Source organism: Kitasatospora sp. NPDC098663, assembly GCF_044760075.1.
In the GTDB taxonomy this organism is placed as follows: domain Bacteria; phylum Actinomycetota; class Actinomycetes; order Streptomycetales; family Streptomycetaceae; genus Kitasatospora.
Window position 1 is genome coordinate 1 of record NZ_JBIWAP010000042.1, and the last position, 57,671, is coordinate 57,671.

At 69.5% G+C, this 57,671-nt stretch carries 45 protein-coding genes, 1 tRNA gene and 4 pseudogenes (1 of these 50 running past the window's edge); 30 read left to right on the forward strand and 20 right to left on the reverse strand.

Going from position 1 to position 57,671, the window contains the following annotated elements:
- Positions 1 to 260 (reverse strand): annotated as a pseudogene (locus ACIQVZ_RS33330) (hypothetical protein); the annotation flags it as partial.
- 199 nt (positions 261 to 459) lie between these two features.
- Here ACIQVZ_RS33330 and ACIQVZ_RS33335 point away from each other — a divergent pair.
- The 7 genes and pseudogenes from ACIQVZ_RS33335 (at position 460) to ACIQVZ_RS33365 (ending at position 4,054) form a co-directional block, all read left to right on the forward strand.
- The gene (locus ACIQVZ_RS33335) at positions 460 to 1,347 is read left to right on the forward strand and encodes a helix-turn-helix domain-containing protein (RefSeq protein WP_402455152.1); all 888 of its coding nucleotides are present in this window, start codon (positions 460 to 462) and stop codon (positions 1,345 to 1,347) included.
- On the forward strand, positions 1,328 to 1,549 hold the full coding sequence (locus tag ACIQVZ_RS33340; RefSeq protein ID WP_402455155.1) for a DUF397 domain-containing protein: 222 nt from the start codon (positions 1,328 to 1,330) through the stop codon (positions 1,547 to 1,549). Before ACIQVZ_RS33335 ends, ACIQVZ_RS33340 begins: the two co-directional genes overlap by 20 nt.
- A 298-nt stretch (positions 1,550 to 1,847) precedes the next feature.
- Positions 1,848 to 2,249: pseudogene (locus ACIQVZ_RS33345) on the forward strand (TnsA-like heteromeric transposase endonuclease subunit); the annotation flags it as partial.
- A 14-nt stretch (positions 2,250 to 2,263) separates the two neighbouring features.
- Positions 2,264 to 2,551 carry a hypothetical protein gene (locus tag ACIQVZ_RS33350; RefSeq protein ID WP_402455283.1) on the forward strand — a complete coding sequence of 96 codons (288 nt, stop codon included), beginning with the start codon at positions 2,264 to 2,266 and terminating at the stop codon, positions 2,549 to 2,551.
- A 90-nt stretch (positions 2,552 to 2,641) separates the two neighbouring features.
- Positions 2,642 to 2,782, forward strand: a complete 141-nt coding sequence (locus tag ACIQVZ_RS33355) for a hypothetical protein (RefSeq protein ID WP_402455157.1) — start codon at positions 2,642 to 2,644, stop codon at positions 2,780 to 2,782.
- 160 nt (positions 2,783 to 2,942) lie between these two features.
- On the forward strand, positions 2,943 to 3,506 hold the full coding sequence (locus ACIQVZ_RS33360; RefSeq protein ID WP_402455160.1) for a DNA-binding protein: 564 nt from the start codon (positions 2,943 to 2,945) through the stop codon (positions 3,504 to 3,506).
- 98 nt (positions 3,507 to 3,604) lie between these two features.
- The gene (locus ACIQVZ_RS33365) at positions 3,605 to 4,054 is read left to right on the forward strand and encodes a hypothetical protein (protein ID WP_402455163.1); all 450 of its coding nucleotides are present in this window, start codon (positions 3,605 to 3,607) and stop codon (positions 4,052 to 4,054) included.
- A 678-nt stretch (positions 4,055 to 4,732) separates the two neighbouring features.
- Here the strand turns inward: ACIQVZ_RS33365 and ACIQVZ_RS33370 are convergent.
- The 4 genes from ACIQVZ_RS33370 to ACIQVZ_RS33385 form a co-directional block, all read right to left on the reverse strand.
- On the reverse strand, positions 4,733 to 8,101 hold the full coding sequence (locus tag ACIQVZ_RS33370) for a hypothetical protein (protein ID WP_402455166.1): 3,369 nt from the start codon (positions 8,099 to 8,101) through the stop codon (positions 4,733 to 4,735).
- Positions 8,102 to 8,145: 44 nt separating this feature from the next.
- A complete protein-coding gene (locus ACIQVZ_RS33375) occupies positions 8,146 to 10,446 on the reverse strand; it encodes a hypothetical protein (RefSeq protein WP_402455167.1) in 2,301 nt (766 codons plus the stop codon).
- A gap of 46 nt (positions 10,447 to 10,492) precedes the next feature.
- Positions 10,493 to 11,392, reverse strand: a complete 900-nt coding sequence (locus tag ACIQVZ_RS33380) for a hypothetical protein (RefSeq protein ID WP_402455170.1) — start codon at positions 11,390 to 11,392, stop codon at positions 10,493 to 10,495.
- Between the two features lie 792 nt (positions 11,393 to 12,184).
- On the reverse strand, positions 12,185 to 14,734 hold the full coding sequence (locus ACIQVZ_RS33385; protein ID WP_402455172.1) for a hypothetical protein: 2,550 nt from the start codon (positions 14,732 to 14,734) through the stop codon (positions 12,185 to 12,187).
- Positions 14,735 to 15,066: 332 nt separating this feature from the next.
- On the opposite strand from ACIQVZ_RS33385, the gene ACIQVZ_RS33390 reads away from it, so the two are divergent.
- The 3 genes from ACIQVZ_RS33390 (at position 15,067) to ACIQVZ_RS33400 (ending at position 18,531) form a co-directional block, all read left to right on the forward strand.
- Positions 15,067 to 15,909, forward strand: a complete 843-nt coding sequence (locus ACIQVZ_RS33390; protein ID WP_402455175.1) for a hypothetical protein — start codon at positions 15,067 to 15,069, stop codon at positions 15,907 to 15,909.
- A 39-nt stretch (positions 15,910 to 15,948) separates the two neighbouring features.
- Positions 15,949 to 17,613: a hypothetical protein gene (locus tag ACIQVZ_RS33395; protein WP_402455177.1), complete on the forward strand. Its 1,665-nt coding sequence runs from the start codon at positions 15,949 to 15,951 to the stop codon at positions 17,611 to 17,613.
- A gap of 189 nt (positions 17,614 to 17,802) precedes the next feature.
- Complete coding sequence (locus tag ACIQVZ_RS33400; RefSeq protein ID WP_402455179.1) at positions 17,803 to 18,531, forward strand: hypothetical protein; 729 nt, start codon at positions 17,803 to 17,805, stop codon at positions 18,529 to 18,531.
- Between the two features lie 1,110 nt (positions 18,532 to 19,641).
- Here the strand turns inward: ACIQVZ_RS33400 and ACIQVZ_RS33405 are convergent.
- Both ACIQVZ_RS33405 and ACIQVZ_RS33410 read right to left on the reverse strand, forming a co-directional pair.
- Positions 19,642 to 19,986 (reverse strand): hypothetical protein, encoded by a 345-nt coding sequence (locus ACIQVZ_RS33405; RefSeq protein WP_402455181.1) that lies wholly within the window; start codon positions 19,984 to 19,986, stop codon positions 19,642 to 19,644.
- Between the two features lie 71 nt (positions 19,987 to 20,057).
- Complete coding sequence (locus ACIQVZ_RS33410; RefSeq protein WP_402455184.1) at positions 20,058 to 25,457, reverse strand: SNF2-related protein; 5,400 nt, start codon at positions 25,455 to 25,457, stop codon at positions 20,058 to 20,060.
- Between the two features lie 388 nt (positions 25,458 to 25,845).
- Here ACIQVZ_RS33410 and ACIQVZ_RS33415 point away from each other — a divergent pair, with 388 nt between their 5' ends.
- On the forward strand, positions 25,846 to 26,325 hold the full coding sequence (locus ACIQVZ_RS33415; RefSeq protein ID WP_402455186.1) for a hypothetical protein: 480 nt from the start codon (positions 25,846 to 25,848) through the stop codon (positions 26,323 to 26,325).
- 43 nt (positions 26,326 to 26,368) lie between these two features.
- Positions 26,369 to 26,557 carry a hypothetical protein gene (locus ACIQVZ_RS33420; RefSeq protein WP_402455188.1) on the forward strand — a complete coding sequence of 63 codons (189 nt, stop codon included), beginning with the start codon at positions 26,369 to 26,371 and terminating at the stop codon, positions 26,555 to 26,557.
- Between the two features lie 144 nt (positions 26,558 to 26,701).
- Here the strand turns inward: ACIQVZ_RS33420 and ACIQVZ_RS33425 are convergent.
- Positions 26,702 to 26,878 (reverse strand): annotated as a pseudogene (locus tag ACIQVZ_RS33425) (sortase domain-bontaining protein); the annotation flags it as partial.
- A 259-nt stretch (positions 26,879 to 27,137) separates the two neighbouring features.
- A complete protein-coding gene (locus ACIQVZ_RS33430) occupies positions 27,138 to 28,514 on the reverse strand; it encodes an IS110 family transposase (RefSeq protein ID WP_402455189.1) in 1,377 nt (458 codons plus the stop codon).
- A 127-nt stretch (positions 28,515 to 28,641) separates the two neighbouring features.
- On the opposite strand from ACIQVZ_RS33430, the gene ACIQVZ_RS33435 reads away from it, so the two are divergent.
- Positions 28,642 to 28,968 (forward strand): hypothetical protein, encoded by a 327-nt coding sequence (locus tag ACIQVZ_RS33435; protein WP_402455191.1) that lies wholly within the window; start codon positions 28,642 to 28,644, stop codon positions 28,966 to 28,968.
- A gap of 123 nt (positions 28,969 to 29,091) precedes the next feature.
- On the opposite strand, the gene ACIQVZ_RS33440 is transcribed toward ACIQVZ_RS33435, so the two are convergent.
- Positions 29,092 to 29,232, reverse strand: coding sequence for a hypothetical protein (locus ACIQVZ_RS33440; RefSeq protein ID WP_402455193.1), 141 nt, complete (start codon positions 29,230 to 29,232; stop codon positions 29,092 to 29,094).
- 77 nt (positions 29,233 to 29,309) lie between these two features.
- Complete coding sequence (locus tag ACIQVZ_RS33445; RefSeq protein WP_402455196.1) at positions 29,310 to 30,281, reverse strand: hypothetical protein; 972 nt, start codon at positions 30,279 to 30,281, stop codon at positions 29,310 to 29,312.
- A 241-nt stretch (positions 30,282 to 30,522) separates the two neighbouring features.
- Between ACIQVZ_RS33445 and ACIQVZ_RS33450 the strand changes: the two genes are divergently transcribed.
- Together ACIQVZ_RS33450 and ACIQVZ_RS33455 are read left to right on the forward strand one after the other, a co-directional pair.
- On the forward strand, positions 30,523 to 30,783 hold the full coding sequence (locus ACIQVZ_RS33450) for a hypothetical protein (protein ID WP_402455198.1): 261 nt from the start codon (positions 30,523 to 30,525) through the stop codon (positions 30,781 to 30,783).
- A 2-nt stretch (positions 30,784 to 30,785) separates the two neighbouring features.
- A complete protein-coding gene (locus ACIQVZ_RS33455) occupies positions 30,786 to 31,391 on the forward strand; it encodes a hypothetical protein (RefSeq protein WP_402455201.1) in 606 nt (201 codons plus the stop codon).
- Positions 31,392 to 31,630: 239 nt separating this feature from the next.
- Here ACIQVZ_RS33455 and ACIQVZ_RS33460 read toward each other — a convergent pair whose 3' ends face one another.
- Complete coding sequence (locus tag ACIQVZ_RS33460) at positions 31,631 to 31,840, reverse strand: hypothetical protein (protein WP_402455204.1); 210 nt, start codon at positions 31,838 to 31,840, stop codon at positions 31,631 to 31,633.
- Between the two features lie 235 nt (positions 31,841 to 32,075).
- Between ACIQVZ_RS33460 and aspT (ACIQVZ_RS33465) the strand changes: the two genes are divergently transcribed.
- The 4 genes from aspT (ACIQVZ_RS33465) to ACIQVZ_RS33480 all read left to right on the forward strand — a co-directional run bounded on the left by aspT (ACIQVZ_RS33465) (position 32,076) and on the right by ACIQVZ_RS33480 (position 38,341).
- Complete coding sequence (aspT, locus tag ACIQVZ_RS33465; RefSeq protein WP_402455206.1) at positions 32,076 to 33,779, forward strand: aspartate-alanine antiporter; 1,704 nt, start codon at positions 32,076 to 32,078, stop codon at positions 33,777 to 33,779.
- Positions 33,780 to 33,802: 23 nt separating this feature from the next.
- Positions 33,803 to 35,455 (forward strand): bifunctional aspartate transaminase/aspartate 4-decarboxylase, encoded by a 1,653-nt coding sequence (locus ACIQVZ_RS33470; RefSeq protein WP_402455209.1) that lies wholly within the window; start codon positions 33,803 to 33,805, stop codon positions 35,453 to 35,455.
- A gap of 704 nt (positions 35,456 to 36,159) precedes the next feature.
- A complete protein-coding gene (locus tag ACIQVZ_RS33475; RefSeq protein ID WP_402455210.1) occupies positions 36,160 to 37,671 on the forward strand; it encodes an MFS transporter in 1,512 nt (503 codons plus the stop codon).
- A gap of 85 nt (positions 37,672 to 37,756) precedes the next feature.
- Entirely contained in the window at positions 37,757 to 38,341 is a 585-nt protein-coding gene (locus tag ACIQVZ_RS33480) for a TetR family transcriptional regulator (protein ID WP_402455213.1), read from the forward strand.
- Here the strand turns inward: ACIQVZ_RS33480 and ACIQVZ_RS33485 are convergent.
- From ACIQVZ_RS33485 to ACIQVZ_RS33495, 3 genes are all read right to left on the reverse strand, one after another.
- The gene (locus ACIQVZ_RS33485; protein ID WP_402455281.1) at positions 38,314 to 38,904 is read right to left on the reverse strand and encodes a hypothetical protein; all 591 of its coding nucleotides are present in this window, start codon (positions 38,902 to 38,904) and stop codon (positions 38,314 to 38,316) included. The genes ACIQVZ_RS33480 and ACIQVZ_RS33485 overlap by 28 nt on opposite strands.
- Entirely contained in the window at positions 38,822 to 39,289 is a 468-nt protein-coding gene (locus ACIQVZ_RS33490; RefSeq protein ID WP_402455285.1) for a hypothetical protein, read from the reverse strand. Before ACIQVZ_RS33490 ends, ACIQVZ_RS33485 begins: the two co-directional genes overlap by 83 nt.
- 553 nt (positions 39,290 to 39,842) lie before the next feature.
- A complete protein-coding gene (locus ACIQVZ_RS33495; protein ID WP_402455215.1) occupies positions 39,843 to 41,546 on the reverse strand; it encodes a threonine/serine exporter family protein in 1,704 nt (567 codons plus the stop codon).
- A gap of 246 nt (positions 41,547 to 41,792) precedes the next feature.
- Here ACIQVZ_RS33495 and aspT (ACIQVZ_RS33500) point away from each other — a divergent pair, with 246 nt between their 5' ends.
- Positions 41,793 to 43,472: an aspartate-alanine antiporter gene (gene aspT, locus ACIQVZ_RS33500; protein ID WP_402455217.1), complete on the forward strand. Its 1,680-nt coding sequence runs from the start codon at positions 41,793 to 41,795 to the stop codon at positions 43,470 to 43,472.
- Positions 43,473 to 43,527: 55 nt separating this feature from the next.
- Here aspT (ACIQVZ_RS33500) and ACIQVZ_RS33505 read toward each other — a convergent pair whose 3' ends face one another.
- Entirely contained in the window at positions 43,528 to 44,157 is a 630-nt protein-coding gene (locus ACIQVZ_RS33505; protein ID WP_402455220.1) for a DUF1345 domain-containing protein, read from the reverse strand.
- 632 nt (positions 44,158 to 44,789) lie between these two features.
- On the opposite strand from ACIQVZ_RS33505, the gene ACIQVZ_RS33510 reads away from it, so the two are divergent.
- From ACIQVZ_RS33510 to ACIQVZ_RS33520, 3 genes are all read left to right on the forward strand, one after another.
- Positions 44,790 to 46,028, forward strand: a complete 1,239-nt coding sequence (locus ACIQVZ_RS33510) for a phage minor head protein (protein ID WP_402455223.1) — start codon at positions 44,790 to 44,792, stop codon at positions 46,026 to 46,028.
- Between the two features lie 61 nt (positions 46,029 to 46,089).
- Positions 46,090 to 46,332: a hypothetical protein gene (locus ACIQVZ_RS33515; protein WP_402455226.1), complete on the forward strand. Its 243-nt coding sequence runs from the start codon at positions 46,090 to 46,092 to the stop codon at positions 46,330 to 46,332.
- A gap of 336 nt (positions 46,333 to 46,668) precedes the next feature.
- The gene (locus ACIQVZ_RS33520) at positions 46,669 to 47,184 is read left to right on the forward strand and encodes a hypothetical protein (RefSeq protein ID WP_402455286.1); all 516 of its coding nucleotides are present in this window, start codon (positions 46,669 to 46,671) and stop codon (positions 47,182 to 47,184) included.
- 102 nt (positions 47,185 to 47,286) lie between these two features.
- Here ACIQVZ_RS33520 and ACIQVZ_RS33525 read toward each other — a convergent pair.
- A pseudogene (locus ACIQVZ_RS33525) lies at positions 47,287 to 47,469 on the reverse strand (NUDIX domain-containing protein); the annotation flags it as partial.
- A gap of 29 nt (positions 47,470 to 47,498) precedes the next feature.
- Here ACIQVZ_RS33525 and ACIQVZ_RS33530 point away from each other — a divergent pair.
- The gene (locus ACIQVZ_RS33530) at positions 47,499 to 48,218 is read left to right on the forward strand and encodes a hypothetical protein (RefSeq protein WP_402455229.1); all 720 of its coding nucleotides are present in this window, start codon (positions 47,499 to 47,501) and stop codon (positions 48,216 to 48,218) included.
- Positions 48,219 to 48,635: 417 nt separating this feature from the next.
- On the opposite strand, the gene ACIQVZ_RS33535 is transcribed toward ACIQVZ_RS33530, so the two are convergent.
- Both ACIQVZ_RS33535 and ACIQVZ_RS33540 read right to left on the reverse strand, forming a co-directional pair.
- Positions 48,636 to 49,034 (reverse strand): hypothetical protein, encoded by a 399-nt coding sequence (locus ACIQVZ_RS33535; protein WP_402455232.1) that lies wholly within the window; start codon positions 49,032 to 49,034, stop codon positions 48,636 to 48,638.
- A gap of 1,383 nt (positions 49,035 to 50,417) precedes the next feature.
- Entirely contained in the window at positions 50,418 to 51,380 is a 963-nt protein-coding gene (locus ACIQVZ_RS33540; protein WP_402455234.1) for a phosphatidylinositol-specific phospholipase C, read from the reverse strand.
- Positions 51,381 to 51,590: 210 nt separating this feature from the next.
- Between ACIQVZ_RS33540 and ACIQVZ_RS33545 the strand changes: the two genes are divergently transcribed.
- From ACIQVZ_RS33545 to ACIQVZ_RS33555, 3 genes are all read left to right on the forward strand, one after another.
- Complete coding sequence (locus ACIQVZ_RS33545) at positions 51,591 to 52,889, forward strand: hypothetical protein (RefSeq protein WP_402455237.1); 1,299 nt, start codon at positions 51,591 to 51,593, stop codon at positions 52,887 to 52,889.
- Positions 52,855 to 53,739: a hypothetical protein gene (locus tag ACIQVZ_RS33550; RefSeq protein ID WP_402455239.1), complete on the forward strand. Its 885-nt coding sequence runs from the start codon at positions 52,855 to 52,857 to the stop codon at positions 53,737 to 53,739. Before ACIQVZ_RS33545 ends, ACIQVZ_RS33550 begins: the two co-directional genes overlap by 35 nt.
- Before the next feature lie 67 nt (positions 53,740 to 53,806).
- Positions 53,807 to 54,952, forward strand: coding sequence for an HK97 family phage prohead protease (locus ACIQVZ_RS33555; protein ID WP_402455241.1), 1,146 nt, complete (start codon positions 53,807 to 53,809; stop codon positions 54,950 to 54,952).
- An 81-nt stretch (positions 54,953 to 55,033) separates the two neighbouring features.
- On the opposite strand, the gene ACIQVZ_RS33560 is transcribed toward ACIQVZ_RS33555, so the two are convergent.
- Complete coding sequence (locus ACIQVZ_RS33560; RefSeq protein ID WP_402455243.1) at positions 55,034 to 55,876, reverse strand: SAM-dependent methyltransferase; 843 nt, start codon at positions 55,874 to 55,876, stop codon at positions 55,034 to 55,036.
- Between the two features lie 395 nt (positions 55,877 to 56,271).
- Between ACIQVZ_RS33560 and ACIQVZ_RS33565 the strand changes: the two genes are divergently transcribed.
- From ACIQVZ_RS33565 to ACIQVZ_RS33575, 3 genes are all read left to right on the forward strand, one after another.
- The gene (locus ACIQVZ_RS33565) at positions 56,272 to 56,841 is read left to right on the forward strand and encodes a sigma factor-like helix-turn-helix DNA-binding protein (RefSeq protein ID WP_402455246.1); all 570 of its coding nucleotides are present in this window, start codon (positions 56,272 to 56,274) and stop codon (positions 56,839 to 56,841) included.
- Entirely contained in the window at positions 56,838 to 57,527 is a 690-nt protein-coding gene (locus ACIQVZ_RS33570; protein WP_402455248.1) for a hypothetical protein, read from the forward strand. Before ACIQVZ_RS33565 ends, ACIQVZ_RS33570 begins: the two co-directional genes overlap by 4 nt.
- A 72-nt stretch (positions 57,528 to 57,599) precedes the next feature.
- Positions 57,600 to 57,671: transfer RNA gene (locus tag ACIQVZ_RS33575), tRNA-Met, on the forward strand; it runs 2 nt beyond the window's last position.

Here is a 57,671-nt window from a genome sequence, read left to right on the forward strand (position 1 = left end):
CCCGCGTCGACCTCGACGACCAACGGAACCCCGTCCCCGTACAACCGCACCGCATTCCCGGCCAGTTCGCTGACCAGCAGTTCCGCGTCCTCGGCCAGACCGAGGACGACCCCAGCCGCCACCAGTTCCGCGACCGTCAGACGCCGTATCCGCGCCAGGCTCGCCTGGCTGGCGACCAGGTGGACCGTGACACCCGACTCACGGTTCTGGACGTAGAACCCGTGCTCGCTGTGCACCAGCTTGTCGGCCGCCGAAAGCATGGTCCCTCCTTCTGCGGGCTTGCGTCCGCGCAGCATTGGAACAAGTAGCGCTGAGATGGCCATACTTGACGGCTAGTCAGCGCTTGCCTTCAAGAGGATGGACCTTTCCGTGATTGGGCGCAAGGTTTCTACCCGATTCGGAGTCGCGCGGGGCCGCGAGGGGTCGTCTTGCGCACGCGGGTAGTGCGACACTCTGCCCATGCCGAACTCGCCGCTGGTTTCCACCGTCCGACGCCGCCAGCTGGGCAAAGCCCTGCGGCGCCTGCGCAACAGCGCTGGCCTCACGCTCGACGGCGCGGCCGAGGCCATGGGGTGGAAGGGCCCGAAGCTGTCGAAGATCGAGAACGCCACCCAGTCGATCCGCCCCGCTGAGCTGTCCTCCCTGCTGACGGTCTACGGCGTGAGCGACCCCGAAGTGTTCACCGCGCTGGACAGCCTGGCCAAGGACGCTGGCAAACGCGGCTGGTGGCAGACGTACAGCGGAGTGCTGTCACCCGCGTACACGGACTACATCTCGCTGGAGTCGGACGCGGAAAGCATCCGGATCTACTCGCCCGGCCTGGTCCCTGGGCTGCTGCAGACCGCGGCCTACGCACGCGAGACGATCGCGGTGAACGCGATGACCCGTACCCCGGAAGAGGTCACCGCCCTGGCCGAGGTCCGACAGGCCCGCCAGGCGGTCCTCAGCCGCACCAACCGCTCGCCGCTCGAACTGTGGGCGATCATCCCCGAAGCGGTTCTCCACCAGCGGTTCGCGGTGCGACCTGCCATCATGCGCGAGCAGTTGCGGCGGCTCCTGGACGCTGCCGAACTGCCCAACGTGACGGTCCAGATCATGCCGTTGAATGCCACCCTCCACCCCGGCACGATCGGCGGCTTCAACCTGATCAGTTTCCCTGGTCCGCTGCCCGACGTCGTGCAGTTGGAGAACCTCCTGGGCTCGTCCTACGTTGAGGACACCGCCAGCGTGAAGCTCCACGCCGCAGCCTACGAGCGGATCCTGGCAGCCGCCCTCCCGCCGGACGACTCGCTGGCACTGATCGCACGCATGGAAGAAGGAACCGCACGTGAACGCACCAAAGGCTGATCTCTACGCCCACGACCTCACCAGCGCCGTCTGGCGCAAGTCCTCCGCCAGCGGAGGAGAGGGCGAGTGCCTTGAGGTCACCGACCTGCCCGGTGGGGGCCGGGCCGTCCGCGACTCCAAGAACCCCGACCGCGCGCCTTTGTGCTTCACCGCCCGCGAGTGGGAAGCCGCCAAGGCAGGCATCCTCGCCGGCGAACTCTGATCTGCCCACAGCTGAAGGGTCTCTGTAGCGGGGGCCAATTCCCAGCCCTGGGGACCACTGCGAGGCCACTTGGCCCCATAGGAGACCAAAATAGAGCGTAGGTCACGGCGTGCGGGCCGACGGTCACTCGAACGAGTGACCGTCGGCCCGCATACCGTATCCAGCCGATCCAGCAGCTGCCCACCGTGACTGTGGTGCTATTGGCGCCCGGGACGGGAGTTGAGTGGGTGTGGATGCGACAGCGCGCTTACGGCGCGGAGATGAGCGTGTTGGGGTCGACTTGTCCGAGTTGGTGGGCGTGTCGTTCTGCGATGGGCTGCAGCCCTGGCGCACTGTTCGCCCTCGGCACGGTCAGGCGCATTACTCGGGTTCCTACTGGTCGGCGGTGATGGCTGGTCATGTGGGATACGAGTCCAGGCTGGAACTGTCGTGGTTGCTACTGGCGGACCGTGATCCGCACTGGTCGGTGCTGGTTTTCCAGCCGTTCCAGCTGGTCTCAACTGTAGAGGGGCGGCAACGTCGCCACGTGCCGGACTTCCTCGCGGTACGGGACGACGGCCTGGTCACCGTGGTGGACGTCAAGCCGCGGTCCCGGCTGGAGGAACCCACCGTCGCTCTGACGTTCGCTTGGACACGGGAGCTGATGGAGCGGCAGGGCCGGGGGTTCGAGGTCTTCAGTGAGCGCGAGCCGGTCCAGCTGGCCAATGTGAGGTCTTGGCCGGCTATCGACGGCCGTGGCAGTTCGAGGCCGCGATCCTGGAACACCTACTGGAGGTCTCGAAGAGTCCGGCGCCGCGCGAGGACGGGGACCAGGCCGAGGTCGAGGACCAAGCCGTCGTCCAGCCGCCGGTTGCTGTGGCCGCTTCGTCGGTCGAGTCGGCTGTCTCGGTCGCTTCGGTCGCTGTCGTGCAGCGTCCGGTGGTCGTGGCCTGTGGTCTTGTCGCAGCGGATGTGGTTCTCGACCCTCGCGTACGCGCGGTGGCGGGCCTCCGGGTAGGGTGAACCCCACGGTGGCCGGCTGGATCAACTACTACAGCCGGTTCCGGCCGTGGGAGATGCACGCCTTCCTGACCCGCATCAACGCCTACCTGGTTGCGGTGGATCCGCAAGAAGTACGGGCGGCTCGCGGGCAAGCGGAAGGCGCTGGCGAAGCTCCAGGAGATCGCCCGGCGCTACCCTCGCATGTTCGCGCACTGGCGGCTCACACCATGGGTGAGCGCGGTGCTGGTCTGACGATCAGAGCGGCACGAGCCGTCTGTGAGGGCCGGGGGGTGAGATTCCCCCGACTACTCGGCAGTGCGACGTCTGTGCAGTTGTCGCACACTTCTCGAGGAGCTCCTTTTTGCTCCCTTACGATCGCTTCATGCCGTCGCCCTTTCCCACATCCCTTGCCGTGTCCGACGCCATCACCCACTACCGCCAGCTGCGCGAGCTCACCCGCGACGAGCTGGCCTACGTGCTCTTGATGCTCGATCACCCGATCTCAGCCGACGCCCTCGCGGAGATGGAGCGATGTGCTCGCCCCGTGACCGTCGACGATCTCGTCGCGATCGCCTATGCGCTCGACACGACCCCCGCGGTCCTGCTGTCGCACATCCCAATCGACATGCCGGAACCCGAGGGGCCTTTCGCCACCGGACTCCCGAGTGACGTCGACCCAACCGAGCTCCGCGCTTGGATCGAAGGGCAGACCACTCTCGACCGCGAGTCGCGGGTGCGCTGGTGGGAGGAGCGGGCTGGCCGCCTCAGGGTCCGGTCAGCACACCACGAGGAACAGCTGCAGGGGGCGTACGCAGAGCTGCGTGAACTCGGCGACCTGGCAGTCCAAGAAGCAGGCGCCCCACCCGTGCAGCGTCTGCGGTGGCGCATCCAGGACGGGGAACACGCGCTCAGTCAGTCCGAGGTCGCCCTAGCACTGACTGAGCATCGGCTCGACAACCTCCGGGAAGGCGCTTGAGGGGCGATCCCGGTCCGCCAAGGCACCTACACATAAGTTATTTTGACTGACCTTCTATCTCAAACTGACTATCCGAAACGAACGAAGGGGGGATCACCATGAGCATCACCAGGACCGCACGTAGGGCGCGGGCCGAGATCGCCGTGTCCATCGCGGCCCTGGCCGCGGGCTCACTCATACTCACCGCCTGCGGCGTAAGCAGCGACAGCGCGAGCAAGCTCGACGGTACCTACTACGTCAAGGACGTCAACGGCACGTCCGAACTCGGCCAACTGGTCGTCAAGGGCAACAGCGTCTCGCATCATGAGTACACCTGCGATGGTGTCTACCAGAAGCCGGGCGTGACCAGTACTGGCGAGTTCAACAAGGATCAGTCCCAGATCATCTGGACGGTCGCCGGAGAAGACAGCCGCAACAAGCGGACCGGCAGCGAGTCCATCTCAACCAGCGACACCTCGATCAGCATCAGCGGCAGCGCGTACGTACGTGACAACTCTGATGCTGGCAAGGCTCTGCTGGGCGGCTTCAAGGCCGAGTGCCAGAAGTAGCGTCGACGTCTCACTCGGCCGGCCGCGCAGCACAGAATCCCGTGGGTATCGCGTCCACGGGATTCTGTCTCTCCTCAGCTGATCAAGCCTCTGGCGTCTACGGTGGATCGTCTCGTTTTCGGGCTGCAGCGGAGGTGGCCCTGGATGAAGGCCCGCAGTTCGCCGCTCTCTCCGGGGCAGATCTACAGGCGGTGGCGAGTGGTGGACCGTCGGCAGGGTGGAGGAGCGCCTGGCGAAGGTCAAGAACCCCGTGTCGGCCCAATCCCGGCAGGGAGAGCGCCATGGCCGAGCATCTCATCGCGGTCGCGGGTGGAGACCGCGGCCGCCACTCGGCGGAAGGCAGGCAGATCTGCGGCCTCGTCGACAAGCGCGGGTTGTCCTGGCTCCTTGATGCGCGGCGCACAGACGTGGCGCACTGGCTGCACGTCATGGCCGGGCGCGAACTCGGCAAGATGATGCAGCCCCAGCTCGAATGGGAGAGGGTGGCAAGGGTCACATCTACGCGCGGAAGGAGTAGCCCGAGCCGAAGCCGAACTCGTCGTGAAGCTTCGGTCCGGGCCCCATGTCCCACACCTTCTCCCCGCACTGTTCGGAGGACTGACGCACCCGGTGCGAACGATCGCGATGATCGTTCGCACCGGGTGCGTCAGTCCTCCACGTTCGCCCTCGACCGGACGATCAGTCCTGTGGCTCCTCACGCCCGCCCCGGCGCGCCCGCCCCGTCGGCCGCTGCTGCGGTTCAGGGGTCTCCACGTTCTGAGGGGACGGATCGGCAACCCGGCGCGGACGAGGACGCGGAGCCGGGGCCTGCCGCGGTGAGGGGTTCGGTGCAGGAGCTGGAGGCTGCGGAGCCTGCGCCTGCGGGGCGGGCGCTTGCCGCGGCGTCGGCGTCGACGCCTGGGTCGAACCCGGCTGATGCGCTGCCTGCGTCCGAGCCGGAGTCCGCGCACCAGGGGCGGCCGGAGTCTGACCCGAAGCCGGAGCGGCCACGGGACGAGGATCCGACGTGCCAGCTCCCAGCCGCTTCGGGGCAGGGGTGCCCTGAGCGGGGCGCGTCGGACGCGTGCTCGGGGTGACCGGCTGCCCGGAAGCAGGAGCCGGGGCAGGCGCAGCGTCGCCGCTGAAGCGCTGCGGTGCAGCCGGCTGGTTGCTGCCCTGCTGGTTCTGCACCCCCTGGGAACCCGTGCCGAAGTGCGTCGGGCCCCTCTGACCGGCGCCAGCCTTACGGTCTCCGCTGGTCGGAACAGAGTCGGTGCTACCCGCACCGCTCTGGCTCTGAGCGCCACGGCGAGAGCTCGACAGATCCGTGGACGAGGTCAGAACCTCACCGGCGATGACCTTGTTGCCGTCCGAGGTGTACCCGAGGTTCGACAGGCCACCCTGGTTGCTCAAACCCTGCGCCGTCCGCTTGTCCGAGCGCGAGCTGCCCGCTCCACCGCTCGTCAGCTGCAGCGGACTACCCTTGTCGTCGGATCCGTCGCCCTGACCGGGCGCGCCCTGAGCACCGGCGGGACCACTGCCGCCCGGCAGAGCCTTGACGCCGTCACTGCTGCCGCCGGAGCCACCACCAGGACCACCATCCAGCACCGGGTCATCCGGTCCATCCTGGCCGTCACCCCCGAGGGCCAACTGCTGCGGACCAGCGGTCGGTGCCATGGCGTCACCGTTCGTGCCGCCGGCGTTCGTCGACGCGGTCTTGCCTGCGGGCTTGCCCGTGCTCGGGGATACCGGACCGCTGGTCCCGCTGTTGAACCCGTTGGCGAGCTTGTTGCCCATGGCCATACCTGCCCCAGCTCCTGCACCCGCGGCCAGAGCAGGCATCAGCCCGCCCTTGTCCGGCTTCGGGGTGGTGTTCGTCTCGAGGAACTTGTCCACGAGCTTGGTGACTACCTCGTCCATCGCCTGTAGCACAGTCTTGCGAACCCGTAGCAGGGCGAAGGTGATGCCCATGATCACCAGCGAGGAGATCAGGGTGAGGATCACCACGATGATCCCGCCGAGCGCAGCGTTGCCCCACAGGCTGCCCGGGCTCATGAAACTCGACACGGGTCCAGCCATGATGCCCGGGACCGAGATCAGGAACTCCGAGACGAACTGGTAGATGAACAGCGTGATGAGGACCTCCAGGATCAGCGCCATGGAGTAGACGATCACTTTGGCGATCGCCTGCAGCGCGCCCAGCGTCGCGAACGGCACGGCGGCCACCAAGCCGAAGATCCGCTTGACCGAGCCTGCCAGCATGCCGATGGCGTACCAGAAGCCGAGCAGGACGATGGAGCCCAGGACCGTGACCGCGTTGCTCCAGTACATGAACTTCGCTGGCCCTGTGCCGACCTGGCTGACGGCCATGTGGTTCTCGCGGGTGAACCCGCTGGTGGCGTTGTTCGACGAGTACATGGTCAGCGAACTGGGGCTGAACCCGGTGTTGAGGTAGTTGTACGCAGTCAGCGGGGCCAGGTTGCAGGAGGAGGGCGTCTTGCCCACCGTGAAGCCACAGCCTCCCTTCGTACCCGTCGTCGTGAAGACCGTCGAGTCCTTACCGGGACGAGAGGAGGTCAGGCCCGTGCTGTCGGTCGAAATCACCGGGTGATCGACCGGCTTCGGCCCCTTCTCCTCACCGAACCCCTCCACGTCGCCGTAGCTGCTCTTGTCGACGAACCAGCTCTTCTTGACATCCGAGCTCTCGTCCAGCTGCGAGATCGAGCTCTTGATCCCCGACTCGAAGTCGGAGGCCGCTACCTCGCCGCCGGCGATGTACTTGCCGATGATCCCGAAGGTCGAGAACACCGCCTTGAAGTCGTCCGAGGCGTTGTTGCCGGTGACGGAGACCGTGCCGTCCTTCCACGCTGACTCGGCGTTGTTGGCCTTCGTTCCGATACTGATGCCGTTGAACGTCGCCCCGTGGGACTGCTTGTTGATCGCCAGGGCACTCGTGCGCACCGCCATCATCGCGTCCGGGCTCGCCTGGTCGCCGTTCCAGGAAACAGTGGCCTGGTCCGGGATTCCCAGGCGGTCGTTCATCATCCACGCCTCGAAGTCGACGTAGGTGCTCAGCACGACACGCGTCGGGCCGGCGTGCTGACCGAGAACGGAGTCGTCGAACTTTCCGAGCACGCTGGAGTACATCGACCCGACGAGCGGCAGGCCGAGGCCGATGAAGACGACGCGCACGATGAGCTTCTTGATCGCCGAGCCCCGGTCCATCTTCTTGAACAGGACCAGGCCGATGAGCAGGAGGCCGATGAAGATCGGCACGAGCGCCTGCCACGCGATGTCGACGAGCAGGCCGTACCAGCCACTGATCCAGTGCTGCAGACCCGAGAGCGCGCCGCCTCCGGTATCACCTCCGGTCATACCTTCGGCAAGAGTCGGATTGACCGCCGCGACCGCGCTGTAGAACCACATGAAGGGGTTGACGAGCTTCAGGAACTGGATGATGACGTAGAACAGCGTGCCGACCGCCAGCGCCAGGGCGTAGAGGACCCAGATGATCGACCCTCCGATCACGCTCACGATCTGGCCGCCGATGCCCGAGGACATCGTGTCCAGGCCGAGGTCGTTGTTGGCCGCCCCGAAGTGCGCGTAGTCGAGCATGCCCGAGTACTTCGCGTCGCCCTTGTCATCCTTCGCGGCCAGGGTCTCGTAGGTAACGGTCTGCGAGGACCCTGACACCTCGGCGAAGAACCAGCCCACGATGTTACCCAGGCTGAACTTCGGGTCGGCGTAGCCGAGCATGGAGCCGCCCGAGGCCGGGCTGGACGTGACCGGCTTCCAGTTCTTGTGCATGCCCTTGTCGTTCTGCGGCGAGTTCTTCTCGCTGAAGTACGAGCTCGCGTTCGAGGCCAGCTGGTAGAGGCTGTAGTTGTCGCGCTCCTTCTTGTCGTCCGCGGACGCCGGCGAAGAGGCCGCCATCATGAAGACCGGCACGAGCAGCGCCGCCAGAAGCACGAGGGCGAGCCCGCGTACGAGCCGACCCGGGCGGGCGGCACCACCACCGTGGCCGGCCCAGGCACGCAGCCTCGCCACCGCCGTGATCGTCCCTTTCATCGTCGCTCCTCTGCTCCTCGCCCTCGTATCAGTGCTGACCGCGTTCATGGCTTGACCAGCTTCTTCGGCCTGGTCTGCTCTGCTGGTCGCCTTGCGCCGTTTTCTCTCTGCTGCAGGCTCTTGCCGTCGTTGCGGCTGCTTGCGTCGTCATGGCCCGCGTCAGCCTCACCGTCGCCGCCCGCGCTGTGCTTCCGGATGCTGGTGAGGTTCGCGCCCGGTGCCGGCTTGTCATACATGATCGTGTCCATCCGCGCCACCTCTTCGGCCCTGGCCGCCTCCAGGCGGACCTGCCTGCGCTGGGCCTCGCGGTAGGGGTTGATCCCCAGTGCCAGATCCAGGTGGAAGACCACGTTGGAGACGCTCCGGCGCAGGTACGCGAGGTTCTCGCCCTTGGTCGTGATGAGCTGAGCGAGATCCGGCGGGATCCGCTGGTGCAGCTGCTTCTGGTACTCCGCCACCGTTCCGTCGCGCATCGGGCCGAAGAGCGTGTAGTCCGCGGCGTCGAACTTGTTGAAGTCGCTGTCGGCCAGCATCTTGTCGACGTCGTTGTAGCTGTAGACCACCCGGCCGCCACGCTCGTGCATGTGGTCGAACTGGTCCTGGATGTACCTCTTCACCCGGTCGTCGATGTGCTCGGTGCCGTGGATGATCACCGTGTCGCCGAGCCCCAGCTTGCCGACGGCGAAGCCGACGATGTTCACCAGCTGCGCCATCGCCACGCCCTTGCCACGGCGCATGAGCCGTGAGAAGTCGTAGACTACGCGCCGGGAGTCCCGGACCCCGTCCACAGCCGAGGCTGTGTGGTTGTTGAAGAGGTCGCCGTTCGTGCTCAGCATCGCGTTGGCGATGCCCTTGAGCACGTTGTACGCCCGCAGCTGATCCGCATCGGTCCTGCTGGAGTTCAGCAGTGCCTTGTGCGCGGTCGCCAGGTAGGAGACGAACATCTGAAGACGCGGCACCTGTGTGTGCGGGATGTTCACCACACGCAGGCGGCGCCGCTGCTCCTTGGCGTTGTGCCGCCACATACCCTGCTCGACGTAGAAGTCCGTGGCGGTGTCTTCGAGGGCACTGCGGATGATCGAGCCGACGGCGCCATCAGTGATCTCGTAGAGCTGCTCGAACATCAGCTTGAGCTTCTCCATCTGGGCGGAGAAGACCGTCAGCTCGTCCTCCTCCTCGCCGAACATCTCGAACATGTTCACATCCCCCTGGTTCAGGTCCACGCGCGAGGTGAGCCGTTCGAACTTCGGGCCGAGCCTGTCGAGGCTCGCTCCGTCAAGGACGAGGTGGACGACCTGGCCGTTGTTCAGCAGAGTGGCCTGCGAGATCTTCGAGCACCACATGTTCGACACCCGCTGCCGGTCGAGGTACTCGCTGAGCGTGGCGTCGGCGACGACCACATGGTGCTCGTAGGCATCGACGTCCATGAGCACGGCGCTGTTGTTGACGTCGCCGACCATGTAACCGACGTACTCGCCGCCCTTGTCGTTGAGACCGTTGGTCACCAGCGAGTACGAGCCGGCCAGCTCGGTCGAGGTGAAGTGGAAGCCCTTGCCCTTCTTCTTCTCGTTGTTCTTCCACAGGCCCGAGAACTCCTGGCGCTGCTCGCCGGCATAGGGCGCAACCTTCAGCGTGCCGAAGCGGTCGATGTACAGGCGCGTGACCCGGTCGACCGTGTCGTCCAGGGTCGCCAGGTCGGGGGCCTTGAGAAAGAGCCGGTTGTGCACCGAGAGATAGCTCGCGCCGTCCTGGAGCTCTCCGATCGTGACCCCGAGGTCACCGGAGATCTTCGCGGCCTTGCGCTTGGAGGAGGTCGTGCCCGTCTCCTCCTGCTCGCTGGCATCGAGCCGTTCCAGCTTTTCCGACTGCTTCGTATATGAGTCGATCCACTTGTCATCCATCCGCTTGACCTGCTCAAGCACGATCGCGGTGACCCGCTCGTCCAGGCCGTCCGGGATCCGGTCGATGCCCCAGAAGGCGGCGAAGTTGTCGTGCGCGGCGTCGTCATGGAAGTACGCCAGGAGGCAGGCGACCGAGCCGTCGACCTCGAAGTAGTCGGATCGGAAGAGGTAGTTCTCCTTTGGCTTCAGCGCGAGCAGATGCGGATAGGCGTCGAACGTGCCCTGGAGGTGCTTCACCTCCCGGCGACGCTGCCACCAGTTCTTCTTCGGCTCGGCGGCCTCATCGGCCACAGCATCGGCTGCCGCAGTGCCTCGCACGCCCTCAGCCTGAGCAGCGCCGTCCGCGCGTGGGTCATCGACCACGAGCTCCGCGGTCTCATCCGTCCCGTCAGGCTGCTTCCCCGGGATGCCGAGCTGTGCCCGGACTTTCGCCATCAGCGCCATGGTGCCCTTCGTTCGTCCCTGGTCGTGTCGGTCGGCCTGGCGCTGATCAGTTCAGCGACGCCTTGAGACTGTGCAGTTCGTCGTCGATGCCCTGGTAGAAGACCCGCAGCATCGGTTCCACCTCCTCGCGGTCGAGCCTCGCGGCTTCCTTGATCATGAAAGTGGAGCCGCCGACCTCGGCCTGGAGGACCTGGTGCCCCTTGCGCAGTGCATCGGCGTTCTTGCCCTTGAGCAGCAGGTACTGGTGGATCGAGGGGAACTTCCCGCCCACGTGCTGCGTGAGGATGTCGTACTGCTCGTTCTGCAGCTCGATCAGATCGGGGTCACGGACCTGCAGCGCCTGGTTGCGCCGCTCCAGGCTCGCCACCTGGTGGTAGATCCGCTGCGGCTCCTTCGTCGTGATGAAGCTGTGCTCGCAGGTCGTCTCGACCTTGCGCCAGAAAAAGTCGACCCGGTCGAGGATCCCGATCCGGTCCTCGTCGAAGAGCAGATAGCTCGCCGAGCCGACGACCAGGTAGACCTGACCTTCGCCGCCGTCGGAGAAGTGGATCCGCCCGTCCTCGTCGATCCCGTCGATGCCGACGATCGAGTAGAAGTCCGTCGGGTTCGAGCTACGACGGGTGAAGACGCGGCGGGCCTTGCGGGGCAGATACGCCAGGAAGGCCGGCACCCTCATGATGCGCAGCTCCTTCGTCTTCATCAGCCCGCCGAAATAGACGATCGACGCCAGTCCCCAGAGGACGAAGAACGTGATGGCGACTGGGCCCGAGCTTGCGACGAACGTCGACGTGCTGAACCACAACAGGGTGAGGATGCCGCCGCCGAAGAAGAGCAGCTGCTTGATCGGGGAGGGCTTCGCCGCCCAGCCTCCCTTGCTCAGTGTGATCTCGTGGTCGAGGAAGCTCCTGTTCAGCGAACTCGGCACCTTGTAGGACAGTTTCGCCATGAATCTTTCATCTCCCCTGCGATCTCAATGACCAGTGATTGCCCTATCCAAAAGACCTCATATGTGAGGTGTGTGGATGGCATCTTATCTTAGATAGGCCATTCGAATCGAGCTCGAAAGACTCTTGAGTGGCGGCATGTGGCGAGTTGGACTAACGGGTTCTAGTCGTCGGATGGCTGGCAGGCCAGTCGCGCCGCGGGAGCTGAGGCGCTCAGCCCACCGCTACCGCTTCGAAGCGCGGGACGTCGTCGCCTAATCCGCGCTGGCCGCGCGTACCGCGTCTCCAGCATTGAGGTCGCCAAGCTCCTGGGCCTCACCGTCCCCGACCAGGCGGAGGTTCCCGCCCGCAGGCGGGCGGGAACCTCACTGGCGGCCTGAACCGGAGGGCCTTGCCCTGCGGCGTACTCTTCGCCGCGCGCCCACCCGCGTTGTTGGGGGTGGACGCGTTGTCGGTGTCGTTCCTCCGGCGGAGGGGTGGGAGGTTTCCGGTTGGAGGGCGCGCCGTTCTTCGGCTGAGCCCCCTGTTCCGAGGATCGCGTACGGGGTGGCGACCGCCGACTGCAGGGAGAGGCGAAGCCGGGTTCGGGATTCGGTTCGGTGAACTCCAGCAGAGGGTTGGTGACTGCCTCGCGCCAGCGTTGGCGGTGGCCTTCGGCGCGCAGGCGGAAGTGCACGGTTTCGCGCCGTTCGTCGCGGGTGGTGCCGAAGTGGCCACCGATGTTGTGGGCGAGTAGGTAGTGCGCGAGGACCAGGCTTCCGACCGGGCCGGTCACCTGCAGCGGGGCGGGCAGCTCAATGGGCGGGCTGGCGGGGCGGCGCCGCGTGGCGCAGGGCAGCGGCGGTGACGGGGTCGCCCGCGGCGGCCCGGCGGTCCCTGAGCACGGCAGCCAGGAGCAGGACGCCTTCCACAGCGTGGCGGCGGACCGCTGGCGGCAGGCTCTCCCACCGGGCGGCGATGCCAGCGCTCGCGGTGGCGGCCGCGTCGATCAGGGCCTTGCGGGCGTGCTCGGGCAACTCGCGGCCCCCGAGGAGCGGCCGGACCGCTTCCTTGCGCAGGGCGCCCGCCACGGCGACGAGCGCCTGCAGCACCGGCAGGTTGTCCTGGCGGTGGAGGTCGCTCTGGTCGAGGAGCGCCACCAGCGCACCGGCGGCTTCCTCGACCTGGAGGGGAAGGTCCGGGTGGGCCGGGAGCGGGACCTCACGCACGTGGTAGATCTCGTCCTGGGGTGTGCCGGGAGTGGTGATCCGTACGGATCCCGACAGCAGCGGTGTGAGGGCCGCGAGGAGGACCCGGGCGATCGTCGCGGGACCACGTCGTCGCGCTTGATATGCCGACAGGCCTGTCGGGGGTTCGGCGATCCGGTCCCGGCCCCACTGGGTGATCGTGTGCAGCCGCTCGCGGCGCAGCGCCATCAGGTCGTTGCAGCGACCGGGTGCGAGCAGGCCGGCGCTCACGCGCCACTGGGCGATCTCGCGCAGCGGTACGAGGTCGGGGCCGGCGGTGTCGCACAGGTAGGCGAGGTCTAGGAGCGCGGACACCGCGCCGGGCTGCTCGGCCTCGTCGACGTGGGCGGCGAGATCGGTGTAGCGGCGGGCGAGGCCGGAGGTCTCGTTTCGCCAGTGGTCCAGCCACTGCAGGTCCTCCCCGTCCGGTTCCTCAGCCGGGGGCCACTGCGCGACGAGGGCGGTGTGCAGGTCGGTCAGGACCGTGGGGACGGCGGGCACGATGCGGTCGGCCAGAGCGACCACGACCGACCAGTCGTCGTGGTCGGCCCGGGCCGGCAGGAGCGAACGGACGAAGCCGGCGAGCGTCCTCGCGAGCCCGGTGTCGGCACTGTCGCGCACGGCCACGGTGAGATCCGTCAACTGCGGGCCGAGATACACCTCCGCCCAGGACAGCCCCTCGCCGAACAGAGGAAACCGTCCCGCGTCCTCGGCGAGGATCTGCAGCGCCGCGTCAACGTCCAGTCGTACGGCCTGGTCCCGGCGCATCGCCTGGGCCAGGATCACGGGCGCCGCCAGGTGCGGGCGCAGCGTGTAGGGGGGACCGGCCGCGAGGCCGGCGTCGGCCAGGTCTGCGAGCAGCAGGTCGAGACGGCCGGGGTCGGCGGGCAGTGCGGTGACGGCGCCGGTGAGCGTGGCCAGGTCGCGGCCGGCGCCGTGGCCCCGGGCATCGCCGGCGTGGCCGCGCACCGCCAGGGCCACTGCGGTGGCGCGCAGTTCCCGGGTCGCCGGGCCGTCACCGCCCAGCCGGTTGCGGACCAGCTCGGACAGCAGGTGCGAGGTGTCCGTCCAGCTGAAGCGCCCGGACGCGGTCGCGACGTCGCAGGCTGTGTGGGCCAGCAGCGGGTTACCGTCGGCGAGTTCGACCACACGGCGCCGGAAGCTCTCGCCGCGGATCCCGTGGCCGGTGACGATGCGGTCCACAGCCCGGCTGTCCAGGGGCTCGAGCCGCAGTGTCCGGGTCGGGTGCGACTCCACGCCGGCGCGGTGGCGCACCGCGTCGCCGTGGCCGGGCCGTACGACGAGGACCACGCGGACCGGATCGAAGCGGGGGTCGGCGAGCAGCAGGGCGAGTGGTGCGAGCCCGGGGCAGCGGTGGGCGTCGTCGACGACCAGGACCGACGGCACGTCCAGCGGGACCTCGGTGAACGAGGAACGCTCCAACGGGGCGCCGGTGGCAAGGACGAGCGTCGCCGCGACCGTCAGGGCCGCCTCGATGACCTGCCGGGTCTTGCCGATCCCGCCGTGGCCCTCCACGACCACGACGCGCTCGCTTCCCGTCAGGGCGTTGTGCAGCTGCTGGGCGAACGCGGCGCCGTCGACGAGCGGCTGCGTCATGCCGGGTACCCGGTGGGCCAGGCGCTGGAGGTAGGAGCCGGCCGGAGTCAGGGCGCGAGGGGCCTGGGGGCGGACGCCGAGCTCCACCTCGCCCACCCAGCGCAGGCCCTCGTGCTCCAGGAGCCCGGTGAGTTCGTGAAGGTCGACGATTTCCAGTTCCACGCCGTGCTCGGCTCGGGCCAGCTTGCGCCACTGCTCCTTCGACGCCTCCGTGGTCGTGCGGGTGGTGGTGAACACGGCCTTCGCCCGCCGGTCGTGTCGGCGGTGCTGCCTCAGCTCGAACTCCAGCTTGGACTGCCACCGCCCTTGCAGGCTCACCCACAGCACGACCTCGTCGCCGGTGCTGAACGGTGTGCGCACGTATCCGTCCCGGGCGAGATCGCTGCTGGGCGAGGTAGGCCGCAGACCCGGATACCGGCTCTCCAGCGCCCAGTACGCCACGCGCTCGAAGACCAGGTCGTTCCTCAACTCCTGCAGCGCCAGCCTCACCGTGTCGTACAAACGATCCCCTCCTCCATGTACCCGGCTGCCGGGCGAGCCACCCCCTGGTGCCTGCGGGAACAGCGTGGCAGGCCCAACCAGTCGGCGGACCGGGAACGGGAAGGTCCCCCCACATCGGCGGCCCCTCAGAAGGGCTTGCACCGGGGTGATGCACGTTCCCTCCCGGGCGCGCTAGAGTGCCCTCGGTAGACCAGCTACCAGCCATCCGCACTGCGTCCCGGACCCGCGTGCGCCGACGATGGCCAAGGGGGAGAGCCTCACTGCGACGAACTTCACCGTGCCCGTCGGCGCGGCCAGTCCGGGTGGCAGCGCCGAGAAATGGCGGACGCCCCATGGCAAAAGACGACCGCAACGCCCGTACCCGATCGGGACTCACGGGTGAGACCTACCGGCAGGCCCTGGAGTGGATCCGGGCCCACGGCCTGACCTTCGGCCTCGTGCCCGACGCGGACACCGACGAGCAGCAGATCCTGGAAGCCGCCGTCCTGCGCAGCCTCACCCGGCCGCCCCTGGACATCGACGACAGCCTCTTCGGCCTCGCCCGCGTCTCCCCGGGCACCCACACCCTCACCCTGTGGCCCGCCGGCGGAGCGGCCGGACGCGTGTTGTCACGGCTCCTGCCCGCCATCACCGCCGACACACGCACCGGAATCCCGACCCTGCGCGCCACCGACGGTCCCGCCAACCACCTCACCCTGCACGCCGACGGCCCCGCGCGAGTACTCATCCGCGCCACGCAGGGCGATTACCGCGCCGCCCGCGCGCTCCTCGACGACCTCGGCGCCCGACTGCTCGAAGCAACCCCCAACGAAGGCGAGCAGGCCGCCTGGCGACAGACTCGAAACGAGCTCGCGGACGAGGCACAGCAGTGGAGCACCGCGCTGCGCCGGATCGGCCTGTTCCTGGGGCGGATGCCGGACTGGAGTGTGCGGGCACCGTCCGCGGCCGAGACCGAGATGCCAGCCGACCGGATCGCCGCCCGCCCCCACGGACCGGCGGTCCCCGCCCGGTTGAAGGCGACCGTCGCCGTGACCAGCTGGCGTGGAGGCGAGGGCCGTTCCACCATCGCGTTCGCTCTCGCCGAGGAACTGGCCCGGGCCGGTTCCAGCGTGGTGCTCCTGAGCGCCGACGAGTTCGCTTACCAGGCGCTGCAGCACCGAGGCGTCACACCGTAGCCGGCAGACAGCCAGACCCAGGGCCCGGAGCGGGGCACGGTGGCGGCGGCCTTCTGGGATGAGCGCGGCGACATTGCCCTGGTAGAGCAGGCCCGGAAGCAGGCCGACGTCGTGCTCCTGGACACCCAGTTCGACTACCGGCCCGAGATCGTGCCGGTGGACGCCGAGGTCGCCGTCTCCCGCTACCGAGACAATCACTGGCAGGGCCACCTCGTCGACGACCAGAGGCCCCGCCTCATCCGGGTCCTGGAATGGTTCGACGAGCAGTTCACCCACTACCGCAACGCCGTCGACGGCCTACTGGAGCCCGGCGAGCGCGAGCTGCGCGACCTCCTCGCCTACCTCGACGACAGCTTCGCCCAGTATGTGGACGACCGTGCGCGCCGCGGTGAGGTCGACGTATACTACCGGGCCGTACCGGCGGACGTCGACGGCTTCTGGGCCATGGACTACGAGCTCGACTACAACCGCGGTGAGGAGCGCCTGCCAGCAGAGGACCAGCAGCCCCTGAAGGAGTGGCGGGCGCAGTTCCTCGCGTTCATCGACGCCGACGGACACGAACGGCATCCCGAACTGTGGCCGCTCGTCGCGTGGCAGTGGGCGGGCCGAAGTCGGCGCCGGAACCTGGAGCACCTCCAGCCCCGTCAGCTGTCGGCCGCTGAACTGCACAACATGATCGAGGAGTTCCTGCCGACCGTCGCCGACGAGGCCACCCGCAGGTGGGGCACGGACCTGGCCGACATGAACGACCTGTTCCGGTCGGCGGTCATCCACCGCTGGCTGGAGTCGACGTTCACGGTCTTCGCCGACCTCAGGGCCGCAGCCTCCAGGGACGCCTTCACCACGTTGCTGCTCGTCCTGGACATCCGCTTCGCCGAGTACGCCGACCGGCGCGTTGACCTCTACCCCGTGTTGTCGGGTCCGGCTGCCGGGACCGCAGGATCGTTCGGTTCCTCACCCGGCCAGGGCACGGCAGCGGTGTGGCACCGTGGCATGGACGACGGGGCCGGCGACGCCTGGTGGTCGGTCGATCAGGCACTGAAGAGCGACGCACCGATGCCCGAGGAGGACGAAGGGCCCCTCGACGCCTGGCGGGCGGAGTTCATGGAGCAGATCGACGCCGACGGCACCCGACGCCACCCCGTCCTGTGGAAGCGGGTCCGCAGTGAGTGGGCGCCGCGCAACCGGGAGCGCAACCTCGCCCACCTGGCCGCCGACGAGCTCGACGCCGTGGAACTCCAGCCGCTGATGGAAGAGTTCGCCACAGCCATCGCTCCCATCGCCGACAGCGCGTGGGGACCGCTGTGGCAGGACGCCGCCGAGGCATGGACCAGCGGTTTGACCTCACCGCTGGACTCGATCGGCAACTACGACGACCGGGTCCACCTCGTCCCCGCCGACCGCGAGCCGGAAGAGACGGCCGCGCTCGTGGAACAGGAACTGCAACACCGCAGCAACCCGCACACGGTGACGGTACTGGCCGTCAACGCCGCACCGAAGTCCCTGGCACCGCAGCGCATCAGCGCGGTGACCGAGGCCCTGCGCACACGCGGGCTCGCGGGTACGGCCGTCGTCCCCCAGTCCGACGCCCTGACGTCCGCGCTCATCGACGCACCCAGTAGCGTCCGGGCGGCAGACGGCATCGCCAACCTCGCCCGCACCCTCACCCAGGCCCTCGCCAGGCACCGCCGCCACGGCGCATAGCCACGCACCCGGACCGGCCTGGGCACGCGTCCGGGCCGGTGAAACCGCCGATGGCCGACATAGGCACCCGACCCGCGAATGACGGTTCGCCCACACTCACCGCGAGGGTGCGCGGTACCCGGCCCGGCGACAGCCGGCCTCGGCACACCACCTCGACGCCCAGGTCTACCCACACGAAGGGATATCTTCATGCCCTCCGCAGGAACCTCGGGGAACCGCAGCTCCGCACGGCTTCGTGCCGCGCACGTCCGCAAGGACTTCACCGGGGAGACTTTCGAGGCAGCGCTCGCGGGAATCGGCCGCAAGAACACGATCGGCCTCGACGCGTGCTCCCCAGCTCAACGCGAGTTCCAGGCTCTGCTTGCGCTCAGCCTGTTCAACCGCGCACCGGTCACAGGCGAGGCACCGGCGTACAGCTTCGGTGGCCTCGGCGTACTCGATCCGGTGATCTCACCACGCTGGAACGAGCTGGCGATCGTCGCGCAGCGTTCGCCGGCCGACGTAGTGGCAGCACTCGTCGCCGGTACCCGAGGCGACGGCCCCGGACGCGTCCCAGGGCGTCGGCTCGTCGCGGAATCGACGGGTCGCCACCCCTCGACGTCCCACCTCCGGCACCGGCCCACCGGGGCACGGCTGATCGTCACCGGACGCCCTGGCGGACCGAAGCCACACGCACCCGAGGCCGATCGTCGGCAGGAACCGTCCGGGCCCGACGACGAACTCACCGCCGACGAGCGAGCACGGCTGGACGGCTCACCCCCCGCTTCCCCCGACGCCGCACTCCTGCTGACTGGCCTCACCTGCCGGTACAACATGGAAGACCACGCCGAAAGATGGGCAACAAGCTGGACCCGAGACCCGTTCGACCGGGCCTTCCACAAAAGTGCGGCCGCCGACTGGGCCCCCGCAGAACGGTAGCTGTCCGGCCAAGGAAACACGTGGGTGCTGCGTTGGACCGGCTACCCCCACCTCCCCGACCTTGCCCGAGCGCTCACCCACCCCGTCATCGGCATCGCTGGAGCGGAGCTCGACCCTCACCCCCGGGTCACCAGAGTGACGCTCGGCACCGTATGCCTGGAACTCAGGAAGGCAGTCTGATCACGACGGCTGATCCGCCGCGCACGACGACACTCGTTTCGCCTCGTCCGCGCCCTCCCAACCTCGCGTGCGGAAAGCCGCTCGGAGCTCGTCCACCAGTGCCTGCCGCGGAGCATCGGGGACTGCTTCCCGCCGGGTTGGGAGCAGGTAGAGGGTTGAGAGTGCGCACCGCGGCACATTCCAGGTTCAGTATCAGGATGACCTCGGCCAGGGGGATGGCGTCGGGGTCATGACCACAGCGCCCTTCCCGGCGTGTGTACGGCGCAGTCGAGGACGCGGTACCGGGTCGAACCTCAAGGAAGGAGGCCACGGGTGACGGGCGCGTGGTGGTGGACCACGATGGTGGTGGGGCGCCGCAGAACACGGTGCCCCACCACGCTGGGCCGCCCGAGGGGCGGCTGTCCTCGGGGCCGGCTGCTGCAACAGCCTCGTGTGGCCCCATCCCTTGTGCTGAGTGCCGACCGGAGGGAAAGCCAGTCGCTGCGGCTATTGAGCGCCACCAGGCAGAGATGCCGCAACCACGGCCGGGACGTGGCGAATTAACCAGCTGGGCCAACCGCTCGCGACCAGATCGTTCCCTGCGCAGATCATCGGCGACCCGTTTGACCGGCCCGGGACGACCTGAAACAACCATGCCGGGGAACCGGGGACAGTCCGACTGTTGAGCCACGAACTGCTGCGCGACCTGGGCCGTGCCGCGGTCCAACTCAACCGGACGCACCGTCGACGCGATGCCGCCCCTCCAGGCGCTCACGAGGTGACCCCTCGCACTCCGGCTCCGGTCGTCGGTGCTCCGCTTCGCTGGCCCCCGCCGTCGCCGTGCCCGCGCCGGCAATGCGCCCCGGCAGCCAGAGGTGCGCGGCTTCGCGCCGGCGAGGACCGCGGGCGAACGCGGTGCAGCCGCAAGGGCGGTCACGGGTTCGTACAGGGTCAGCCGGTTCCGCGGGCCGCGGCGAGCAGCCCGCGCCACCGGCCGATGTCCAGGTGAAGCCGGTGGGCGGGTTCCAGTGGTGTTCCGGGGCGGGCCGCGGCGATGTGGACGGCGTGGTCGATCGGGGTGATGGGCAGGGGCGCGGCGTCCAACAGGATCTGGGCCCGGTCGGCTGCGGCGTGGGCGATCTCGAGGAGGTCGCTGTGACAGGGCAGGCCCGCGGGCGCCGTGGGCAGGTCGTCGTGGAGCAGCGGGTGGCCGGCGGCCGGAGGGTGCTCCGGCAGGTGGGGGCCGTCGCCGAGTGGGGCGCGCCAGCGTGCGAGTGCGGCCGTGTAGGTCGTCACGGTGGCGGGCTCGGCGGGCCCTTCCGTCCGGGTCGGTGTCCGCAGGTGGGGGACGGGGTTCGAGGGAGGGGTCACGCGGCGGCCGCCAGGGAGATGAGTTCGAGGAGTTCCTCGGTGCTGAGCAGGGCCGGGTCGAAGGCGGTGCTGGGTGTGAGGGCGTCGAGGAGGCCGCGCTTGCGGGCGAGGAGCCTCTCGATCTTCTCCTCGATGGTGCCGGCGGTCTGCAGGTGGTGTACGTGCACGGTGTGCTTCTGGCCGGGGCGGTGGAGCCGGTCGACGGCCTGTGCGATCCGGGCGGGGTTGAAGTGGCTGTCCACCAGGACCGCGTGGTTGGCAGTGGTGAGGTCCAGGCCGGTTCCGCCCGACCCGTAGGTCACGATCAGCAGCCGGCTGTGCCGGTCGCGGAACCGGGTCAGGGCGACGTCGCGCTGACCGGGCGTCATGGCGCCGGTGTAGAGCAGCGGTCTGCAGTCCCAGGCGGCCGCGTGCCGCTTCATCACCATCGCCATCGTCGTGAACTCGGTGAACAGGACCATCGATGCCTCGGGCTCGCTGTCGAGGACCGTGGGCACCAGGTCGTCCAGCGCCGCCAGCTTGCAAGCCTCGCTGCTGGAACGGGCGCTGTCGTAGCCGGCCAGACCGGTGGCGACACGGTCCGAGGTCGCGGAGCCGATCTTCAGGTGCAGCGGGTGGTTGCAGATCTGACGGAGCTGGGTGATGAGCCGCAGCACCGCGGCCGAGCGTTCCCGGCCCGGCGCGCTGGCGATCACCTCCTTCGCGAGCCGGGTGGCCCGCGTGTAGAGGCCGACCTGGGTGGGGGTCAGGGCCAGGACGTGCCGGGAGGTGATCTTCTCCGGCAGGTCGAGCACCACCCGCGGGTCGACCTTGCGGCGGCGCAGCATCACCGCGCCCGTGACCCGGTTCAGCGCACGCTGGGTCTGCGGGTCGGGGTCCACCTTCTCCAGGCCCCCGAAGGCGCGCATGAACGCGGCCTGGGAGGCGAACAACGCGGGGTTGGTCCAGTTCAGTAGCGCCCACAGGTCCGCGAGCCGGTTCTCCATCGGGGTTCCGGTCAGGGCGAGGCGGGTGAGCGCCGGTACGGCGGTGAGTGCCCGGGCCCGCTGGGAGGCGGGGTTCTTCACGAACTGTGCCTCGTCCGCAACGACCAGGGAAAACGCCTGGCCGGCCAGCAAGACGCGGTCCTCCAGCAGGGTTCCGTAGCTGGTGACGACAACCTCGTCGGCGGCCAGGCCCTCCAGGGAGCGGTCCGGCCCGTGGTAGGCGCGGACCACGAGGGCGGGGGCGAACTCCGCGAGGTGCCGGACCCACGTCAGCACCATCGACGCCGGCGCGACCACCAGTACCGGCAGGCCCCTGGACTGCCCGGTGCGGATCCGGTGCAGGACCAACGCGATCGTCTGGACCGTCTTGCCCAGACCCATCTCGTCGGCGAGGATCGCCCCGAAGTGGCGCGTCACCGAGGCGAGCCAGGTCAGGCCAGCGCCCTGGTAGGGCCACAGCGTGCCGGCCAGGCCCGGCGGCGGAGCGATCGGGGTGTGCGCGGCGCCGGTCAGCAGGCCGGCGAGGTCGGCCAAGGCGCCGTCGGCGACCACGTCCGCGTGCTCGCCGTCCTCCAGCTCCACCGATCCCAGGAGCACCGCCTGCAGGGCCTCGCCGGCCGGCACACCCGCGCGCATCCGGCGGCCGTGGGCCCGCCCAGCTGTGACCTCGTCCACCAGGACCCACCGGTTGCGCAGCCACATCAGGGTGCCGGCCGCCGCGGCGATGCGCTCGCTCTCGGCCGGGGTGAGGGGGCTTCCGTCCAGGCGCAACTGCCAGCGGTAGTCGACGAGCTGATCCAGGGCAAGGCCCGCTTCGGGCGGCCCGGAGGCGACGACGGTGGTGCGCAGGCAGGCCGCCCACTGCTCGGGCCACACCACCTCCACGCCGGCGTGGCGCAGCACCCGGCCCAGATGACCGAGCAGGAGCGCGGCCTCCCCCGGGCTGACCCTCACCCGGTCGGCGGTTTCGCCGGCGCCGGCCAGCGGGGGCCACAGTGCCGCCGCCCTGCGCAGCGCCCGCCGGGCGCGCCGCACCGCGGGGTGCTGCGCGCCATGGCGCTCCGTCAGGTCAGGCAGCGCCACCAGGGCCGCGCCACGTTCGGCGGGCCGTAGGCGGATGGTCACCTGCAGGGAGTTGGCCGGCGCGTCTGGCCTTGGGGGCGGCATCACCTGCACGACGATCCCGGGCAGCGTGGTGGGGTCGGCCAGTTCCTCCAGGTCGTCGAGCCACCGCGCCGCGGCGCCGCGTACCGGGTGGCTGGTGCGGGCGGTCAGGGCGTTGTGTCCCCAGACCGGTGCGACGCCCGGGCCGCGGACGAGGGCATCGGTGAGCTCGCCCAGCACCAGGTCCGCTGTCGCGCGGGCGGACAGCATCCGTTCGCGGCCGCCGCCCAGGGCCGCGCTGTGCCCCCACGGCGGCAGGCCGGCCGCCAGCTGCTCCAACCGGGCGTGCTGTTCGTCGCCCAGTGGGCCGGGCCGCCACACCGCGGTGCCGTCGGCCCCGAGGCCGGGCCGGACCTGGCCGGCGGCCACCACCTGGCAGCCGAAGCGCAGGATCTCGCGCCACGCCGCGGCCGAGGCGTCCCATCCGGGATCAGGGGCGGCGGCCAGCAGGTGCTGGGCGGCGTCGACGACCGGGACCGCCGGTCCCGGCACGGCCAGGGCCCCGCGCTCGGACCACAGCCGCCAGCCCCCGCCGCCCCGGCCCGGCCTGGCCTTGGGTGCGGCGGCTTGGACCGTCACGAATCCGGGCTCCGAGCCGGGCGAGCCGTCGACGCCGACCACGCACAGACGCGCACCGGCGTGGACCGCCGCCAGCAGCCGCTCACCGCACGCCAGGTCGCCGTCGTTGTCAGGCGGCGGCGGCTCGAAGAGCGCGACCCAGTGCGGCCCTGGCTCCCCGGCGCCGCACCGCGCGGCATCCTGCGGTGCCAGCAGCCGCCAGCGCACCGCGGCCAGCAGGCCCGCGCACGCCTGTTCGCGATCGGGGCCCGCCGCCCACACCCTCCCGTCACCGAGGGCCGCTCGCGCCACGACCGCCTCCGGGCCTCCCGGGCCCTGCGCGAATTCGACCTCGCCGAGCACGCTCTCCTCGCGCAGGGCGGCCGCGGCCTGCCGTGCCCGGGACGCGTCCCGCTCCAGCACAGCCGGCGGCACCTGGCCCGCGAGCTCCTGCACCAGCAGCCACCGCGCGGCCAGTTCGGCGATCGGCTCGACCTCGGCGGACACCACGACCGCCATCTCCCGGGCGCCGACCCGGGTCTTCAGCTCCACCTGCCGACCGCCGCCAAGCGGCTTGGTCGTCCGGCGCTTGAGGGCGCCATGCCAGGGCTCCCCGGCCACGTCCTCCAGCCACTGTCCGGCGGCCTGCGCGGTCCCCGCCAGCGGGCCGAAACCACGTTCACCGGACAGCACCGCCAGCAGGGCCCGCGCGCACTGCTCGACGGCGAACTCCTTCTCGGTGCCGGGAGCCTGGACGCGCACCGTCTGGCCCTGTGCACGGGCGGACATCGTCGCCATGCACGGGCCGTCGCCCTCGACGGCCGTGTCCCAGTCGAGCAGCACGCCGGCCCGGGCCAGGTCCTCCACCAGCGGCAGAGACTCCTGCGGGGGTACCAGGTGCCACACCCGCAGCAGGTCCGCCCCCTTCTCCGTCGCCACGTCCAGCTTCGCGGCGGCAAGGAGTGCGGCGGCGTTCAGCGCGGCCTCCTCGGAGGGCTGGACCGGTCCCTCCACGAGCGGGCCGTTGCCGCCACCCGGCGCCTGTTGGATCCGCCCGACCCACAGCGGCTGTCCGTCGGCATCCCCCACCCGGTGGGCAGTCCCGCTCAGCTCGGCCCCACCATGGCTGACCGCCCGGCGCAGGCCCTCCCACTGGTAGTCCTGCCGGGCGGGCCCGGCGACGCGCAAGGTCGCGGCGGCCAAGTCCGCGCTGGCGGCGAGGATCTCGTTCTCGGGCGCGCCAGCCTCAACCAGCTGCGCGACCCGCTCCCGCCACTGATCGACCCGCCGTTCGGCGTCCGAACTCAACTGCTCGGTGACCGCCAACACGCGCTTCTGGTGGGCAAGTTCGGCGACCGAGTCCACTACGAACTGCTCGGCCTGCGCCGCGGCGGAGGCCAGAGGGAGCCGATTCCCCTTCGCCTGCCGGTACTTCCTGCCGCCCCCAGCGGCAGTCCCGGGCGGTTGCGCCCGGGCTGCCAGGTCCGACACCACGGCGTCGACCCGGGAGCCGTCCACCCACGCCACCAGGCCCTCGACGCCCGCCCAGCCTTCCACGGGAAGCGCCTGGCCGTGCGGCTCGGCCTGCGCCAGCGTCTCCAGCAACGCCAGCAACGCACGGTGCAGGGCACCCCGGGCGCCGGCTGCGACCCCGACCGGCCCGATCCAGCTCCAGCCCCGGCCGTGGAGCGCCAGCTGGCAGGCCTCCAAGCCCGGCTCGACACACGCGCTGCGCCGCGCCAGCGTCATCCCGGCCGCCCACGCGGCGCACTCCAGCGCCGTCCACGCGACCGCGAGGTCAGCGGCCAGCACCTTCCACGCGAGCGCCTCGGACTTCGCCAGCGTGTGCGGGCAGCAGATCACGGCCACCAGATCGCCGGGCGTGGTGTCGGGTTCCTGGAGCGAGCGCAGCACCCTCCTGTCCAGCCGGGCCAGGTCCGTCCCGGCGGGCAGAGCGCCGGGCCGAGCCAGCAGACCGGACATCCACGATGTGCTGATCCAGGGGAGGGCGTCGTCCGAGACCAGCCGGGCCAGCAGGCCGGCGGACCCGCCGACCAGGCCCGCCGTGGCTTCCTCGCTCTGCATCAGGGCGGCGATCCGGGGCGCGAAAGCCCGCAGAAGGCCCGGCGGAATGGCGGGGTGGTAGTACAGGATCAGCTCGCCGCGGTCCTCACCGTCCTCGAGCGATGCGTGATCGGCCGCCAGATACACGATGTCGGCCGGGCAATCGGTGGTGGCGTTGACCAGCACGCGCTGGCCGGTTGCCGTAGCACCCTCGTCGGCCAGCGCGGCGGTCGCGACCTCAGTGCACAGGCCCGGGGCGAGGATGGAGACGAGGGCCGCGTCGCTGTGCCCGGCCACCGCGAGTCGAAGGACGTCGCCGACGAGGCGGACCACGAGATGCGTGCCCGGATCGTTGCGCACGGCCGGCTCCACGAGGGCCTGCACGACTTGCCACTCACCGGGCTCAGCCGCACGGGCTTCCCGTGCACCCGGGAGCGCGGCAAACCGAAGCGCGTCGTTGACGACCGCCTCGAGGACCTGGTCGGGGGACTGGCACTTCGGGCAGATCACCGCCTTCAGCACGCCCCGCTTGAAGTCGCCGTTCCACTGGTCGCGATCGGCGGCGCGCTCGTACCCACGACCGCAGCTGGCGCAGCGCAACACGGTGGACGTCAATGGGGGCATGGCGACATCGTGCCCGACCCACGTGCGTCTCCGGATCAAAACCACCCGAACGCGTGGAGATCGCGCTTCACGTTGACACGCTCACCCGGCCCGGGATAAGTGCTCAACTGCGGGCAACGGCACGTGATGCGCGCTGGTGAACGTCGGCGGCCGCGCCCAACACACGGGTCGTCCGGGCACGGCAGGGGCACCACCTCGCCGGCCACCGCGCGGGCCCGGATGGCCCTGCCGCCGCCTGGGAAGCCCGTCGCCTCCCGGACCTCACCACTGTCGACGCACCCCGCGTGGCCCGCGACTGCCTGCCCTCCACGCCGTAGCCCGCACCCGGCGCGGTGGTGGTCATCGCGCCTTGGCTCACATGCTCAGTCCCACTCTGGTGGCCAGGGTCGTGCGGCACCAGCCGTCGGCGTGGGAAGTGGTCGGCCGGTGTCGAACCGGCCCCCAGGGGCCGCGTGTCCTCGAGGTCAACGCCCGGCTCGCGAGCGGACTGATCGGCTACCTCGTCCACCTGGCAACCGGGATCAACCTCGGAACGGTGGCCGCAGACATCGCCTGCGGGCGCGTCCCGCTGCTCGAGAGCAGCAACAGGGGTACGGCGGCAAGCAGGATGTTCCGCCCCGCCACCAGCGGCATCCTTGCCGAACGCAGGCTCCTTCCGGACAGCCCGCGGCCGTGGCTTCGGCGGCTGCTGTGGCTCAGGGACGCGGGCGACCCCGTCGCGGCCAACCGGCTGCTCACCACCCAGCGATCCGGCGCGGTCGGCTTCGCCGTCGTCACCGCACCCACTTCGGCCGAGGCCCGCGGCCATCTCGACGGCCTGGAGCGAAACGTCATCATCGCCGCTCGCAGTGCGCGGTCCCGAACCTGACGCTGCGCCATGCACCACGTCTCTCCCCGGATCCAGGAGCACGATGCCGCCCGCACCCCGCCGCCAGACGGCACTCCCGCCCGCCCGCTCCCGCCGGTCACCGATCGGCCCGCCACTGACCTGGCAGAACCTGTTCCTCGTACCCCACTACACCGACCCCGAGCTGCGCCGCGTGATCGCGGAGGAACAGCTCGACGCACCACCTCCGCGTCGGCCCTATGGCCGGGCGTAGGCGTTGTCGTGCTTCCCGCCGATCGCGGCGGCGCCCCGGCACGGGGCGGCGAACTGCCTGCCACCGCGCACCGCCCTGGCGCAACAGCGCAGGAGGCCAGCCGGCAACCCGCGCCGCACGCACTGTGTCGTGCGTGCGTCCGATCTGGTTGAACGGCTGGCCGTGCGTGATCCGGTGTGCAGCGATCGCGAAGTTGCCGGCGGGATCGGAGGGCACGGCGGTCCCGGTGTAGTGGCCGACCAAGCCGTGGTCGAGGACTGTCCTCCTGTCGGTGCCCTCGATGATCGGAACCGTGAGGCCGATCTTGGGTGCGTGAAGGATCGCGAAGCCCTCACCGGGTGTGACTCACCCGGCGGGACACCGGGCCGGATGCCGACATGGGGTGGGACTGGTTCCCACCGGGGAGACGAGGTCCAAGGATCGTCCTTCCAGCTCAGCTTCAACGTGGCGTGCGCATCAAGTTGGTGAGGTGGGTGGGCGGTGCGGTCGCCATTCCCACGTGGGGGCTCGCGGCCCGGAGATTGTCGGGCGTCCCGCGGCCCACCCACCTCGTCCCATCCTCGGACGGGCGGGCTGACGGTCAGCCGTAGCGTGGCTCGCCCAGTACGTGTCGGCGGATCGTGTGGGCGCTGACGCCGAGGGCCCGGCCCACTGCGGCAAGGGTGCTGCCGGGCAGCTGTAGAAGGTTCCAAGCCTGGACGATCTCGTCGTCGCCGAGTGGTGGTCGTCGGCCCAGAGCGGCTGCCTCGCCGGGGGCGTAGCCGAACGCGCTGGCGTCGTCGTAGCGGGTCTGGGTGGTCATGCAGTGGTAGAGGCACAGGGTCAGCTTCCTCCCGAGTTTGCGCAGGGCGGTGGCGTGGGCGTCGCCGGCCTCGCGCCGCTTGCGATAGTAGGCCTGCGCCCCCGGGGAGTGCATGCTCCAGGAGAACGCGGCCAGGTGCAGCGTGGAGCGAAGCAAAATGGACGAGGCGCGGCGCAGCGAGACGCGGGTGGTGACGCCGGAGGCCCAGGTGACTGGTGAGACGCCGGCGTAGGCGGCCAGTGCGCGGCCGTTTTCGAAGCGGGCGGCGGGGCGGTCGCCGATTTCGGCGAGGAGTTGGGCGCCGAGGATGCTGCCGATGCCGGGGATGCCGGCGGTGATGTGGTGGTGCTGCTGGCGGGCGTAGTGCTCGGCGCTGTGTACTTCGAGGCGGGCGGCGCGGTCGACGGCGGCGGCGAGGGTGGCGGTCAGGTCTGCGATGCGGATGGCCTCGGCGTCCTCGAGTAGGGGGTCCAGCAGCATGGCGGGCCGGGCGAAGTGGAGGTGCAGGCGTTCGGCCTCGAGTTCGGTGCCGCGGGTGCGGCCCGCGCCGCGCAGCAGGTCGGCCAGGTCAGCGCGGGTGAGCCGGCTGGCTGCTCGGGGGCCGGGCGCCGAGAGGAGGACGGCGAGGGCCTGCGGGCTGCCCAGGCCGCCGCGGGTGGCGGGCCAGGCGGTGATCGCGGCTGGCCAGGACCGGGACAGGGCGGCGCGCAGTGCGTGAGCGGCTGCCATGCGGTCGCTCACGGCCGCCCGGTGGGCGTGGGTGACCACCCGCAGTGCCTGCGACTGCGGGGTGCTGTCGACGACGGGCCAGGCGACGCCCCGGCGGACCAGGTCGGCGATCATTCGGGCGTCCGCGCGGTCGGACTTGGGGATGCCCAGGGCCGTGCGGTGTCGGGCCGCCTTGGTCGGGTCGACATGGACGACCCGCATGCCCGTGGCGGAGAGGGCCCGGGTGAAGGGCAGGCCGACTTCCTCGATCCCGGTGACGGCGGATCTCCAGCGGCGGTCCAGCGGCTTGAGGAGTGCCAGGTAGGCGGCGACGGGGTCGGAGGTGGTGGCGTAGACGATGCGTTGCTCGAGCAGCAGCTGGCCGGCCTTGTCGAGCACGGCGATGTCGAGCCACCGATCCGCCCAGTCGATGCCCGCGAACAGCATGTTCGATCACCCTTTCCCCCAGTGGTATTAAAAAATACCATCAAGATCGGCAGGGTCTGCCCGCCGGGGCGCGGGAGAATGGGGCAGGTCAGTGAGTCCGAAGATCACAGCAGCGGGGTGCGAGTCGATGCCATGGGCGGTGGTCCCTCGGGCGCACCTCGCGCCCGGCGGCGTCTGGCCGCACGGCCCCCTGGCACCCGACGCGCCGGCCGGCGCCTACCTCGGGCAGGCCGTCGCACTGGCCCTCGGCGCAGCCATGGAGCGACGCGACCTGGGCGCCCGCGCGCTCGCGCAACTGGCGGGCCAGGGCATGACGCACCCCACGATCCTGGCCATCCTCTCCGGCGACCGGCTGCCGGCCGCCCACACCCTGCTGCTGCTCGAGATGGTCCTGCGGACCCCGCTGTACCCGAGGACCCTGTACACCGACCTCGCCGACGGACGGCACTCCTGACGACCGCAGTGGACATCGGTGGACACTCGTACCGAACCCTGCTGCTATGACGCCCCAGCGGCCGAAACCGAGGAAACGTCCGGCCAGCCAGTGCACGTCGTCGTCGTTCAGGTCCACCACGGGCTACCGCCTGAGCGCGGCGCAGACGGCCTGCTGGGGCATCTCGGCGTCGTCGGCAATCTCGTTCTTCGCCCGCCCGTGCCGGTCCGGGAGCTTGAGCAGCGCGGCGCGAGCCAGCCCCTTGCGGGCGGCAGTGGTGGGCACTGCCCCAGGCGGTGCAGGCTCCGTCGACCACCGCGCAGGGGCAGGATCGGGCGCCATGGCAGGACGTCGGCCGGCCCTCAGGAGCCTGCCGGGGACGCGGTCGGCCAGCGGTCGACCCGGACCACGATGCGCCTCCCCCTCGCACCCATCAGTGCTTGGGCGCGGTGCTGCCCGTTGACGTAGCCGCCGTCCTCGTCGGGTCGGATGGCGATTGCCAGGTCGAACAAGCTCTTCAACGCCTGGCGCTGCCATGGGCTGGCGCCCGTGAGGTGGGCCTGGCGGGCGGCGTAGGTGGCCACTTCCCGGGCGGGGATCTCCTCGCGGCGGGCCCGGTCCAGCACGGTGAGCGAGAGGGCGCTGACGGCGTGCCAGTTGCCCGCGTGGTACCAGCAGCAGGAGAGGACCCGGCGGGTGGGCAGTGCCTGGCGCAGCTGCCGGCGCCACCGCGGGGTGCCGGTGGGCATGCAGGCGGGCTGGCGGAATGGGAGCGGGCGGGGCAGGCGGTGTACCGGCCAGACCTCGAAGTGCGGCTCGGGCTCGGCCGGCGGGCTCCTGGGCACGTACCGGCTTCCGCGGCCGGGGTCGACCGGTCGGCCCACCAGGTGCTCGCGCTGGTTGTCAGTCAGCGTGTGAGTGCGCGGGCGGCGCAGTTGGTAGGGCTCGGCCTCGGCGAACGTGACCAGCTCCCACACCTCCTCGTGGCGGCCGGCGAAGCGCCCGGTCCACAGCTGGCGGTGTACCCACAGCGGCGGCTGGTCTTCGTCGGAGCAGTGGCGTTGCCAGGCCGCGGCGGCGTAGCACTCGACGGCATTCGTCAGACTCAGGCCGTCCTGGAGGCCCTGGGTGACCACGGCGACCGGGCGCAGCCTGGGGGCCGTGAAGAGCTGCAGGCGCAGCGACGGCGAGTCGGGGCCCAGGTCAGGTCCGGGGTGGAACATGTGGTCGTCCACCCGTAGTTCGCGTGGTGCGGCCAGGAGCAGCGCGGCGGCCAGGTGGCCGGGGATGGCGCGCGGGTGTGCGGGGTCGGCGGGGGTGAGGTCGTCGTCCATGTGCTGATCGTGCCGCACCACAGCGCCTGGCGCCCTGGGATTCAGAGGGGGTCAACGGGCGCTTCGGGCGGGCCGGTTGGCCGGCCCGCCCGGACGGCGGCGCGATGCTCGGGTGTGGTGGGCGAGGCCGGAGTCGAACCGGCACAGCGATGCGGGGGTCGAACCTACACGGGTGCTCGCGCCCGCTCCCGTACAGCGAACTTCACGAACATGGGGGTCGCCGCCTCACCACACCGGGAACATGGGCAGCTACGAGGATGAAGTCCGGAAGGTGCTGAACAATGAGAATGAGATCGGCGTGGTCGTCCACTGCACCGTGACCCCGGAGTGCGACGGGACAAGGGTGGTTCCGACGCAATTCCACATGCAGGCCACCAAGTACACGCCCGGCGTCGGAGCGGTGAAACTCTTCGACAAATACGTCCCCAACGACATCTTCAGCCTGAAGGATCAGCAGTGGCACAACATGGGCAAGGACGCCCCGACCGAATGGGAACCGTAGAAATGAGTGACGGACAGAGCCGGGTGCCTGCCGTGGTAGCGGACCTCGCGAAGGAACTGACGGTCATCGGGCCGACCCGCGGCGACGTCATCGACTGGAACGCAGCCGAGGCGGTGTACGGTCGACCCTTCCCGGCCGACTACCGGGCCTTCGTGGCACTGATCGGCCACGGTTCGATCGAGGAGATGGTGGAAATCCGCATGCCCGCCGTCGCTTCTGAAGATTCGTGCCAGAACAAGGTGTCACCGCTCGCACCTCACGCGCTCGCCGACGCGACCACGAACAACTGGGCTGCTCCCGTCCAAGCCGGGGAGTACCGCCTGGAAGACCTGCTCATCTGGGGAGAGACGACCGCGGCCGACACCTTCGCCTGGATTGCCGCAGGCTCGGATCCCGACCGGTGGCCGGTCGTGGTGTACTCGCGCTTCGAACTCGCCTGGTCCGTGTACCCGGGCGGAATGGCCGAATTTCTGCTCCGGCTGCTGCGCGACGGGTTCGAGGAATGGCCGATCAGCGATACCTCCCTCCGAGGTGTCACCCGGCCGCGATTCCTGCATGACCAGGACGAGGAAGCCGCGTGGGAGTCGGGGACCAACCCTTGGGAATGACTGACGGCGTGTCCGCCGCCCCGGTGCCTTCGGGTGCCGGGGGCGGCCCGCGGCGTGCGGGCCACGACCCGGCAGCTCCCATGAGGCGGTGAAGTTCTTGTCGATGAGCAGTTGCAGGACGTTGACGTGGAAGTCGGAGAAGTCCATCGGGACGAGGCCGTAGCGGGCGGGCCGGGCGGTGCGGGCGGCCAGGTAGGGGTAGACGGACTGGTCCATCAGGTCTGTTCGGCGGTCTTGGGTCAGAAGCCGTCGGCGTAGCTGAGGAAGTTGACGTACATCTGCGGGAAGCCGGGGTCGGCGGTCGCGGCGTCGAACTGCCGGGTGATCACCCGGCCCTTGACCTGCAGCGGGAACAGCTGGTCGGCCTGCCAGAGGTCCTGGGTGCGGAAGTACTGGTTGGTGCCGCAGGGCCGGCCCCACAGCGCGTCGATGGCGAGTTTGGCCCGCATGTGATTCAGCCGGTGATCTTGTCGATCTTCCCAGCTTCACCGCTTACTCCCCGGGCTGTGGCCGGGACTGACCCGCGGTGTGCGCGAACAAATCTCGAAATGACGCTGTGCTCACTAGGTGCTACATTATGTTACGTGTCTGTCAAATTTCAGCCTCTCGCGATCAGCTCTGCTCGCTCGGACTTCCTGTGACCACCGACACGCCCCGTACCCGCCGTTGCGGCAGGGGCTTGGCGTGATCGATTTCCTGGTCAGGAACATCTTCAAGCCGCACCCGGAGCTGCTGGTCTTCGTCGTCGTCGCGCTCGGCTTCCTGATCGGGAAGATCCACTACAAGACGATCGCGCTGGGCGCGGTCACCGGGTGCCTGGTGATGGGTCTGCTGCTCGGCGCCCAACTGAAAGTCCCGGTCGACGGCACGGTGAAGGACCTGTTCTTCATCATGTTCCTGTTCGCACTGGGCTACAAAGTGGGCCCGCAGTTCTTCCGAGGGCTGAGAAAGGACGGACTGCCCCAGGTTCTCAACGCGGTCATCGTCTGCGTCACCGGACTGCTGGTCGCCTGGGGCTTCTCAGTGTTGCTGGGCTACGGCCCCGGGCTCACTGCCGGTCTCATGAGTGGCTCACTCACCCAGTCAGCCGCCATCGGTGTCGCCCAGTCCGCGATCGGCACCCTGCCCGGCCTCAGTGCCGGTGATGCGAAGACCCAGGAGAACCTGGTCGCGGTTGGCTACGCGGTCACCTACCCGCTCGGCACCATCCTGTGCGCGATGCTGCTCGCCAACGTGCTGCCCAAGCTCTACCGCAAGGACCTTGCGGCCGAGAGTGCCGCGCTGGCCAAGGAGATGGACGCTCCCGGAACTGACCCCGATCTCGGCGAGGGCTACTACGAGGTCGTGCTGCGCGCCTACAAGGTGCAACACCACGACCTCGTGGGGCGCACCATCAAGGACGTCGAGAACCAGCAGAAGGCCCTGGGGCGCAGGATTTACCTCACCCGGGTGCGCCGGGACAGCAGGATTCTCGACCACGACCAGCAGACCGTGTTGCAAGCCGGTGACGTTGTCGCGGTCAGCGCCATCAGAGGCGACCTGGTCGCCTACGATGCCGTGGCCCGCATCGGCGGCGAGGCCGACGACGTCGAACTGCTCGGCTACCAGACCGAGACCCTGCATGTCGTTGTCTCCGAGAAGGCCCATATCGGCCGGACCATCTTGGACCTGCGCCGTGAGCCGTTGATGGTCGGGGTGTTCATCGACAAGCTCTATCGGGCCGGTTCCCAGTTCCCCTACCGGCTCTCGACGAAGCTGGACCGTGGCGACACGATTGTCCTCACGGGTCCCAAGCGGCTGGTGCGCCCGGCCGGTTCGGCCATCGGCAAGCCGGTCCCCACCTCGTTCGCCACCGACATGATCTGGGTCGGCCTCGGTATCTTCGTCGGCGGGTGCATCGGTATCCCCGCACTCACCGTCAGTGGCGTCCCGGTCTCGTTCTCCACGTCCGGCGGCGCACTGATCATGGGTCTGGTCTTCGGCTGGATCCGCGGTAAGTACCCGACGTTCGGCAACGTCCCGCCCGGAGCCCAGTGGTTCATGGACACTCTCGGGCTCTGCATGTTCGTCGCGATCGTCGGCATCAACGCGGGCCCCAGTTTCACCAGCGGACTGTCCACGGCCGGCTGGGGCCTGCTCGTCCTCGGTGCGGCCACCACGGTGATCCCGCTGCTCGTCGGCTTCGGTTTCGGCCACTACGTCCAGAAGATCCGCTTTCCGGTCCTGATGGGCGTACTGGCTGGCGATCAGACCACGACCGCCGCGATCGGTGCCCTCAACGAGACAGCCAAGTCCCAGATCCCCACGCTCGGTTACACCATCCCCTATGCCGTCGGCAACGTCCTGTTGACGATCTGGGGCGCCGTCATCGTCCTGCTCCACCACTGACCCTCGTGCCACCAGGAGCCCCCGTGCCCAAGTCCACCGTCAGCCGCGAGGAGATGAAGCGGCTCTCCTCCCTGAGCCCGTTCGAGCTCAAGGCGGAGTTCATCGAACTGGCCCAGCGGTCGGCCGCCGACCAGTCCGGCCAGCAGGTCAAGTTGACGCGGACGATGCTCAACGCCGGTCGCGGCAACCCGAACTGGGTCGCCACCGGACCCCGCGAGGCCTACCACGCGCTCGGCTACTTCGCGCTGGAGGAGTCGCGCAGGGTGTGGACAGCAGACGATCTGGGCGGCATGCCGGAACAGGCCGGGTCGGCAGCACGCTTCGAGAAGTTCGTCCGGACGCACGCCGATCTCCCGGGCATCGACATGCTCAAGTCGAGCGTCGACCTTGCGATCACCCGCTTCGGCTTCGAACCGGACGCGTTTCTCCACGAGTTGACCGACTCGTCGATCGCGGACACCTACCCCGGACCCGGCCGGATCCTCGTTCATGCCGAACGGATCATCCGCGGCTACATCCACGACGAACTGTTCGCCGGGGACCCGCCCGCCGACAACCTCAGCCTCTTCGCGACCGAGGGCGGCACGGCGGCGATGTGCTATATCTTCGACTCGCTGCTCAAGAACGGGATCCTGCGCAAGGGCGACAAGGTCGCGCTCATGGTCCCCGAGTTCACGCCGTACCTGGAGATCCCGGAACTTGACACCTACGACTTCGAGGTGGTCCGGGTGGAGGCGAACATGTTCGCTGAGACCGGCGTACGCGAATGGCGCTACCCGACCGAGGAGATCGCCAAGCTGGAGGACCCGGCCGTCAAGATGGTCTGCCTGGTCAACCCGAGCAACCCGCCGTCACTGGCCCTGTCGCAGCGGGTCACCGACCAGATCAAGCAGATTGTCGCAGGACCCAACCCGAACCTCATCATCGTCACCGACGACGTCTACGGCACCTTCGTCGACGGCTTTCGCTCCATCGCCGCCGACCTCCCGCGCAACAGCCTGCTGGTGTACTCGTACTCCAAGCACTACGGGGCCACCGGCTGGAGGCTCGGGGTCATCGGGCTCCACGACGACAACGTCATCGACGAGCTTCTCGCCGCGCAGCCGAGGGAGCAGAAGGATCGGCTGAACAAGCGCTACGGCACCCTCTCGCTGGAACCGGAGAAGATCAAGTTCATCGACCGTCTCGTCGCGGACTCCCGCCAGGTCGCGCTCAACCACACGGCGGGGGTCTCGCTGCCGCAGCAGGTGGTGATGACGCTCTTCTCGCTCTTCGACATGCAGCCGGAGGGTCAGGCCTACAAGGAGCGGCTCCGTGCCATCGTGCAGTGCAGGCTTCAGCTCCTGCTCGAAGGTGCCCAGATGAAGATCGCCGACGATCCGAAGCGAGCCGCCTACTACATCGAACTCGACCTGCTGGCCGAGGCGGAACGCACGGAGGGCCGTGAGTTCGCGGAGTTCCTCCAGAAGAACTACGAGCCTGTCGACCCGCTGTTCCGCCTCGCTGAGCAGACCTCGGTGGTGCTGTTGAACGGCGGCGGCTTCGACGGCCCCGAATGGTCCGTGCGGGCCTCGCTCGCCAACCTGAACGACCTCGACTACCTGAAGATCGGCCACCACCTGCGCGCGATCTTCAACGACTACATCGCCGCATGGAAGGAGTCCACAGGATCCTGACCCCGTCGAGTCGTTCCCATGACAGGGCTCCTGCCCACCGCAGCGCGGTGGGCAGGAGCCCTGTCGCTGTCCGCCGCCGAGGCCGGCAACCGGCTCACTCGCTCGGGCGGGGCCGCGCCGGCGCGAGCCGCAGTCCGCCGACCGTGCTCGCCAGCGCGGCGGTGTCCGTCCCTACCCGGGCCCTGGACCTGCTGTTTGGGCCTCGCCGGCACGCTGCCAACGGGCTCGGAAGTGAGCAGGCTCGTCACGGTCACGCCGTCGCCGCCCTGGCGCAGAACCACGACTGGCAGATCGGCCGTTCGCGGCGCGCTCCGCCTGGCCGCCCGCAGGAGCCACTGCCCGCCGCTCGCCGGCAGGCTCCTCGGGCCTTCGCGGAACTGCTCCACCGGGCGGCGCGTGCGGAGACCCGCACCATCACCGCGTTGACGGCGGTCCGCACCGCGGCCCCGAGCGCCGCCCGGGCGACCGAGTGCCCGGACCGATGGTCGCGTTCTGCACGGCAGCGGACAGCAGCTGACGACGACCGGGTCGCCTTCTGGCCGTATGGAATCCCTGAATCCAGCATGTCGCGCGCGCCACATCCCCAAGCGCGGCACACCCGCGCTGCTGGGCAAGACCGCACGCCGTACGCCGGAGGATTTCCGGGGTCCGAGCGGGGCTGTAGGGTGAGAAATCTAAACGCTTGTACAGTTTTGGAGTTCCGCATGCCCGCCCGAACCACCGCACCTCCCAGGACCGCCCCCGTCCGCGGCGGCCCCCACCTGGGCCTGGCCCTGTTCGTCATCGCCTCGGCCCAGCTGATGGTGGTGCTCGACGGCACCATCACCAACATCGCCCTGCCCAGCCTCAAATCCGACCTGGACATTTCCGCCTCCGGGCTGGCCTGGGTGGTCAACTCCTACGTCCTCGCCTTCGGTGGGCTACTGCTCCTGGGTGGCCGCGCCGGTGATCTCTTCGGGCGTCGGCGGGTCTTCCGGACAGGCATCGCGGTCTTCACCCTGGCCTCGCTGCTCGGCGGCTTCGCCAGCAGCTCGGAGGTCCTCATCGCAGCGCGCGTACTGCAGGGTGTCGGGGCCGCGATCGCCGCACCGACGGCGCTCTCCCTGATAGCCACGACGTTCCCCGAGGGGGCCGCGCGCAACAAGGCGATGGGCGTGTACGCCGGTATGTCCGGCATAGGTGCCACGATCGGGCTGCTGCTCGGTGGGATCCTCACCGAGTACCTGGACTGGCGTTGGGTCTTCTTCGTCAACGTCCCCATCGGGATCACCGTCCTGGTCGGCACCAAGGTCCTCGACGGCGGCAGCCGGATGCGCGGTCGGCTCGACCTGCCCGGCGCGGTCACCGGCACCGCGGGACTGGTCTCGCTCGTGTACGCGATCACCCGCGGTGGTGACCACGGCTGGACCGAAGCCGGCACGCTCGTCTTCTTCGCCGCCGCCGTCGTTCTGCTGGCCGTGTTCGTGGTCCTGCAGGGCCGGGTGAGTGCCCCCATGCTTCCCCTGCGTCTACTCAAGGACCGCAACCGGGCCGGCTCGTACGTCACGATGCTGTTCATCGGGGCGGGCATGTTCTCGATGTTCTACTTCCTGTCCCTGTACCTGCAGCAGGTGCTCGGCTACAGCCCGCTCAAAACCGGTCTGGCCTACATCCCGTTCAGCATCGGCATGGGTGCGGCCACCGGCGCGGGCTCGAAGCTCGTCGCCAGGTTCGCCCCGCGCGCGCTCACCGTGCCCGGTCTGGTGCTGGCCGGGACGGGGCTGCTGTGGCTGAGCCGACTGACCCCCGACTCGTCCTACCTCACCCACCTGATGCCCGCGATGTTCGTCACCGCGGTGGGACTGGGCACCGGATTCCTGCCGATGACCCTCGGCGCGGTCTCGCGTGTCGCCCACGACGACGCCGGCATCGCCTCGGCGCTGCTGAACACGGCGCAGCAGATCGGCGGCGCGCTGGGCCTCGCCGTCCTGTCGACCATCTCCACGACCACAGCCGACGCCCGGTTGAAGGACGCGGACGGTGCCTTCTACCACGGGCTGGCCACCCATGACCTCGCCCTGGTCTCACGTGCTGCCGACGCCCTGACCCACGGATACACCGCGGCGTTCGTCGGCGCGGCGGTCCTCATGGTCGCAGCGCTCGCGGTGGTGGGTTTCGCGGTCAACGCGCCACGCCCCCGGCCCGACCAGGCGAAGACCCCCGCACATCTGGGCTGAGCCTGTCATCGCGGGCGGGACGGCTCCGTTGGCTCCGTTCCGCCCGCGTACGATCATCTCGGCCGTCACGTGAGAGGAAACGCAGATGTCGCAGACCGTGCGCAAGGGTGAGCGGACCCGAAGTCGCATCCTGGAGGCGGCCCGCGTGGTCTTCGCCCGCCACGGCTACGAGCGCGCCACGATTCGCGCGATCGCCGCCGAGGCCGACTGCGACAAGTCCTCGGTCATCCAGTACTTCGGCACGAAGCAGCAGCTCTTCCGCGAAGCCGTGGACTGGCAGGTGGATCTCGGTGAACTCGCCGCCGAGGACCCCCGGCGTCAGGGCGAGTCGTACCTGCGGAGCATGCTCGCCGATTTCACGGATCACCCCGACGTGCCGATGATCGCGCTGCTGCGGGCCGCGATGACCAGTGAGGACGCGGCCCAACTGCTGCGCGAGAAGGTGACCGCCGGGTCGATCGATCCGGTGGCGGCAACCCTGGAGGGCCCGGACGTCAGGCTGCGCGCGGCGCTGATCGGTGCCGTGATGTTCGGCGTCACCGTCCAGCGGGAGCTGCTGCGACTGCCCGATCTGGCCGCTGCCGACCTGGAGGACGTCCTCCGGCTGGCCGCACCCCTGGTGCAGCAGTTGTTGGACACGCCTCACGGTGCGCCCACGGGCGACCTGTGATCTCGTGGCAGGGGGGCTTCCGACGTAGAGAAGCAGGAGCAGTCATGCGGACACCGACCGTACCCGAGGGTTACGAGGACTTTCCCGTGGTTGTCGCCGCGGCCAGCCCCGGTGAACACCATCGGCTGGTGCGCATCGGCGGGCGCTGGCAGCCGATCTCCGGTCCGCGGCAGTTCGAGGATGTGGTCCTCGGCGTCTACCCGGATCTCGACCTCGATGATCCAGGGCAGGTCCACTGGGTGGTGGACAAGGGGATCTGGCCGGAGCCCGCGGCCCGACCCCACCAGGTGACCGATCACAAGGGCCGGCACCACAACGAGGGGCACCACCCCCTCGAAGTGGACGAGCATCGGCATGCCAAGGACTGAGCCAAGCCCAGTCGCCGTTGTTGAACCGCTGCTGGATGATGTCGCCTTCGGCGGACTGAAGCGTGAGTCGCCGCTGGGCAGTTGATCCAAGGCGTAGATGCGCTGGGGGAATTCAACGTCGCCGAGAGAGCCGGCCCACTGCAGGTTGTGAAGTCGCAGCGCGTCGAAGATGCGCCGTCGAGTGACCTCGGTGATCCGGTTTGGTGCGAGTGTCCGGGGGAGGGGCTGTTGTGGTGGCGAGTGACTGGCGCCAGTCAGCATCTGGCTTCGTCAGTAGGGGGCGGACGGCGATCTGGTTGACCGCAGTTCGCTGGTTCTGATCGCGGACCTCGACCAGCGTGGGCAGGACGTGTGCCAAGACGTCGTCTTCAAGCGCTGGGCAATCTACGTCTTCGACGTAGAACACGGCGGCCCAGAAGTAGCCGTGGCAGGTGGACTCTGTGACATCGCCGTCGTCGGTCTGCGTGAAGTCCAGTCGGCGCACCGCGCGGAGGAGAGCGACTGTGTCGAGGTCGCCGCGTGCGGAGGAGAGCGCTGCGGTTTGGGCCAGGATCCGCTCACCGTCACCCAGCTCGTCCATGACCGTTCCCCCCCTTTGCTGAACCGACCAAGCACGTTGTTGGCCGGCAGCGCATTGTGCCAAGCCGCCCGCATGCCAGGTCGGGCTCTTGCAGCTCGCCGTGCCAGGGAGACGGCCGGGTGCCCGGTGAGGTGGCGCGGGACAGGGCGGTCGCCCCAGATGTGGATCGCACGGCGCCCGTTGGCACTGGTGCCACTGGTGGACTTGGTTCGGAGTCCCGGGTGAACGCCACGCCGCCAGACCCTTCGTGGCTGGGGCGTGCAGACGTAGTGGGGCCCCAAAATCGTAACTGAGACCAGAAGATGAGACCAGAGACGACGAAGGACCCGACCGCAGTGCGGTCGGGTCCTTCGTTTGCCATGGTTGGCGGGTGAGGAGGATACGAGATTCGAACTCGTGCGGGGTTGCCCCAATACGCTTTCCAACTGTTCGTCCGGCTGTCCGGGCGAGGCCGCAGGCATCCTGACCTGCGGCGCGGTGACCCTCTGGCTGACCTCTGAACGGTACTGGACGGGGGTGAACGCAACCAGAACTGCAACCAGGATGATGGCCGTCAGGCGGCCCGCAGCGCGGTGGTCGGGGCCATGCGGACGGCGCACAGTGCGGGGTAGAGGCCCGCGATCGTGCCAACCGCGACGGCCATGACCGGTCCGGCAGCGGCCCAGACGACGGGAACGACGGCGGGCCAGCCCTGGGTGGCGCGTATCCGTAGACGGCTCCGGCGACGGCTTGGACGGCGGCGACGCGATCGGGGTGGACGCGTAGGTAGACGGTGGCGGGGGTGCCGGCGCCGCCGAGGTGCGCGTCGGCCTGCGGGCCGCCTACGAGTGCGGTGTCGTCGATCTCGGGGACAAGTTCGTTGGGTTGGAGGATGCCGAGGACCTCGTGCCACTGCCCGGGTACGCCTTTGCCGGCCATCCAGACGCGTTCGCCGGGGGCGGTGACACCGAGACGTTTCGCGGCGGCGTCGCCGAGGACGGTGACGGGAAGCCGTTCGGCGGCCTGGTCGAGCCAGCGTCCGGCACGGAGTCGGCCCCGCAGCGCGTCGAGGAGGTCGAGGCGGGCGGACAGGACGGTGAGGCTGTTGGTCTGCCCGGGTGGCACGAGGTCGTTGCGGTAGACGCTGGTCTTCCTCCAAGTCCAGCGCCTTCTGCCAGCGCTTGACCGCGACCGCGGTCGCGCCGGTGAACTTGTCGTCCACCTTGAGGTCCAGCCCCTTGGCGTAGCCGAGGTCGACCAGGTTCTGTTCGAGTTGCCGGACGTCGGCGCCGGCGGTCTCGCCGACCGCGGCGCCGGCCGTCTGCACGGCGCGTTCCACCAGCAGGGCGCAGGTCAGCCAGCCTAGGGTGCGGGCGGGTGCGGAGTAGTACAGCGTGCCCCCCGCGAGCAGCGGTACCCCGCACCACCCGGCCCAGCCGCCGAGCTGTTCCGGTGCCGGCGGTGCGCTCGGCCGCAGGTGGACTGTGTCGGTGGTGACCAGGATGCCGAGCGCGAGCAGCATCAGGACATTGACGGCCCCGGCCAGTCGGGCGACCCCTGACAGTACGTCACCCACGGCCAGCTCGATCGCCCCCATCGTCAGGGCCGCGCCGGGGAGGAAGGCGATGAGCGGCGGGATGAAGATGTTCTCCGGCGCCTCGTGCAGCAGGGGACCGGCGAAGTACTGGGCCAGTGCCGTGACCAGCACGGCCGCGGCCACCGGGACGACGGGGCCGGTGGCCGGCCAGTACCGCGAGGTCAGCAGTCGCAGCAGGCCCACGGTCGCGCCCAGTACCGCGTAGCCGGCCATCGCCGTCGTGGTGGCGTGCAGCATCGCCCCGAGCCCGAGCGTCAGCAGCGCGTACCCGAGTACCGAGGCGGCCGAGCTGAAGCGTTCCGGCATGGACCTCTCGTGCTCCAGGGCCACGCGGGCCTCGTCGAAGGACACGGGCTCGTGGCGAAGTCGCACTATCAGGTCCTGGAGCGACTGGACCTGGTCGAGTCTCAGATCGCCGCCGGACACGGGAGCGAAGTCGATCTCACCGTCCGCCTCCTTGGAAGCCTGGTCGACCTGGACCAACAGGCCGGTGGGCACGATGAAGCTTGGGACGCGCATATCGTAGCGGGCCCCGACGTCACGCAGGTCGGCCTCGACGTCGGCAGTGCGCCCCCCGGCGCGCAGCAGCTCCGCGCCGAGAGCGTTGAGGAGCGACGCCGGCTCGCGGGTCCACTGCTGGTCGGTGCCCTGAGCCCCGGGAACGGTGATGGTGGTGCCCACCGGGGGTTTGGTATGGCGGGCGGCATACCGCTTCAGACGGTGCCAGGTGCCGCTCGTTCACTCCTGGGCATGGCACTCCTCATTGCACCTCGAGCGTGCGATACCGCCATAGGTAGCCGGTCGGCCCGGTGCGCTACTCCGAGCCGACGAAAGATTCACCCGCCCGGCATGTGTAGGGCAGCGACGCACTCCGAGTGGGGTCTGATGCGGAGATGATCACTACTGCGTGTGAGAGGGGCCCTGGCGATGAGTCTGCTGCGTGAGAACGCGGTGCTGGCCGTGTTCACCTGCGTGACCCTGGGCTACCTGATCGGGATGCTCCGGATCGGCCCGATCCAGCTCGGGGGCATCTGCGGCACCCTGATCGTGTCGATGCTGATCGGGGCGCAGAACGTCAGCGTCAACGCGGACGTGAAGAACGTCGCGTTCGCGCTGTTCATCTTCTCTCTCGGCTACATGGCGGGCCCCCAGTTCTTCGCGAACCTCAACATCAAGGGGCTGCGCTTCGCGGTCCTGTCGGTGATGGAGGCCCTGGTCGTGGTGCTCATGGCCATCGGCATCGCCAAGAGCGCGGACCTGGACGTCGGCACCGCGTCGGGAATCCTGGCCGGTGCTGCCACCGAGTCCGCGGTGGTCGGCACCGCGCAGGAGGCGATCGGCAAACTCCCCGGCATCACCGCGGCGCAGTCCAGCGAGCTGCAGGCGCACGTGGCGACCGCGTACTCGGTCTGCTATCTCTTCGGGCTGATCAGCATCGTCCTGCTGACCAGCCAGTTCTTCCCGATGCTGATGCGGATCAACCTGGCGGACGCCTGCCGGGAGCTGTGGGAGAAGATGCGTGGCGCCGGAGCGGGACTGGAGGCCGGCGAGACCGCGGCTCTGCCCGGCCTGGTCGGTCGCACCTATCTGGTCTCCCAGGGAGAGGGCAGCAGCATCGACGAACTGGAGACCGCCGTCAGCCAGCGTGCGTCCGTCGAAGGCGTCAGGCGCGGAAGCGAGATGCTGGAGGTGTCGGGCACGTTGCGACTGCAGCGCGGTGACCATGTCCTGGTCGTCGGGCGGCGCCAGGCGGTCATCGACACCGGCCACGACCTGGGCCCCGAGACCCCGGGAGTCCCCGGTCTGGACAGCCCGCTGAAGGTACGCCAGGTGGTGATCACCGACAAGCGGGTCAACGGTCAGACCGTCGACGCCGTACGCACCAGTCGGCCCCGGGTCACCGAGGGCGTCTACCTGACCGGCATTCAGCGCGTGGACCAGGACATCCCGGCCGTCGGTTCGACCGAACTGCACCAGGGCGACACAATCACCATTGTCGGCACCGGCTCCAAGGTCGAGCGCTTCACCAAGATGATCGGCGCGAAAGTCCGTGCCGACAGCGCCGACTGGATCTACATCGGCCTGGGCATCTGCCTCGGCGTCCTGCTCGGGATGATCACCGTCAAGCTCGGCAGTGCCAACCTGGCACTGGGAACCGGTGGCGGCTGTCTCATCGCCGGCCTGATCTTCGGTTGGCTCCGCGCCCAGCGCCCCACCTTCGGCGCCTACCCGCCGGTGGCGGCACAGACCATGAAGGACCTCGGCCTGACCATCTTCATCGCGGTGACCGGTATGGCCGCGGGCCCCGACGCGGGCCCGCTGCTCAAGCAGTACCCGCTGCTGCTGCCGCTGTCCGGCATCGCCATGGTCCTCGTGCCGGCGTTCCTGGGGCTGTTCATCGGCCGCAAGGTCCTCAGGATCGAGAAACCGATCCTGATCGGTGCGATCGCCGGCCAGCAGTGCTCCACACCCGCCATCACCGCGATCGGCAACGTCGCCAAGTCCAGTGTCCCCATGCTCGGCTACACCATCACCTACACCATCTCCAACTTCCTGCTCCCACTCACCGGACCCGTCTTCGTCGGCGTGATCGGTCTCAAACCCTGACCTCTAGTGCGGAGGCCCCGGTCCCACGGACCCGGGCCGCCCGCCTTCCCGCCGGTCACTTACCGGTCAGCAGACTGATCGCGAAGGCCAGGATGACAGCGTTGTAGAAGAAGCCGATCACGCTGTGGACAGTGACGTGCCAGCGGAACAGGCGGCTGGTCACATTGACGTCCGAAACCGCGAAGGTGGTACCCAGAGTGAAGGAGAAGTACAGGAACTCGACGGCCGCCGGCCAACTCTCCCGGGGGAAGTCGAGACCTGCCTCCTGCTCGGGGACGGTGTAGTACAGGGCCTGGTAGTAGCGGGCGTAACCCGCGTGGAGCAGCATCCACCCGCAGACCATGGTGACCACGCCCAGGACTTTCACGAACACGCTTTCTGTGGCGTTCCCTTGGAAGAGCGCCACCCCCAGGGCGGCGGACAGGCCCATCAGGCTGGCGATGACGGTGAGGGCGAATCCCAGCCGACGTTCCCCGAGGGTGCGGAGCCACACCGGTTCGGTGGCTTTGACCTCGGCCGAGGTCCGGTTGCGTTCGCGCCTGCAGACCATGGCGCCCATGGTGAGGTAGCCGACGGCCAGCACGTCCCACAGCAGCAGTACGCCGAACAGATTCCTGGGATCGCCGATGTAGAGCATGAAGCCCAGTCCAATCAGTGCCAGGGCGAGTTCGACCAGACGGCTCACCAACCGGACCGCGAGCGTTCGACGGGTTGACGGTGAGACCCGGGCATCTGCGCTCACAGCGGCCGTACTTCCGTTCGCTCCGTGCCCGTGGTTCGAGGGTGTCCCCGGCGTTGATCAAGCCAGCCTGGCACAGGCACGGTCGGAGGCCTCGGAGGGCGGGTTGCAGCCCGCCGAAACCGACCGAGGGTTCACCCTCTCGGTCCATGACGGGCGCACGATGCGTCCCAACAGGGTCGGCTGGCGCGGTCCGGAGCTTGCTGGAGCCGATCTTCGAGGCGGAGTTCTTGGGGGACTCCACCAGTCCCTCGGGACGCTCGACGCTGGAGGTTCTGGTGTCCCCTGCTCATGAATCCTCTCTCGCACCGTCTGCTGCATACGATGCGGCTCCACCCGGCCATGGGGATTCCGGACCTGCGTAGGGGAGGTTCCACCTGGGCGGACCCTCGTGGAGAGTGACAGCCAGAGAAGGAGGATGGGTGCTCTCCATGGAATCGAGGGAGGTGGCAGGGGCCATAGCCCGACTGCTTGGGTGGTCCCCCGGGACTAGTACTGCAATCACAGTTATGGGGTGTGGCCTCGGCATTTGTAGTGACTGAGGCGGGCCCGGGTCTGACTGCGTCACGCCCCGGGACATGGCGTACGAGACCGTCGCCGCCATCTCCAAGGTCGAACTGCTCGCCGCGTTCGGTGTCCCGGAGTCCCAGCTCGGCAACGCCTCGGGCAGGACGTTCGACAACGCCCGCGCCGAGAAGACGACGTTCTGGGAGATCACCATGCCGCCGCACCTGCGGTTGATGGCCGACGCCTTTCAGGACGACGCCGGGGATGACAACGAGGTCTACTTCGACACCTCCGACGTGGACGTGCTGCGCGAGCCCCGCACCAAGCGCCTGTCCGAAGCCCGGGAGGAAGTCGCCGCAGGCGTCCGCTCGGTCCGCTCCTACGCCGAACTCGCCGGGTACGCCGACGAGATCGACGATACGCCAGCGACCCGGGCCCTGTGGCTGGCCTCCGGCCGCACCGCCCTGCCCGCCCGCGCCGCCGACGCCACGGCCCCCGACACCACGGCACCGCCCCCGGCGCCGGCCGCAGGCAAGGCCCTGACGCCCACCGCCGACCTCGTTCTGGACGACACCGCGGCCGACTCCCTCCGAGGCCGCCTGGACGACGCCCTTCAGACGCTCGCAACCCGCTGGACGGAACGCACCATCGCCCGACTCAACTCCCCCCGGCACCGAAAGGGCACCCGGCACTGGGACAACCGCGGCGACACCGCCGCCCGTACCGGCGTCAAGGACCTGCCCGTCCACCAGGTGATCGACGTCGCGACCTGGCAGCAGGAGGCCGCCCAGGCCCTCCAGCCCCTCATCGAACAGGCCGCCACCACGGCCGCGACCGAGTTGCACGCCGCCCTCGGTTCGACCAGCACCGCCACCGTCGCCGTCTGGCCCACGATCGCCCCGCTGCTCACCACATGGCTCGCCAAGCAGGCCCACGCCCTCGCCGACGACGTGGCCGGCGCCGACCTGGAGGGCAAGAGCCTGGCGGGCATCGCCGAGGCCACCCGCGACTGGGGCCGCTCCCTCGCGAGCTGGGCGAGCGTCAAGGCGAACCACCTCGCCACCGCCACCGTCGGGAGCGCCCGCGACCAGGCCGCCGCCAGCGCCCGCACCGGCCTGGTCCGTCGCTGGGTCGCCCACGACGACGGCCGCACCAGGCCCGACCACGACGCGGCCGACGGCCAGACCCAGCCCTACGGCCAGCCCTTCACCATCGGCGACGACCTGCTGCGCCACCCTGGTGACACCACAGCCCTGCCCGGACAGTCCGTCAACTGTCGCTGCCGTCTGGCCTGGCGACTCGAACGCTGACCATCCGCCCCAGGCGCAGGACCGCGAGCACCCCGCCCATGCCCCCGTGTGAGGATGAAGCATGACCACCGGAACACCCCCCAGCGACCGCCAGCAGCTCAACGAGGACTGGCTGCGCAGCCGGCGCTGGGACATTCGGCACCCGAACGGCGAGCCCGTCACCACGCTCGACGGACTCGCCCAGGTGCTCCGCGTCTCCAGGCAGGAGGCCGCCCGGCGCGTCCTGACCCAGCCGTTCGGCAAGGCTGCCCCGCAACAACTGCGAGACGAAGCCGCCCAGCAGGGTGACGGCAACCCCGCCTGATCCACTGGGCTTTAGGCGAAGTCTCGTGAAGGTTTCGCTAGTCCCGTCCTTCGCACGTCACTCGGGAGAGTGAAGATCGAATGCCTGAATTGGCGGGGTTCGACGTAGGATCGGACCCTGCCACTGCGTCCGCATCGTGAGATTCCGATGCCGTCGCCAGTTGGCTATCGATCTTCACGCCCATGTGCGAAGTCTCCGGCTAGTCGGTCGCTTGGGTCGCTGCGGCCGCGGGAGGGGACTTCTAGGAACACCAGATGTTCGTTGAAGTGTTCGATAACTTCGGTTGTGCCCGGCGCTTCGCCGGATGTTCCGCAACCGACTCTCGGAGGCGCCCACATGCGCATTCTCCTGCCTAAGACCGGAACGCTTCGACTCCTCACCAGCGTGATCGCCTCGATCACGCTGCTCCTGACCAGCGCCCAGGCAGCCCAGGCGGCGCCGATGAAGGACACCTTCACCATCCAGATGCCGGACGCCACGAACCCGCTGCCGATCGGTGCCCACGTGGGTACGCGGGAGGAGGCGGCCAAGGTGCTGGCGGCAGCCGGCGCACAGCCCGTCATCGCCCCAGCCCTGTTCCTTCTCCGCCCACCGCTCGTCCGAGAACTTCGCCGAGCAGCGGGCGCAGGCCGGGCGGCTCGCCTCCCGGCCGACACCGCCCGGATCGAGAACCTGGTGCAGCGCGGCCCGGCCGGTCTGGCACTCGGTCGGTGCGCGGTGTGGGCGGGCGTGCGGGTGGACGGAGCTGTAGGGCAACGACGAAGGGGCGGCCCGAGCGCAGGCGCACCGGCGTTCGTCCTGCTCGACTGCGGCGACGGCCCCCGCCAAGTGGTCGGGCAAGTGGCAGCGTAGACCAGGTGCCGGCGCCGGAACGGCGTGGTCTCGCCCGGCCGCTGGGCGGGTGGTCTGGTCCTGGGCGAAGCGCAGCACCGGCGGCGTGGGCAGAGCCGCCACGTCGAGGCCGAGCTCCTCGATCAGCTCGCGCAGCGCGGTCTCGGGTTCTTCGCTGTCCTCGTCCTTGACCAAGCCGCCAGGCAGCGAGGTCGCTCGTTCGAGTGGCCGGCGATGCCGGTGACGGGGCTCGTGGCCTTCGGAACCTATCCTGATTTTGATCACCGGGTGGCTCTGAAATGCCACTGCGTGCAATGCCGATGAGAGGTCACAGCGTGCCCAAGGTCAAGGTGAAGTTCCACGATGGTTCCCGGCTGAACGCGTCCTTCGAAGGGTTCGTGGACCCCGACGGGCCCGAGGGCTATGTCCTCTCTGGCACGATCAAGGTGATCTGCCTGCTCGATCGATCCAGCACGAACTTCAAGAACACGGTGGCACTCGGACACGGCGGCACGTCCGCCGAGTACACCTACGTGGAACGCGAGATCGACGGCCATGAAGAGAACGTCTTCACTATCGAGGGTCGGAAGGCCCGGGGTGTCCGGCTCAAGAACGAGACGGTGGACCTCAGGATCGGGATCAACACCGGTCTCAGCGGCCAGTTCCACTACGGGGACAAAGCGACCGCTCAACTGGGCGGGCCCCCTCAGGAGGTCACCACCTCGTTCGCCCCGGGGGAGGCGACCGGCATGGCCGTCCGGTTCGAAGGCACCGCCTGGGCCGACGGGCCGACCGGATACGTCATCCGGGGGCGTTTGAACACCACCACGAAATTCGTCTCGAACTTCGCCCAGCGCGCGACCTTCGGCCACAAGGCGTCCACGGGAACCTGGCAGTACGAGACGGCCGACATCCCCCACTCACCGGAGTTCACCGTCCGGGGGGACCGCATGAAGGACGAAGACATCAAGGTGGTCCTCGGCCTCACCTCCGGAACCTTCGGCGCCTGGAAGTACGGTGACGAGGCCTCCTACTCCCTCCCCTTGCAGTTCTGACTCGGCAGCGGGGGCGCCGGCCCGGGCAGACGCGGCGCCACAGTGCACCGTCCGGTCGGCGACCTCCCGGCCGGCGAGAGCCGGGCCGTTGCCACGGACCCTGATGCGAAACAGCTCTCGGTGCCGGGGGGGCTTCGCGGCAACACCGGCCGGCGTCATGGCGGCGCGGTCGACCTCGACCACGAGGACCGGCACCCCGGCACCGTGCCCACCCCGCCCCAGGCCCCGGACGCGCTGCCGCCGAGAACGAACGCGACCTCGGTCCCGTTGACCACCATCGCCTGCGGCGACAGCCCGGTCGGCTCCGCCCCGTGCCCGGCTTCCCGCGGCTGCGGCACTGGTGAAGGCGCACCCGTCCCCGCCGCCTGCGTGTGCCCGGGAAGCGGGGTACACGCAGGCGGCGGGGCGTGGGGTGTGTCAGGGGACGAGGAGGTTGAACGGCTGGTCCTTGACCCCTCCGTTGGTGGCGGTGGTGACGCGCACCGAGTTCGCCGGGCAGGAGCCGCCGCCGCGGCTGACGTAGATCTCGCTGTTCCAGTTGGCGCCGTTGTCCAGGGTGGCGACCGGGACGGAGCGGGCCACGTCGACGGTGCTCTTCAGCGTGATGCAGTACCGGCCCGTGCCGTCCTTGGTCACCGACTCGACCGGCCCGGCCCTGTGGGTGGCGTTGCCCGACGCGTCGACCGAGACCGCGGCCTGGGCGTACGGGGCGGTGGTGGTGTCGGTCGGGTCGGCCGCCACCGCAACACCGGCGAACACGGCACCGGTCGCCGCGACCGCGGCTGTGGCGAGGAACAGCTTGTTGCGCGCACGCATAGGGGACTCCTCAAGGGGATCGCTGGGGGACTCGCGGAACCGGCTGGCTGGTTTCCGGGCCGTCTCCATTGAGCCGCAACCGCCTCCACGCCTGCGGCACAGACACGGCCTCGGGCCGTGAATCACCCGGACTGACCTGGCACTTTCGTGGCGGTGGCGGGCAGGACCGGTCGACGGCGGCAACCGGCAGGACGTCGGGCGGCCCGCGCTCGGCGTGCGCCCGCAACGGCTGTGCGGGCCGGTCGTGGCGGCGGGGCGTGGAGGTAGACGGGCTGCGCGACCAGGAACATCACGCTGACGCAGTGGTTGAGGTTCTCCACCGTGCCCTTCAACTCCGGCCTGCGCACCGGCAGATCCTGCAACGGGACACTGTCGCACCGGGCTGTCGCGCCCAGGCACATGCAGGGGTTCAGTGGTGTCTCCCCACGTCACAGGGCACGACAGCCTCATCGTGACAGCCGCGGGCGACCGGACGCGACAAGGGGCGCGACAGCCTGGGCGCGGCGGCTGGCCAGACGTCCTGGTGCTCGCCGAGCAGCGGGCGCGGTCAGTCCCGTTCGTTCGGGGCCGAGGCGGAGGCGAGGTGGCCGAGGCCGAGCCGGCGGCGGGCCGCGGGCATCACGGGCGGCGGCCGGGCTTGATGGGGCCGGGATTCCGGGGCGCTCCGAAATTCCGGGGGTGGTGAGGATGTCTTGATGGGCCTGCTCGGCGGCGTCGATGAGCCGGCCGGAGAACAGCGTCACCACCTGGCGCAGCCGCTGTAGCGCCTCGGTGCTGTCACCGCCGCCCTGGAGCGTGGCGGCGTAGTGGTAGGCGGTGCCGGCCAGGGCTTCACCCAGGGCCACGACGCGCTGGAGCGGGCCGGGCGCCATGGCGTCGGCTCCGCCGGGTGGCGCGGGCGCCAGGTGCTGGACGGCGGCGAGGATCTGCTCATCGCGCGCCCTGGTCTCGGCCAGGCGCCGGCGGGAGGCCTTCGACTTGCAGGAGCTGTCGTCGGTGCAGTAGCGGGCGGGCCCGCCCCTGCCCTTCGGCTTCAGGGGCGCGCCGCAGACCTCACACCCCCGCGCATCGGCGGCCCCCTTGTCCTGGTCGTCGTTTCTGAGCGCTACGAAATTTGTCCTGGTCGTCGTTTCTGAGCGCTACGAAATTCACACCTCGGATCCTAGCCTTGAGCGATCTTGAGTCCGGCCGGTTTTCCGAGCCATCACCACATAGGACACGGTCTTAGCGACGAGCACCCGGTCCGGCAAGGCTGCAAGGGTCCTGCGGCGCGCCCGCTTCTCCGCAGCCGACCACGGCACCGTTCGCGGTGAGGAAAAGGGTGTCGGCCCGCGCCGCGTGGCGAGGGCCGACACCCTGGTGGTTGGGCTCGGAGGCCCGGGGTCAGCGCCCGATGAAGTTCTTTGCGATCAGCAGGTCCAGCACGTTGGTGTGGAAGTCGGGGAAGTCCATCGGAACGATCCCGAAGTGGCGGGCCTCGTTCCTGCGGGCGTTCAGGTAGTCGAACACCGGCGGCATGATCGCGTCCGCGTTCAGCTTGGGCCACTTCCCGCCCGCGTAGCTCGTGAAGTTGATGTACATCTTCGACGAGCCCTGGTTGTAGTACGCCTGGTCGAACTGGTTGACGACGGCGTGGGCCTTGGCATCGGTGCCGATGCCCTCGTACTGGTCCTGAGTGTCCATCAGCCCGGAGTTGCCCCAGTGCATCACGTCCCACGTGGAGTCGGAGCTGGTATCGAAGTCCGCGAGCAGTACGATCTTGCCGCGGGCCTCCCCGAGGCTGGGCCACCGGGGCGCGGTCCAGAACAGATTGCGGTAGCCGAAGCCGTCCAGGTGGTACTGCATGCGGCGCAGAAACTCCACCGAGTTGATCTGGTTGCTGCCCGCGTTCTCATTCCTGATCCGCATGACCAGAGCCTCGCGCGGCGACTGCTTGAAGAAGGCCCGGCACTGGTCCATCACCATGGCCAGCGTGCTGCCCTGGTAGAAGCGGTCGTGGAAGACACCGAGCCAGTTCTTGGTCTCGCGGTCGTTCAGCGGGAACCGCTGGCAGCGGATGTCCAGGAAGCGGATGCCCCGCTGGAGCTGCTCCGCGACGCCCCAGTTCTGGGTGTGCGACCACTCGGTCCCGTTCGACGGATCGGTGCAGCACGAGTCGTGGGTGCCCGGGATGGTCAACTGGGTCAGGGACAGGCCGTTGGGCAGCCCGGACATCCAACTCCCGCTGCTCCACGAGGCCGCTGCGGCCGGCGTGGCCGCGGTGATGCCGAATGCGGCGGTCAGTGCCCCGCAGCTGACTGCGGTGCTCCAGCGCAGGACGTCGCGGCGGTTCGGGTTGACGGTCATGGGCTGCTCCGGTGGTCTCGGTCAGTCGGACTCCTCCCACGGCTATACGGGGAGCACTCGAATCCCGGTTCAAGGTGGCCCGTTGAACACATCCGGTCCTCGTGATCACGTAGTGGAGCCGTACGACACCTCTGACATACCGTAGCGACCTTAGGTCCGCGCCGCTGACACGATGCGCCACGTCAAGCTGTTCCACGACCGGAGGAACGCGTGGGCCACCCGATCCGAACCGTCCGGCTCGTCCGCCTGCGCTTGCGCGCGAAGGACAAGCCGTTCGAGGAGCACCTGCACCCGCGGGACGGCCGCGGCCGGTTCGCGCACGGCTCCGGCGCGGGGCTCAACTCGCTGCTGGAGCGCATCCGAGTGGCCGCGAGCCGTCCGTCCAGGGCTCCGCGCTCCGAGCCCCGGTTCGATGAGGAGCAGCACGGCTTCGTGTTCCGGGACGGGCAGAGCGAGCGGGTCGCGAAGGCGTACAAGGCGAATGTGGTGGAGGGGATCACTCGCGATCTGCGGGACATGCCGGACGAGACGCTGCTGCTGGAGCCCGACCGGGCCTGGCTCGACAAGGTGCGCTCGGGGGAGGTGCACGCGTACGAGGACCCCGCGACCGGGATCGCCAACACCGTCTGGCCGGGCGACTCCCCGGCGGACGCATCCTGGATTCACGTTGATGCCGACCGGGCACGCGAGCTCTTGCGGCTCGACGCCGTCAACCAGGTGGTCGCCACCTGGGCGATGACCTCCAACGACGAGGACGCTCGGGCCCTCGCCCTTCAGGAGACCGCACGAGACGCCTTCGGGCTGCACCCGGCCGCCGACTGGCCCAGCACCGACCAGATCGCGCGGGAGACCGTCGACCAGCGGGCCGCCTTCGGTACCGGCCACGCGGCGATGCTGGCGGCGATGTGGGACCGCACCCAGAACCACCTGGCCGAGGCGGACCTCGGCTCCCTGACAGTGTGGCGTGGCCTGGCCACCCCCGACGGGCGGCCACCCGCCGGTTGGACAGCCGACGGCAGCACCCTCTCCGACCCGCTGCTGCGCCCCCTCTCCGCCTTCTCCCTCGACCCGGACGTCGCCCACAGCTTCGCCACGGACGAGGGACCCGGCTTCGTGATGAGCGCGATCGTGCCCGCAGAGCGGGTGATCGCGACACCGGTCACCGGGCTTGGCTGCCTGGACGAGTCGGAGGTCATCATCTTGGCCGGCCCCGGCCCCGGCACTGGCAGACCGCGGAGTAGCCCCGTACCGCTCGGCGTGACACCGCCCCGGGCCCGGTGTCACGCTGCCGGCGTCCTGATCCCCGGCAGAAGGCGGTGCGGTGCACGACTTTCCCGCTGTCACCCTTCGGCTGCGCCGCAAGAGCTGGCTCTGGGACGAGGCCCGGCACGCGCGCGACCACCAGGGCCGCTTCGCCCGCCACCCGGGTGCCGGCCGAGTCGGCCTTCCGGGCACCCTCGCGGACGACCACGCCGTGAGCCAGGACGACCTGCTCGGGAAGCGGGGTAGGTCCCCCGCGAAGCTCAAGGCCGCCATGTGCGACTCGCTTGCCCGGCGGATGGACGGCGTTCCCGACGAGCAGCTGCTGAACGACCGGCAACGCGACCGCCTCGCCCGGGTCCGTGCCGGACACCTCGCCGCGTACCGCCCGGAGTCCGGGGCCACCGGCTACGCCGACTACGTCGAGCAAGCCGACCTCGACAGCGGCGCCCGCCGGGAGCCCTGGGGCTATGTGAGGATGAACGCCGAGGAGTACCGGGACTTCGCGCGCGCCGAGGCCGTCTCCCACCACGTCGCCGGGTGGGCGGCGACCTCCAACGACCACGACCCTGATGCCCTCGCCCTCCAGGAGAGCGCCCGCCAGGCCTTCAACCTCGCCGACACCATGGCCTGGGAGCACGGGGACACCCACCTCGACGCCGAAACCGCCCAGGCTCTCGCCGAAGACGGGCCCGTGCTGCGCGCCTTCCTCACCGCCATGTGGCAGAACACCCAAGACCACTTCGCCGGCCTCGGCGTCACCCACGTCACCGTCCACCGTGGCTTTACCGGCGGCTACGACGACACCCACGTCAGCCAGATCGACGGCCAGGGCACAGTCACGGACCTGCCCCTGCGCCCGCTGTCGTCCTTCACCACCGAAGAACACGTCGCCACCGACTTCGCCACGCACGGCGGCGAGGTCCCCGACGGCTACACGATCAGCGGCGACGTTCCGGTCACCCGCATCCTGGCCGTGCCCGGGACCGGCATCGGCTGCCTGGACGAGTCCGAGATCGTCATCCTCGCAGGCCCCGGCGACTGGCACGTCCAGCAGGTCCGCGCCGAGACCGACGACGACAACTGGTACGACGAGTAGAACGAGACCCAAGCCCGCCCTCCGCCTACCGTGACCGCCACCAACCCAGCGAACCGGGAGCGACACGGTGGCACCGACCCCCAGCAGCACGCTGGACCACAAGCAGGCGACCCTCGGCGTCCTGGAGACCGACGACCAGGAGGGCACCTTCACCACGCTCGTGTCGATCACCGGACTACGCGACCACGACGGTGACGTGATCGAGCCCGGAGCCTACGCCCGCACCCTCACGGAGATCACGCCGAAGGGAGTGTGGTCGCACGACTGGAACGTGTGGACGGCCCGCACCGAGCGCACCGAGGAACTGCTGCCCGGCGACCCGCGGTTGCCCGCCGCCCTGCCCAAGGGGCAGCCCTGGCCCGCCGAGGCCGGCGCCCTCCTCGTCAAGGGCCGCTGCAACCTGGCCACCCAGGCAGGGAAGGACATGTACGCCAACCTGCTGTTCTTCGGTGACCAGGTGCAGTGGTCGATCGGCTACCAGGTCAGAACAGCCAAGCGGATCAAGGGCGTTCGCCGCATCACCGACCTGGACCTGTACGAGTACAGTCCGGTGCTGTTCGGCGCGAATGAGCACACGTCCACGCTCGATCTCAAGCAGCACCCCGGCAAGGCCCGCGGGGTCCTGGGCGAGGCCCAGGTGGAACTGGCGCCTCTGGCCGGCACGTTGGAGGAGCGGATCGACGCCATCGCCTCCGCCGTGGAGCAGCGCCTGCGTCCCACCGAAGACGACCGCCTCGAGTCCGGCACGGTGGAGATCATCGGCACCTACCCGGACCGGGTCATCGCCACCGTCTGGAGGTACACCGAGGGCGGCTTCGGCTCGACCAGCTGGGAAGTCCCGTACACGCTCTCCGGAGACGGCGTTCCGACCGTCGGCCAGCCCAGCCCCGTGCGCCTGGTCCTCGACGTCGAGGGAACCGGTCCCGACGCGGCGCTGGCCGCCCTCGCGCCCGACATCGAACGGGTCGCCTCCCAGATGAAGACCCTCGCGGACCTCCAGCACAAGGCAGGGCAGGTCCTCTCAGGCGAGAACGCCGACCGGCTCGCCTCCGCCGTGCAACACCTGGTCGCCGTGCTCACCGCCGCCGGCATCGACTGGCAGCCGCCCGAACCTCCGGCTGATGAGAGCAAGACCCTGGCCACGGAGATGCTCCAGCCGGGCGAGATCAGTGCGGCGCTCGCTCTGTTCGTCGATGCGCGGACTACGAACTGACTGGTCAGTGCGGAAGGTTCGGGATTCGCAGCCGAACCATTGCATCCGCTGGCGCCGATGGTGCTTCACTAGCAGCAGTGGTCACCGCTTCACCGCGACGGCGGCGTAGGCACTCACCTGGGCTTCGGTGATCTCCTGCTCGGCGCCGTCCGGCCGCCACCTGTGGGTAGGGCAGACCCCGGGGTCGAGGAGGTCCCAGCCGTCGAAGAATCGCTCGATCTGTTCGCGGGTGCGCATGCGGACCGTGGTGCCGGCGGCGGCGTAGACCTGGGTGATCCGCTCGGCCTCGGCCGGGCCGAAGTCGGGGGTGCCGTGGCTGATCACCAGGGCGCTGCCTGGGGCGAGGGCGTTCTTGAGCTGTTCCACGATCCGGTAGGCGGCCTGGTCGCTGGGTACGAAGTGGAGCAGCGCGTTGAGGCTCAGGGCGACGGGTGCGGTGACGTCGATGGTCCGTGCCAGCTCCTCTGAGGAGAGGATCGTGGTCGGATCTGTGATGTCGGCCTGTAGGTAGGTCGTTAGCCCCTCGGGGCTGCTCAGTAACAGGGCGCGTGCGTGGGCGAAGACGATCGGGTCGTTGTCGGTGTAGAGAACCCGAGCCCGCGGGTTGGCGGCCTGTGCGACCTCGTGGAGGTTGGGTGAGGTGGGGATGCCGGTACCGATGTCGAGGAACTGGGCGATGCCGGCTTGGGCGAGGGCGCTGGTGGAGCGGTGCACGAAGGCGCGGTTGGCGCGGGCGGCGACTCGGGCGGAGGGGAACACCGCGATCGCCTGGCCGGCGGCTTCGCGGTCGGCGGCGAAGTTCGTTGTTCCGCCGAGGTAGTAGTCGTACATGCGGGCGGAGTGGGCCCGGTGGAGTTGGAGGTCGATTTCGTCGTCCTCGTCGTTGCGCGTGTCCACCGTGCCCCCGGCCGTCTCGTCCTGCACTGCTGTCCGTGCTGCGCCATGCGGAGCGCGCCACGGCGCGCCACCGGCGGCTGCTCCTGCGGTTTCTGCCCCAGGCCGTTGCATGTCAACCCCGACGCCGCTCGGACGGGCGAACTCGACTGCCCGGGTCGGTGCTTGACCGCACTGACCAACCTAAGACACGGCGACCCGACAACCGATCAGCTAATGTAGTAGTCATACTATTACCGTCTGTCATTTTCTTTGCGCCTCCTTTGCACCCAGAGGCCCCTCCTGCGCTTGCATGTGCCTCAGGGGGACACGAGTTCCCCGAGGCACACCAGTACCGGCAGTACGCCGGTACGGGGAGGGACACCGCCATGCTGATCAACCGGGACGAGCCGCCCAACGCCGGCGGCCGTAGGGGAGGCCGGACCATGACCGATACCAGCGGAACCACGCCGGGCGGAGCGCGCCTGACGCTCACTTTCGACGCGTTCTGTGCCACGCACGAACGCGCCTGGCTGGGCTTCGTCCGTACCCAGGTCGGCCCCCGCGACAACGGCCCCGAGCTGGTGGTGGCGGCGACCAAGCAGCACCTGCGCCGCAACTGGGCCCTCGCCCTCCGGCAGGAGATCCCGGCCGCCTACGCGTGGAGGCTCCTCAAGGAGCACCTCGCGGCCTGGCGCGCCGCGCAGAGCGAGCCCGTCGCCGTGCAGACCGCGGCGCTCGATGCCGTCATCGACCACTTCCGCCGCCAGGCCCGCATCAGCCTGGAGACGCTGCCCGAGCGCATCGGCCTGATGACCGCGATCCTCGAACTGCCCGAGCGGCGACACGACAGTGTGGTACTCCGGTACTGCCTGGACCTGGACGAGCAGGAGGTCGCCGACTTCCTCGGCACCCCCCTGTCGACCCTGCGTTCCAACCTCCGCCACGCCCGCCGCCGCCTCGCCAACGCCATCGGACAGCCCGAACTCGCCGAACGGCACAAGGAGGACCAGTGAGCCGACCCGCCGCCGACCAACACCCCAGCCTGCTCACCTGGCACGCCGACCCGCACCTCGACCTGGGCCCGGACACGGACCCCGAGGAGGTCAGGATCTTCACCTGCACCAGCACCGCGCCGCCCGCCGCAGCCGCCCACATCACGGCGGCTCCGGCCCCCCTCCCGTCCGACCACGAGCAGGCATTCCACGAACTCGACCTGGCCGTCGCCCTCGTCCTCAACGCGCCCCAGGCCGGCTGGTCCCTCGACCGCCTCGTCAACTCCGACCAGGTCCACCCCGAAGGGGCGCTCGTCTTCGGCAGCCTGCTGTTCGTCACCAACCGCGCGGATGCCGCCCAGTTCTGGTGGCAGTTCGCCGCCGGCTCCGGCAACGCCACCGCCGCATACCTGCTGCACCTGTACCACCTCACCCTCGGCGAGACCCGAGATGCGGCCCACTGGCGCGGCCAGGCCGAGAGAGCCCCGACCAAACCGCGAACCCGCCGTACCCTCCAGGCCCTGACTCCGCTGCTGCCCGAGAATGTCCGGCGCGACATACTCGCCCGCTGCCACGAAGGGCTCCACCCACGACTCCCCTCAGCCCTCGAGAGCGTCATCAACCGGCTGACCATCCTGTGCGACGACGAGGACTTCGGGGAGGTGCCGCAGCCGTCGCCCACCCTCGCCGGACAACTCGCGCGCTGACCCCATCAGCGCCGACCGCGCAGCAACCAGGTTTGTGACCACCGGCTCGTGCCGTACAGTCGGTCTCACCGACGCGGGGTGGAGCAGCTCGGTAGCTCGCTGGGCTCATAACCCAGAGGTCGCAGGTTCAAATCCTGTCCCCGC

Excerpts from the sequence above, each read along its gene's own strand:
- ACIQVZ_RS33450 (WP_402455198.1), top strand. The coding sequence starts at position 30,523 with ATGGGCAGCTACGAGGATGAAGTCCGGAAGGTGCTGAACAATGAGAAT.
- ACIQVZ_RS33460 (WP_402455204.1), bottom strand. The coding sequence starts at position 31,840 with ATGCGGGCCAAACTCGCCATCGACGCGCTGTGGGGCCGGCCCTGCGGC.
- ACIQVZ_RS33480 (WP_402455213.1), top strand. The coding sequence starts at position 37,757 with ATGTCGCAGACCGTGCGCAAGGGTGAGCGGACCCGAAGTCGCATCCTG.
- ACIQVZ_RS33390 (WP_402455175.1), top strand. The coding sequence starts at position 15,067 with ATGGCAAAAGACGACCGCAACGCCCGTACCCGATCGGGACTCACGGGT.
- ACIQVZ_RS33370 (WP_402455166.1), bottom strand. The coding sequence starts at position 8,101 with ATGAAAGGGACGATCACGGCGGTGGCGAGGCTGCGTGCCTGGGCCGGC.
- ACIQVZ_RS33435 (WP_402455191.1), top strand. The coding sequence starts at position 28,642 with ATGCCATGGGCGGTGGTCCCTCGGGCGCACCTCGCGCCCGGCGGCGTC.
- ACIQVZ_RS33380 (WP_402455170.1), bottom strand. The coding sequence starts at position 11,392 with ATGGCGAAACTGTCCTACAAGGTGCCGAGTTCGCTGAACAGGAGCTTC.
- ACIQVZ_RS33490 (WP_402455285.1), bottom strand. The coding sequence starts at position 39,289 with ATGGACGAGCTGGGTGACGGTGAGCGGATCCTGGCCCAAACCGCAGCG.
- ACIQVZ_RS33510 (WP_402455223.1), top strand. The coding sequence starts at position 44,790 with ATGGCGTACGAGACCGTCGCCGCCATCTCCAAGGTCGAACTGCTCGCC.
- ACIQVZ_RS33535 (WP_402455232.1), bottom strand. The coding sequence starts at position 49,034 with ATGCGTGCGCGCAACAAGCTGTTCCTCGCCACAGCCGCGGTCGCGGCG.
- ACIQVZ_RS33540 (WP_402455234.1), bottom strand. The coding sequence starts at position 51,380 with ATGACCGTCAACCCGAACCGCCGCGACGTCCTGCGCTGGAGCACCGCA.
- ACIQVZ_RS33515 (WP_402455226.1), top strand. The coding sequence starts at position 46,090 with ATGACCACCGGAACACCCCCCAGCGACCGCCAGCAGCTCAACGAGGAC.
- ACIQVZ_RS33565 (WP_402455246.1), top strand. The coding sequence starts at position 56,272 with ATGACCGATACCAGCGGAACCACGCCGGGCGGAGCGCGCCTGACGCTC.
- ACIQVZ_RS33410 (WP_402455184.1), bottom strand. The coding sequence starts at position 25,457 with ATGCCCCCATTGACGTCCACCGTGTTGCGCTGCGCCAGCTGCGGTCGT.
- ACIQVZ_RS33335 (WP_402455152.1), top strand. The coding sequence starts at position 460 with ATGCCGAACTCGCCGCTGGTTTCCACCGTCCGACGCCGCCAGCTGGGC.
- ACIQVZ_RS33430 (WP_402455189.1), bottom strand. The coding sequence starts at position 28,514 with ATGCTGTTCGCGGGCATCGACTGGGCGGATCGGTGGCTCGACATCGCC.
- ACIQVZ_RS33520 (WP_402455286.1), top strand. The coding sequence starts at position 46,669 with ATGCGCATTCTCCTGCCTAAGACCGGAACGCTTCGACTCCTCACCAGC.
- ACIQVZ_RS33475 (WP_402455210.1), top strand. The coding sequence starts at position 36,160 with ATGCCCGCCCGAACCACCGCACCTCCCAGGACCGCCCCCGTCCGCGGC.
- ACIQVZ_RS33375 (WP_402455167.1), bottom strand. The coding sequence starts at position 10,446 with ATGGCGCTGATGGCGAAAGTCCGGGCACAGCTCGGCATCCCGGGGAAG.
- ACIQVZ_RS33365 (WP_402455163.1), top strand. The coding sequence starts at position 3,605 with ATGAGCATCACCAGGACCGCACGTAGGGCGCGGGCCGAGATCGCCGTG.
- ACIQVZ_RS33400 (WP_402455179.1), top strand. The coding sequence starts at position 17,803 with ATGCCCTCCGCAGGAACCTCGGGGAACCGCAGCTCCGCACGGCTTCGT.
- ACIQVZ_RS33445 (WP_402455196.1), bottom strand. The coding sequence starts at position 30,281 with ATGGACGACGACCTCACCCCCGCCGACCCCGCACACCCGCGCGCCATC.
- ACIQVZ_RS33455 (WP_402455201.1), top strand. The coding sequence starts at position 30,786 with ATGAGTGACGGACAGAGCCGGGTGCCTGCCGTGGTAGCGGACCTCGCG.
- ACIQVZ_RS33420 (WP_402455188.1), top strand. The coding sequence starts at position 26,369 with ATGCCGCCCGCACCCCGCCGCCAGACGGCACTCCCGCCCGCCCGCTCC.
- aspT (WP_402455217.1), top strand. The coding sequence starts at position 41,793 with ATGAGTCTGCTGCGTGAGAACGCGGTGCTGGCCGTGTTCACCTGCGTG.